54 protein-coding genes and 1 other RNA gene (2 of these 55 running past the window's edge) are annotated in these 56,035 nt (G+C 65.3%); 23 read left to right on the top strand and 32 right to left on the bottom strand.

The genetic code is table 11. The annotated features are described in order from the left end of the window. From secD to queA, 4 genes are all read right to left on the bottom strand, one after another. Positions 1-1,614, bottom strand: the 5' portion of a protein-coding gene (gene secD, locus IFT65_RS05490; protein WP_192080663.1) for a protein translocase subunit SecD. 237 nt of this gene lie to the left of the window's left edge; only the first 1,614 of its 1,851 coding nucleotides appear in the window; its start codon is at positions 1,612-1,614; the stop codon falls past the left edge of the window. A gap of 61 nt (positions 1,615-1,675) precedes the next feature. After that, complete coding sequence (gene yajC / locus IFT65_RS05485) at positions 1,676-2,020, bottom strand: preprotein translocase subunit YajC (RefSeq protein WP_042615071.1); 345 nt, start codon at positions 2,018-2,020, stop codon at positions 1,676-1,678. A gap of 132 nt (positions 2,021-2,152) precedes the next feature. Then, a complete protein-coding gene (tgt, locus tag IFT65_RS05480; RefSeq protein WP_192080662.1) occupies positions 2,153-3,283 on the bottom strand; it encodes a tRNA guanosine(34) transglycosylase Tgt in 1,131 nt (376 codons plus the stop codon). A gap of 326 nt (positions 3,284-3,609) precedes the next feature. Further along, a complete protein-coding gene (gene queA / locus IFT65_RS05475) occupies positions 3,610-4,674 on the bottom strand; it encodes a tRNA preQ1(34) S-adenosylmethionine ribosyltransferase-isomerase QueA (RefSeq protein WP_192080661.1) in 1,065 nt (354 codons plus the stop codon). Between the two features lie 213 nt (positions 4,675-4,887). Here queA and IFT65_RS05470 point away from each other — a divergent pair, with 213 nt between their 5' ends. Together IFT65_RS05470 and IFT65_RS05465 are read left to right on the top strand one after the other, a co-directional pair. Then, positions 4,888-6,384 (top strand): aminotransferase class III-fold pyridoxal phosphate-dependent enzyme, encoded by a 1,497-nt coding sequence (locus IFT65_RS05470; RefSeq protein ID WP_192080660.1) that lies wholly within the window; start codon positions 4,888-4,890, stop codon positions 6,382-6,384. Positions 6,385-6,465: 81 nt separating this feature from the next. Continuing rightward, positions 6,466-7,062 (top strand): TIGR00730 family Rossman fold protein, encoded by a 597-nt coding sequence (locus IFT65_RS05465; RefSeq protein ID WP_192080659.1) that lies wholly within the window; start codon positions 6,466-6,468, stop codon positions 7,060-7,062. Positions 7,063-7,151: 89 nt separating this feature from the next. Here the strand turns inward: IFT65_RS05465 and IFT65_RS05460 are convergent, their stop codons facing one another. Next, positions 7,152-9,992, bottom strand: coding sequence for an EAL domain-containing protein (locus IFT65_RS05460; RefSeq protein WP_249405043.1), 2,841 nt, complete (start codon positions 9,990-9,992; stop codon positions 7,152-7,154). A 208-nt stretch (positions 9,993-10,200) separates the two neighbouring features. Here IFT65_RS05460 and IFT65_RS05455 point away from each other — a divergent pair, with 208 nt between their 5' ends. The 5 genes from IFT65_RS05455 (at position 10,201) to IFT65_RS05435 (ending at position 14,418) form a co-directional block, all read left to right on the top strand. Then, a complete protein-coding gene (locus IFT65_RS05455; protein WP_342365864.1) occupies positions 10,201-10,755 on the top strand; it encodes an RNA polymerase sigma factor in 555 nt (184 codons plus the stop codon). Beyond that, positions 10,752-11,744 carry a hypothetical protein gene (locus IFT65_RS05450; protein WP_342365858.1) on the top strand — a complete coding sequence of 331 codons (993 nt, stop codon included), beginning with the start codon at positions 10,752-10,754 and terminating at the stop codon, positions 11,742-11,744. Before IFT65_RS05455 ends, IFT65_RS05450 begins: the two co-directional genes overlap by 4 nt. A 53-nt stretch (positions 11,745-11,797) precedes the next feature. Beyond that, positions 11,798-12,403 carry a YigZ family protein gene (locus tag IFT65_RS05445; protein ID WP_192080657.1) on the top strand — a complete coding sequence of 202 codons (606 nt, stop codon included), beginning with the start codon at positions 11,798-11,800 and terminating at the stop codon, positions 12,401-12,403. Next, complete coding sequence (locus IFT65_RS05440; RefSeq protein ID WP_192080656.1) at positions 12,396-14,159, top strand: ABC transporter transmembrane domain-containing protein; 1,764 nt, start codon at positions 12,396-12,398, stop codon at positions 14,157-14,159. Before IFT65_RS05445 ends, IFT65_RS05440 begins: the two co-directional genes overlap by 8 nt. A 67-nt stretch (positions 14,160-14,226) precedes the next feature. Then, positions 14,227-14,418, top strand: coding sequence for a hypothetical protein (locus IFT65_RS05435; RefSeq protein ID WP_192080655.1), 192 nt, complete (start codon positions 14,227-14,229; stop codon positions 14,416-14,418). Between the two features lie 216 nt (positions 14,419-14,634). On the opposite strand, the gene IFT65_RS05430 is transcribed toward IFT65_RS05435, so the two are convergent. The 6 genes from IFT65_RS05430 to hrcA form a co-directional block, all read right to left on the bottom strand. Continuing rightward, positions 14,635-15,750: a prephenate dehydrogenase gene (locus IFT65_RS05430; protein WP_192080654.1), complete on the bottom strand. Its 1,116-nt coding sequence runs from the start codon at positions 15,748-15,750 to the stop codon at positions 14,635-14,637. Further along, positions 15,747-16,655, bottom strand: coding sequence for a pyridoxal kinase (pdxY, locus tag IFT65_RS05425; protein ID WP_192080653.1), 909 nt, complete (start codon positions 16,653-16,655; stop codon positions 15,747-15,749). The genes IFT65_RS05430 and pdxY overlap by 4 nt, the downstream gene beginning before the upstream one ends. Positions 16,656-16,794: 139 nt before the next feature. Then, positions 16,795-17,925: a molecular chaperone DnaJ gene (dnaJ, locus tag IFT65_RS05420; RefSeq protein ID WP_192080652.1), complete on the bottom strand. Its 1,131-nt coding sequence runs from the start codon at positions 17,923-17,925 to the stop codon at positions 16,795-16,797. 155 nt (positions 17,926-18,080) lie between these two features. After that, entirely contained in the window at positions 18,081-19,997 is a 1,917-nt protein-coding gene (gene dnaK, locus IFT65_RS05415) for a molecular chaperone DnaK (RefSeq protein ID WP_192080651.1), read from the bottom strand. A gap of 435 nt (positions 19,998-20,432) precedes the next feature. Further along, on the bottom strand, positions 20,433-20,942 hold the full coding sequence (grpE, locus tag IFT65_RS05410) for a nucleotide exchange factor GrpE (RefSeq protein WP_188324319.1): 510 nt from the start codon (positions 20,940-20,942) through the stop codon (positions 20,433-20,435). Between the two features lie 63 nt (positions 20,943-21,005). Beyond that, positions 21,006-22,070, bottom strand: coding sequence for a heat-inducible transcriptional repressor HrcA (hrcA, locus tag IFT65_RS05405; RefSeq protein ID WP_188324320.1), 1,065 nt, complete (start codon positions 22,068-22,070; stop codon positions 21,006-21,008). Positions 22,071-22,185: 115 nt separating this feature from the next. Between hrcA and recN the strand changes: the two genes are divergently transcribed. After that, complete coding sequence (gene recN, locus IFT65_RS05400; protein ID WP_192080650.1) at positions 22,186-23,847, top strand: DNA repair protein RecN; 1,662 nt, start codon at positions 22,186-22,188, stop codon at positions 23,845-23,847. 305 nt (positions 23,848-24,152) lie between these two features. Here the strand turns inward: recN and fur are convergent, their stop codons facing one another. Next, positions 24,153-24,557: a ferric iron uptake transcriptional regulator gene (gene fur / locus IFT65_RS05395; protein WP_188324322.1), complete on the bottom strand. Its 405-nt coding sequence runs from the start codon at positions 24,555-24,557 to the stop codon at positions 24,153-24,155. Between the two features lie 103 nt (positions 24,558-24,660). Between fur and bamE the strand changes: the two genes are divergently transcribed. Further along, complete coding sequence (bamE, locus tag IFT65_RS05390; protein ID WP_188324323.1) at positions 24,661-25,053, top strand: outer membrane protein assembly factor BamE; 393 nt, start codon at positions 24,661-24,663, stop codon at positions 25,051-25,053. Between the two features lie 71 nt (positions 25,054-25,124). Here the strand turns inward: bamE and IFT65_RS05385 are convergent, their stop codons facing one another. Together IFT65_RS05385 and IFT65_RS05380 are read right to left on the bottom strand one after the other, a co-directional pair. Further along, positions 25,125-25,388, bottom strand: a complete 264-nt coding sequence (locus tag IFT65_RS05385) for an RnfH family protein (RefSeq protein ID WP_192080649.1) — start codon at positions 25,386-25,388, stop codon at positions 25,125-25,127. A 4-nt stretch (positions 25,389-25,392) separates the two neighbouring features. Continuing rightward, positions 25,393-25,821 (bottom strand): type II toxin-antitoxin system RatA family toxin, encoded by a 429-nt coding sequence (locus IFT65_RS05380; RefSeq protein ID WP_192080648.1) that lies wholly within the window; start codon positions 25,819-25,821, stop codon positions 25,393-25,395. 59 nt (positions 25,822-25,880) lie between these two features. On the opposite strand from IFT65_RS05380, the gene smpB reads away from it, so the two are divergent. Then, the gene (smpB, locus tag IFT65_RS05375) at positions 25,881-26,384 is read left to right on the top strand and encodes an SsrA-binding protein SmpB (protein ID WP_188324326.1); all 504 of its coding nucleotides are present in this window, start codon (positions 25,881-25,883) and stop codon (positions 26,382-26,384) included. Positions 26,385-26,528: 144 nt separating this feature from the next. Here smpB and IFT65_RS05370 read toward each other — a convergent pair whose 3' ends face one another. Beyond that, complete coding sequence (locus IFT65_RS05370) at positions 26,529-27,095, bottom strand: hypothetical protein (RefSeq protein WP_192080647.1); 567 nt, start codon at positions 27,093-27,095, stop codon at positions 26,529-26,531. 219 nt (positions 27,096-27,314) lie between these two features. Here IFT65_RS05370 and ssrA point away from each other — a divergent pair. After that, positions 27,315-27,710: a transfer-messenger RNA gene (ssrA, locus tag IFT65_RS05365) on the top strand. A gap of 162 nt (positions 27,711-27,872) precedes the next feature. After that, positions 27,873-29,087 carry an integrase arm-type DNA-binding domain-containing protein gene (locus IFT65_RS05360; RefSeq protein ID WP_192080646.1) on the top strand — a complete coding sequence of 405 codons (1,215 nt, stop codon included), beginning with the start codon at positions 27,873-27,875 and terminating at the stop codon, positions 29,085-29,087. On the opposite strand, the gene IFT65_RS05355 is transcribed toward IFT65_RS05360, so the two are convergent. Continuing rightward, positions 29,075-29,296 (bottom strand): hypothetical protein, encoded by a 222-nt coding sequence (locus IFT65_RS05355; protein ID WP_192080645.1) that lies wholly within the window; start codon positions 29,294-29,296, stop codon positions 29,075-29,077. The two genes, IFT65_RS05360 and IFT65_RS05355, sit on opposite strands and share 13 nt — an antisense overlap. 1,012 nt (positions 29,297-30,308) lie before the next feature. On the opposite strand from IFT65_RS05355, the gene IFT65_RS05350 reads away from it, so the two are divergent. Together IFT65_RS05350 and IFT65_RS05345 are read left to right on the top strand one after the other, a co-directional pair. After that, positions 30,309-31,076: a hypothetical protein gene (locus IFT65_RS05350; protein WP_206756812.1), complete on the top strand. Its 768-nt coding sequence runs from the start codon at positions 30,309-30,311 to the stop codon at positions 31,074-31,076. Between the two features lie 96 nt (positions 31,077-31,172). Beyond that, entirely contained in the window at positions 31,173-31,346 is a 174-nt protein-coding gene (locus tag IFT65_RS05345) for a hypothetical protein (RefSeq protein ID WP_249405042.1), read from the top strand. A gap of 55 nt (positions 31,347-31,401) precedes the next feature. Here the strand turns inward: IFT65_RS05345 and IFT65_RS05340 are convergent, their stop codons facing one another. Next, the gene (locus IFT65_RS05340) at positions 31,402-31,617 is read right to left on the bottom strand and encodes a hypothetical protein (RefSeq protein ID WP_192080642.1); all 216 of its coding nucleotides are present in this window, start codon (positions 31,615-31,617) and stop codon (positions 31,402-31,404) included. Positions 31,618-31,649: 32 nt separating this feature from the next. On the opposite strand from IFT65_RS05340, the gene IFT65_RS05335 reads away from it, so the two are divergent. The 3 genes from IFT65_RS05335 to IFT65_RS05325 all read left to right on the top strand — a co-directional run bounded on the left by IFT65_RS05335 (position 31,650) and on the right by IFT65_RS05325 (position 34,216). Beyond that, a complete protein-coding gene (locus IFT65_RS05335) occupies positions 31,650-32,558 on the top strand; it encodes a sel1 repeat family protein (protein ID WP_192080640.1) in 909 nt (302 codons plus the stop codon). Between the two features lie 611 nt (positions 32,559-33,169). After that, on the top strand, positions 33,170-33,586 hold the full coding sequence (locus IFT65_RS05330) for a hypothetical protein (RefSeq protein ID WP_192080638.1): 417 nt from the start codon (positions 33,170-33,172) through the stop codon (positions 33,584-33,586). Positions 33,587-33,766: 180 nt separating this feature from the next. Next, positions 33,767-34,216, top strand: coding sequence for a response regulator (locus IFT65_RS05325; RefSeq protein WP_188324330.1), 450 nt, complete (start codon positions 33,767-33,769; stop codon positions 34,214-34,216). 17 nt (positions 34,217-34,233) lie between these two features. Here the strand turns inward: IFT65_RS05325 and IFT65_RS05320 are convergent, their stop codons facing one another. Next, a complete protein-coding gene (locus IFT65_RS05320) occupies positions 34,234-34,812 on the bottom strand; it encodes a hypothetical protein (protein ID WP_192080636.1) in 579 nt (192 codons plus the stop codon). Between the two features lie 85 nt (positions 34,813-34,897). On the opposite strand from IFT65_RS05320, the gene IFT65_RS05315 reads away from it, so the two are divergent. From IFT65_RS05315 to IFT65_RS18940, 3 genes are read left to right on the top strand one after another with little or no spacing between them, the layout of a single operon-like run. After that, complete coding sequence (locus IFT65_RS05315; protein ID WP_192080634.1) at positions 34,898-35,362, top strand: isoprenylcysteine carboxylmethyltransferase family protein; 465 nt, start codon at positions 34,898-34,900, stop codon at positions 35,360-35,362. A gap of 58 nt (positions 35,363-35,420) precedes the next feature. Beyond that, positions 35,421-35,804, top strand: coding sequence for a VOC family protein (locus tag IFT65_RS05310; protein ID WP_192080632.1), 384 nt, complete (start codon positions 35,421-35,423; stop codon positions 35,802-35,804). Next, a complete protein-coding gene (locus IFT65_RS18940) occupies positions 35,801-36,160 on the top strand; it encodes an excalibur calcium-binding domain-containing protein (RefSeq protein ID WP_192080630.1) in 360 nt (119 codons plus the stop codon). The genes IFT65_RS05310 and IFT65_RS18940 overlap by 4 nt, the downstream gene beginning before the upstream one ends. Positions 36,161-36,357: 197 nt before the next feature. Here IFT65_RS18940 and IFT65_RS05300 read toward each other — a convergent pair whose 3' ends face one another. Then, on the bottom strand, positions 36,358-36,531 hold the full coding sequence (locus IFT65_RS05300; RefSeq protein WP_042612362.1) for a DUF1328 domain-containing protein: 174 nt from the start codon (positions 36,529-36,531) through the stop codon (positions 36,358-36,360). 192 nt (positions 36,532-36,723) lie between these two features. Here IFT65_RS05300 and IFT65_RS05295 point away from each other — a divergent pair, with 192 nt between their 5' ends. Then, complete coding sequence (locus IFT65_RS05295) at positions 36,724-37,572, top strand: endonuclease/exonuclease/phosphatase family protein (RefSeq protein WP_192080628.1); 849 nt, start codon at positions 36,724-36,726, stop codon at positions 37,570-37,572. 132 nt (positions 37,573-37,704) lie between these two features. Here IFT65_RS05295 and IFT65_RS05290 read toward each other — a convergent pair whose 3' ends face one another. From IFT65_RS05290 to IFT65_RS05265, 6 genes are all read right to left on the bottom strand, one after another. Beyond that, positions 37,705-39,123, bottom strand: coding sequence for an efflux transporter outer membrane subunit (locus IFT65_RS05290; protein ID WP_188324336.1), 1,419 nt, complete (start codon positions 39,121-39,123; stop codon positions 37,705-37,707). Next, complete coding sequence (locus IFT65_RS05285; protein WP_192080626.1) at positions 39,117-39,854, bottom strand: SDR family oxidoreductase; 738 nt, start codon at positions 39,852-39,854, stop codon at positions 39,117-39,119. Before IFT65_RS05285 ends, IFT65_RS05290 begins: the two co-directional genes overlap by 7 nt. A gap of 86 nt (positions 39,855-39,940) precedes the next feature. Continuing rightward, on the bottom strand, positions 39,941-43,111 hold the full coding sequence (locus IFT65_RS05280; RefSeq protein ID WP_188324338.1) for a multidrug efflux RND transporter permease subunit: 3,171 nt from the start codon (positions 43,109-43,111) through the stop codon (positions 39,941-39,943). 98 nt (positions 43,112-43,209) lie between these two features. After that, positions 43,210-44,451: an efflux RND transporter periplasmic adaptor subunit gene (locus IFT65_RS05275; RefSeq protein WP_188327304.1), complete on the bottom strand. Its 1,242-nt coding sequence runs from the start codon at positions 44,449-44,451 to the stop codon at positions 43,210-43,212. A gap of 111 nt (positions 44,452-44,562) precedes the next feature. Then, a complete protein-coding gene (locus IFT65_RS05270; protein ID WP_192080624.1) occupies positions 44,563-45,333 on the bottom strand; it encodes an SDR family NAD(P)-dependent oxidoreductase in 771 nt (256 codons plus the stop codon). Continuing rightward, positions 45,330-45,557, bottom strand: coding sequence for a hypothetical protein (locus IFT65_RS05265; protein ID WP_192080622.1), 228 nt, complete (start codon positions 45,555-45,557; stop codon positions 45,330-45,332). The genes IFT65_RS05270 and IFT65_RS05265 overlap by 4 nt, the downstream gene beginning before the upstream one ends. A gap of 146 nt (positions 45,558-45,703) precedes the next feature. Between IFT65_RS05265 and IFT65_RS05260 the strand changes: the two genes are divergently transcribed. Continuing rightward, positions 45,704-46,723, top strand: a complete 1,020-nt coding sequence (locus IFT65_RS05260; RefSeq protein WP_192080620.1) for a LysR family transcriptional regulator — start codon at positions 45,704-45,706, stop codon at positions 46,721-46,723. Positions 46,724-46,905: 182 nt separating this feature from the next. On the opposite strand, the gene IFT65_RS05255 is transcribed toward IFT65_RS05260, so the two are convergent. From IFT65_RS05255 to IFT65_RS05230, 7 genes are all read right to left on the bottom strand, one after another. After that, entirely contained in the window at positions 46,906-47,601 is a 696-nt protein-coding gene (locus tag IFT65_RS05255; RefSeq protein WP_188324342.1) for an OmpA family protein, read from the bottom strand. Positions 47,602-47,746: 145 nt separating this feature from the next. Then, positions 47,747-49,153 (bottom strand): FAD-binding domain-containing protein, encoded by a 1,407-nt coding sequence (locus tag IFT65_RS05250; protein WP_192080618.1) that lies wholly within the window; start codon positions 49,151-49,153, stop codon positions 47,747-47,749. 410 nt (positions 49,154-49,563) lie between these two features. Continuing rightward, positions 49,564-49,689 carry a hypothetical protein gene (locus tag IFT65_RS18845; RefSeq protein WP_274602790.1) on the bottom strand — a complete coding sequence of 42 codons (126 nt, stop codon included), beginning with the start codon at positions 49,687-49,689 and terminating at the stop codon, positions 49,564-49,566. Between the two features lie 265 nt (positions 49,690-49,954). After that, positions 49,955-50,581, bottom strand: a complete 627-nt coding sequence (locus IFT65_RS05245) for an inorganic diphosphatase (protein ID WP_192080616.1) — start codon at positions 50,579-50,581, stop codon at positions 49,955-49,957. 34 nt (positions 50,582-50,615) lie between these two features. Next, positions 50,616-51,962, bottom strand: coding sequence for a metallophosphoesterase family protein (locus tag IFT65_RS05240; protein ID WP_342365863.1), 1,347 nt, complete (start codon positions 51,960-51,962; stop codon positions 50,616-50,618). Between the two features lie 29 nt (positions 51,963-51,991). Then, positions 51,992-53,125 (bottom strand): phytase, encoded by a 1,134-nt coding sequence (locus IFT65_RS05235; protein WP_192080614.1) that lies wholly within the window; start codon positions 53,123-53,125, stop codon positions 51,992-51,994. After that, complete coding sequence (locus IFT65_RS05230) at positions 53,125-55,683, bottom strand: TonB-dependent receptor (protein ID WP_192080612.1); 2,559 nt, start codon at positions 55,681-55,683, stop codon at positions 53,125-53,127. The genes IFT65_RS05235 and IFT65_RS05230 overlap by 1 nt, the downstream gene beginning before the upstream one ends. Positions 55,684-55,850: 167 nt before the next feature. Between IFT65_RS05230 and upp the strand changes: the two genes are divergently transcribed. After that, positions 55,851-56,035 carry the 5' portion of a uracil phosphoribosyltransferase gene (gene upp / locus IFT65_RS05225; RefSeq protein WP_188324348.1) on the top strand. Its footprint extends 445 nt past the window's final position, so 185 of the gene's 630 nt are visible here — the first part of the coding sequence; it begins with the start codon at positions 55,851-55,853; the stop codon falls past the right edge of the window.

Here is a 56,035-nt window from a genome sequence, read left to right as displayed (position 1 = left end):
GGCCGGCATCCCGGCACGCAGCTCTTCACGTATGCGCTCGTTGATCAGCACGTTGGCATCCACCGACAGGCCGATCGACAGGGCCAGGCCGGCAAAGCCAGGCAGGGTCATGGTGGCCCCGAACAGCGACATCACCGCGACCACGATCAGCAGGTTGAACAGCATCGCCACCGAGGTGATGACGCCGAACATGCGGTAATACACGGTGAAGAACACGAGCGTGAACAGGAAGGCGAAGCCCACTGCGGTCACACCGCGCTGCACGTTCTCCGCACCCAGGCTCGGGCCGACGATCTTCTCTTCGACGAAGTCCATCGGCGCAGCCAGCGAGCCGGACTTCAGCATCTTGGCCAGGTCTTCGGACTCACGCTTCTCCAGGCCGGTGGTCTGGAAGTTCTTGCCGAACACACCGTTGATGTTGGCCACCGAGATGACCTCTTCCTTGACCCGGAAGCTGCGCACTTCCTTGCCGTCCACGGTCTCGACGCTGGGGATGCGCTCGGTGTAGACCACGGCCATCGGCTTGTTCACGTTGGCGCTGGTGAAGTCGAACATGCGCTGCCCGCCGACATTGTTCAGCGTCACGCTGACCGCCGCCGCACCGTTCTGGTCGGTGGTGGCCTGCGCGGCGACCATCTGGTCACCGGTGACGATCACGCGCTTGGACAGCAGCTCCGGGCGGCCATCGCGGCGGTGGTACACCTTCGCTTCCGGCGGAATGCGGCCGGTATCGATGGCGTCCTGTGCGTTGCCTTCCACCACGGCGCGGTATTCCAGCGTCGCGGTGGCACCGATCATGCGCTTGGCTTCGGCCGTATCCTGCACGCCCGGCAGCTGCACGACCACGCGGTCGGCACCCTGGCGCTGGATGATCGGCTCGGCCACGCCCAGCTGGTTGACGCGGTTGCGCAGGGTGTTGACGTTCTGCTCGATGGCGCCGTTGGCGATCGCGGTCAACTCGGCGTCGGGCATGCTTACCGTGACGCGGTTGCCAGTGACTTCATAGCCCAGCGTCGGCTGCGACTTGAACAGCGCATCACGCGCACGCAGGCCGGCGCCCTCGCCCGCTGACGGGCTGAGGTTGGCCACGATGGTGTTGTCACCACGGCGCTCGACGGACTGGTACGGGATACGCGCATCACGCAGGCTGGTGCGAACGTCTTCAGTGTAGGAATCCAGGCGCTTGTCCAGCGCGGCCTTCTGATCGACCTGCAGCACGAAGTGCACGCCGCCCTGCAGATCCAGGCCCAGCGTCATCGGGCGTGCGCCCAGGTTGGACAACCAGTCCGGCACGGTGGACGCCAGGTTCAACGCGACTACGTAGTCCTCGCCGACACTCTGCTTGAGCACGTCGTTGGCGGCGGTCTGGGCCTGGATGTCCGGCAGGCGGACGATCAGGTTTTCACCTTCCACTTCCGCCGCCATCGGCGTGACACCGGCTGCCTTCAGGTCAGCCAGCACGCGATCGCGCAACGCGCTGTCGACCAGTCCGCCACGGTTGGCCGTGATCTGGACGGCCGGGTCTTTCTGGTAGATGTTGGGCATCGCGTACAGCGCACTGATCGCCAGGACGATCAGGATGACGACGTACTTCCAGCGTGGAAATTCGAGCATTGCTAGGGTCCCGCGCGGCGCCATCCCCGGCGCCGCGGTTGTACTTCGAAAAGGGAGTGGCTCAGACGGCCGACTTCAGGGTGCCGGCCGGCAGCACGTTGCCGACGGCGCCCTTCTGCACGCGGATGCGCACGTTGTCGGCCACTTCCAGGGTGACGAAGTTGTCGCCGATGTCGGTGACCACACCGGCAATGCCGCCATTGGTCAGCACTTCGTCGCCGCGCTTGATCTTCTCCAGCATGGCCTTGTGCTCCTTCTGCCGCTTCATCTGCGGGCGGATCATCAGGAAGTACATGATGGCGATCAGGATGACCGGGAACAGCAGGGTGGTCATGGTGAAACCCTGCGGTTGGCCGCCGGCGGCCTGTGCGTGGGCGGCGGGAATCAGGAAAGCAAGCAGGTTCATCAAGAAGTCCTTTGGTTGGGCGGCACTCCGCTCCCTCGGGGAACCGGGCGCGACCGCAGATCGGTGTCAGCCGTGAAGTATGCCACGGGCCCAGGGATTCGTCCTTGGGCCCTTCGGCAGGGGTGTCGCCGCTTACAGCGGTGGTGCGGTGGCGCCCCGGGCCGCGTAGAAAGACCCGCGGAATGCGTCGAAGGTTCCCGACGCGATGGCCGCGCGCATGTCCGCCATCAGCTTTTCGTAATAGAAGAGGTTGTGGATGGTGCCCAGCATCGGCGCCAGCATCTCGTTGCAGCGGTCCAGGTGGCGCAGGTACGAACGCGTGTAGCCCCCGCTGCAGGCAAAACAGCCGCAGCCCGGCTCGATCGGGTCCATGTCGCGCTCATAGCGTGCATTGCGGATGCGGACCGTACCGGTGGAGGTGAAATAGTGGCCGTTGCGGGCGTTGCGGGTGGGCATCACGCAATCGAACATGTCCACGCCACGGGCCACGCCTTCCACCAGATCCTCCGGTCGACCCACGCCCATCAGGTAGCGCGGGCGGTCCGCCGGCAGCTCCGGGTGCAGGTGGTCCAGCATGGCATTGCGTTCATGTTCCGGTTCACCCACGGCGAGTCCGCCAATGGCGTACCCGTCGAAACCGATCTGCTGCAGGGCCTCGGCCGAGCGGCTGCGAAGCCCGGTATGCACCCCGCCCTGGACGATGCCGAACAGCGCCGCGTCGTTTTCCAGCGCGTCGTGTGCGTCACGGCTGCGCTGTGCCCAGCGCAGGCTCAGCTCCATCGAACGCCGGGCGACATCCTCGGTCGCGGGGTACGGGGTGCACTCGTCGAAGATCATCACGATGTCCGAATCGAGCACCTTCTGGATCTTCATGCTCTCTTCGGGGCCCAGGAACACCCGCGCGCCGTCGGTCGGCGAAGAGAAGGTCACGCCCTGCTCGGTGATCTTGCGGCGGTGGGCCAGCGAAAACACCTGGAAACCACCGGAATCAGTGAGGATCGGGCCATCCCAGCGCGCGAAGCCGTGCAGGCCGCCGTGGTCGGCGATGACGTCCAGGCCCGGGCGCAGGTACAGGTGGAAGGTGTTGCCGAGGATGATTTCCGCGCCCAGCGCACGCACCTGGTCAGGAAAGATCCCCTTCACCGAGCCATAGGTACCGACCGGCATGAAGGCGGGCGTTTCCACCGTACCGCGCGGGAACGTGAGGCGGCCGCGGCGGGCACGGCCATCCGTGGTCTGGAGCTGGAACTGCAGTCGGGACATGATGCGGGTGCTTGGACAGATAGCTTTGTATTGTCTCGCACTTTTGGGTTTGCCGCGAAAAGCATGGCGCCTCGGATGTCTGGGAGGGGCGCGGCTATGGCCGGCAGCAGGCCGGCTGCCTTTCATCCCCCACCCACCGCCCGGGTGATCTTCGCCTGCCGCGCGCGTGGACGTGTCAGGAGCCATCGGATGGGGGCAGGCAGGACGCTTGGAGCCCCGGATGGGCGGAAAGCAGCCCCCATGGATGGGTTCACGGCGTGTCCTGCCTGCCCCCATCCGATGGCTCAACCCGGATCAATCAGACGCGCAGACCAACGAAAAACCGATCAGCCCTGCGGGAACAACAACATCGCGTCGCCGTAGCTGAAGAACCGGTAGCGCTGCGCGATCGCATGCCGGTAGGCCTCGAACACCCGCTCTTTGCCGGCGAACGCGGAAATCATCATCAACAGCGTGCTTTCCGGCAGATGGAAGTTGGTCACCATCGCATCCACGCTGCGGATCCGGTAACCGGGGGTGATGAAGATCTGCGTCTCTCCCGCAAACGGCAGCAGTTCGCCGTCGCGCATCGCGCTTTCCAGTGCACGCACCACCGTCGTGCCGACGCCGATCACCCGCCCACCGGCCTCGCGCGTGCGCCGCACCTGCTGTACCAGCTCCGCGCCCACGTTCAGCCACTCGCGGTGCATCACATGATCCTTCAGGTCATCCACCCGCACCGGCTGGAACGTGCCTGCGCCGACGTGCAGCGTCACGTGACCGAATTCCACGCCCTTGGCCCGCAGGGCATCCAGCAGCGCATCATCGAAATGCAGCCCGGCCGTCGGCGCCGCCACCGCCCCTACTTCGCGGGCGAACACCGTCTGGTAGCGCTCGCGATCGTCCAGCCCCGGCTCGCGCTGGATATACGGCGGCAGCGGCAGGCGACCGGCATGCAGCAGCCATTGTTCCAGCGCCTCAGGCACGTGGAACTGCAGCACGTAGAACTCGCCATCGCGCCCCAGCACCTCCACCTCGCCGCCAGCATCCAGGGCAATCCGGCTGCCCGGCTTCGGCGTCTTGCTGGCCCCGACCTGCGCCCGGGCCTGTTGTGCGCCCAACAGCCGTTCGATCAGGATCTCCACCCGCCCACCGGTGGCCTTCTGGCCGAACAGCCGCGCCGGGATCACCCGCGTATCGTTGAATACCAACAGGTCGCCCGCGCGCAGCAGCCCCGGCAGGTCATGCACATGTGCATCGGACAGCGCGCCCGGCACGGGCGGCACCAGCAACAGACGACTGGCGGAGCGCTCGGCCAGCGGCGCCTGGGCAATCAGTTCAGCAGGAAGTTCGTAGTGGAAATCAGACTTCTTCAAGGGAACACGCGGCAACAGGTCGGCAATGGCGCGCATTGTACGACCGGCTGCCGCCAGACCGCGATGCAGGAGCCCAACGGCCGCGAAAATGCTGCCATGCAGCAGCGAACGCACGGGGTTATCGCGCAAAAAGGCGCGTGCTAGCATCGAATCAGAAGTCCGAATGCACGAGCCATCATCCAACGCGCGCGCTTGCCGCGCGTTGTGCTTTTCCGGGGCCGTGCGACCTATCGTTTCAGGAGACCTGCAATGAGCTTCATCGAACGCCTCGCCCCCCTTCGCGCCCAGCCCGGCACCCGCCTGACCACCGGCCTAGATGACGCCACGCTGGAGCAGCTGGCCGCGAGCCACCCGTCGCTGGTGGCTGCAATGGACGCCGCTGCTGCGGAATTTTCCCGGGTACAGGCGGAGCTGGGCGAGCTGCTGGCGCTGGACGAACAAGCGCAGATCGATGCCATGCAGGACGGCTTCATCAACTTCTATGCCGATGACGCAGTCACCCCGTACGTGGCGCTGACCGCGCGCGGGCCGTGGGTGGTCACCCTGAAGGGCGCGGTGCTGTACGACGCGGGCGGCTACGGCATGCTCGGTTTCGGCCACACCCCGGACGCCGTGATCGACGCCATGGCCCAGCCCCAGGTGATGGCCAACATCATGACCCCCAGCCTGTCGCAACAGCGCTTTGTCCGCGCGTTGCGTGCAGAGATCGGCCACCGTCGCGGCGGCTGCCCGTTCACCCGTTTCATGTGTCTCAATTCCGGCTCGGAAGCGGTCGGCCTTGCCGCGCGCATCGCCGATGTGAACAGCAAGCTGCAGACCGACCCGGGTGCTCCGCATGCGGGCGCGACGGTGAAGCGCCTGGTGATCAAGGGCAGCTTCCACGGCCGTACCGACCGCCCTGCCCTGTACTCCGATTCCAGCCGCCGTACGTACCAGCAGTACCTGGCGAGCTACCGCAGCGAAGACTCGGTCATCGCGATCGCACCGTATGACGAGGCCGCCCTGCGCGCCGTGTTCGACGACGCGGGCCGCAACAACTGGTTCATCGAAGCGGTCTTCCTGGAACCGGTGATGGGCGAAGGCGATCCGGGCCGTTCGGTGCCGCCGGCGTTCTATGCCCTCGCCCGCGAACTGACCCGCGCGCACGGCAGCCTGCTGCTGCTGGACTCGATCCAGGCCGGCCTGCGCGCGCACGGCGTCCTGTCGGTGGTGGATTACCCGGGCTTCGAGGGCCTGGACCCGCCGGACATGGAAACCTACTCCAAGGCGTTGAACGCCGCCCAGTACCCGTTGTCGGTGCTGGCAGTGAATGAACGCGCTGCGCAGCTGTACCGCAAGGGCATCTATGGCAACACGATGACCAGCAACCCGCGGGCACTGGACGTGGCCTGCGCCACGCTGGCCCAGCTGACGCCGGAGGTCCGCCGCAACATCGCCGAGCGCGGGGCGGAAGCGGTGCAGCGGCTGGAACAGCTGAAGGACGAACTGGGCGGCCTGATCACCAAGGTCCAGGGCACCGGCCTGCTGTTCTCCTGCGAGCTGGCCCCACAGTTCAAGTGCTATGGCGCCGGCTCCACCGAAGAGTGGCTGCGCCGTCGCGGCGTCAACGTCATCCACGGCGGCGAGCGCTCGCTCCGCTTCACCCCGCACTTCGGCATGGACAGCAGCGAGTTGCAGCTGCTGGTCGGCATGATCGGCCGCGCCCTGCGCGAAGGCCCGCGCCGCGAAGAAGCCGAAGCCGCCTGAAAATGCGAAAATGGGGACGGAGGGAATTAATTCTGATTAATTCCCTCCGTCCCCATTTTGTCGTTATTTGCAGGAAGTCCCATGAAGTCCATCTGTGTTTACTGCGGGTCCAACGCAGGCAGCAAGCCCATCTACAGCGAGCGTGCCGCCGCGCTGGGTGAACGTATCGCCCGCGACGGGCTGCGCCTGGTCTATGGCGGTGGCAATGTCGGCCTGATGGGCACGGTGGCCAACGCGGTGATGGAGGCCGGCGGTGAAGTCACCGGCGTGATCCCGCAGCAGCTGGCGGACTGGGAAGTCGCCCATCGCGGCCTGACGTCGCTGGAAATCGTTGGCTCGATGCATGAGCGCAAGTCGCGCATGTTCGACCTGTCCGACGCCTTCGTCGCCTTGCCCGGCGGCTTCGGCACCATGGAAGAGATCTTCGAGATGCTGACCTGGCGCCAGCTGGGCATCGGCAGCAAGCCCTGCGCTTTCCTCGATGTCGACGGCTTCTACGCCCCGCTGATCGGCATGATCGACCGCATGGTCGACGAGCGCTTCCTGCACCCCGCCCAGCGCGCCGACCTGTGGTACGGCTCGGACATCGACGAGATGCTGGAATGGATGCGCCACTACGAGCCCGCCCAGGCCTCCAAGTGGATCGACGAGAAGCGCCGCAAGGCACTGGTCCCGTAAACACGAAAAAGGGGACGGAGGGGATTAAGTCGCATCCGGCCACGGACGTGGTCGAATGCGACTTAATCCCCTCCGTCCCCTTTTTTGCTTCAGCGCGGGGCGGGGCGGCCGAGGAGGTAGCCCTGGCCGTAGTCGCAGCCCAGGCCGAGCAGTATCTGGCGTTGGCTCTCGGTTTCGATGCCTTCGGCGATCGTGTCGATGCCCAGCGTGCGGGCCAGTGACACCACGCCTTCGACCAGCGCCAGGGTGCTCTTCGCCTCCGGTCCGTTCAGGCCGGCGATGAAGCTCTGGTCGATCTTCAGCGTGGTTATCGGGAAGCGGTGCAGGTAGGACAGCGCGGAGAATCCCGTGCCGAAGTCGTCCAGCTGTACGAGAATGCCGCGCTCGCGCAGCGCCTGCAGCACGCGCAGGGTGCGCGGGCCGTCATCGAGCAGGGCCACTTCGGTGATTTCAAGCCGCAGGCGGTGCGGGTCGGCGTCGAACGCTTCGATCAGCCCGAACAGCCGTTGACTGAAATCGGCGGAACGGAAATGCCGCGGCGACACGTTGACCGATACATAACCGCTGCCGCCGTGCGCCAGTCCGGCGATCACCTGTTCGTAGATCAGCCAGTCCACCTGTTCGATCAGGCCACTGCCTTCGCTGAGGTCGAGGAAGGCCCCCGGCAACAGCACCCCCCGCGTTTCGTGCTGCCAACGGAGTAGCGCCTCGTAGCCGACGATCTCGCCATCACACAGGCGAACGATCGGCTGGTAGTACGGCATGAAATCGTGGTTGATGATCGCCCTGCGCAGGTCGGATTCCAGGTCCAGGCTGCGCATCGCTTGTTCGCGCATGTCTTCATCGAAGATCGCGCAGCGGTCGTGGCCCTGTGCCTTGGCGCGGTACATCGCCGCGTCGGCATCGCGCAGCAGCTCTTCGCCGCGGTGATAGCGGCTGTTCCACAGCGCGATGCCCAGGCTGCCCGACGGGAACAATTCGCGCCCTGCCACCCACATCGATTCCTGCAGCGCCAGCAGCATGCGCTGCGAGAACTCGAGTGCCTGCGCAAGCCCCTGCGGACATTGCAGCAGGATGGCGAACTCGTCGCCGCCCAAGCGTGCCACCACGTCATCGGCCCCCAGCATCGAGACGATGCGCCGGGCTACTTCGACCAGCATCTGGTCACCCGCCGCATGCCCGATGCTGTCATTCACCAGCTTGAAGCGGTCCAGGTCCAGGAACAGCACGGCAAACTCGCCGCCCTCGCCCTGCCGTGCGCGTGCAAGCGCGTCCTCCAGGCGATCCAGCAGGTGGATGCGGTTGGGCAGGCCGGTCAGTCCGTCATGCATGGCCTGGTGGGTCAGCCGCTGCTCGGCGCGCAGCCGTTCGGCGATCTGCCCGAGCAGCTTTTCGTTGACATCGGCCAGCTCGCGCGTGCGCTCCTCCACGCGCTGCTCCAGCCCGGCATGGGCCAGCCTCAGGCGCTCCTGGTCGCGCTGCCGCGCCAGCCCGGCGCCGATGTTCTGCGCCACGAACGTTAGCAGCCGCTGATCATTCGGAGTGAATCCCACATCCGCGCTGTAGCTCTGTACGACGATCACGCCCACCACCTCGTCGTCGCGCAGCAGCGGCACACCCAGCCAGCACTGCGAGCGCACTCCGGACTCGCGTATCTGCCCCGCTTCGATCATCGCATCGATAGCCGCGCGCGCGGCGAGCAGTGGCTTGCGCTCACGCACGACGTGTTCGGTCAGTCCTTGGCTGAAAGCGCGCGGCGCCCGCAACGTGGTGTATTCGTCCACCGAGTACACGAACTCCAGTCCGTCACCCGCTTCGTTCACCAGCGCGATGTAGAAATTGCGCGCGTCCAGCAGCGTGCCAACGATGCCGTGCACCTGCGCATGGAACTGCGAGAGGCTCTCGGCTTTCATCGCCAGTTCGGCGATGCCGTACAACGCGGCCTGCAGTTTTTCCGCACGCCGACGTTCGAATACTTCATCCTGCAGGCTGCGGTTCGCCCGCTGCAGTTCCAGCGTGCGCCGTTCCACCTGCCGCTCCAGCTGCACCTGCGCCTGGCGCCGGTCCATCGCGGTCTGCACGTGCTGGGCCACAAAGCCGAGCAACGCACGATCCGCATCCCCATAGCGATCATGCTGGTCGTAGCTCTGCACCACGATGGCGCCGCATACCCGGCCGTCGCGCAGCATCGGCACGCCCAACCAGTCCAGGCTTTCCGGTCCGCGCCAGTGCTGTGCATCCTGCCCGACGCTGGCAAGCAGCTGCCGCGATGGACCACTCAGCGCCTGCCCGTGTTGCAGCAGCGCGAAGGTCAGGCTCCCGGGCATTTCGCTTTCCGCATAGGTGCGCGATGCATCGGCGACGAAGTCATCGATCTGATCGGCGAAGTACAGAAATCGTATCGTCCTGCGCACATCGTCGTATTCCACGATGAAGCAGTTGTGCGCGTACATCAGGGTGTTCAGCACGCGGTGGACATGGCGCAGCATCTCGGCCATTTCCAGCTCGGCCCCGGACAGGTCCGCGATTTCATACAGCGCCTGCTGCAGCCGCTTGCCGTCTTCCAGCACGTGGATCTGCGCGTCCTGGCGGGCCTGCCGCACCGCCGCCTGCAGCGTTTCGCGGGCGACCGGCCACCAACCCGGCGGAACGCTCTGCGCATCCACCTGCAGGCCCAGTCGTGCACCGGCATGCTGCCACTGCTGGTGTCGGTCGTCGCAGACGCCGACCCGGGCCCAGTCCGCTGTACTGCAGGGCGCGCCGTCGCAGGGGAACCCCTGCATTCCCTCGCCCAGCAGCGGGTCGTTCCAGTACGCCTGCAGCGTCGCGCCCGCCGGCAGCAGCCCGTGCAAGGCCTGCAACACGCCGGCCGTCACCACGGCGTCGCCTGGCGTTTCCATCAATGGCGCAACGATCTGGCTGGACAACATGACGACCCCATGGCGCGGGAATTCCCGACACCTCCCCTTGACGCGGAGCATAGCGCTTTCCACCCCCGGAAATGGAGCCCTGCAACCCCTCTGCCCCCCCTCGTCCGTTAGGGAGGGAGACATGTCCATTCCTCGCCCGTTGCTTGCCGCCCCCGCCTCCGGCACGACCCGCTATGCGTCGTCGCGGGCAGGCCTTACCCTGTGCGCCGTGGACACTGCCGCATTGCCAACCGATGAAGCCTTGATGCTCGCCTGGGCCGGCGGCGACCTGCCCGCGTTCCAGGCCCTGTATGAGCGTCACCGGCGCAAGCTGCATGGCTTCCTGCTGCGCCAACTGCGCGATCCCGGCCTGGCTGAGGAAATGTTCCAGGACGTGTGGCAGCGGGTCATCGCGGCCCGTGCCGGCTGGCAGCCCGACGCCGCCTTCGGCACGTGGCTGTTCCGCATCGCCCATAACCGGCTGAACGACCATTGGCGCGCGGCCCGCCACCGCCCGCCTGCGCCGTACGATGCCGACGCACGGGTGGAGGCCGTGGTGGATGGCCACACGCCAGAAACCGAGCTCAGCGGGTTTGAACAACGCCGGCGCGTACAGCAGGCGATGGATGCCCTGCCGCCCGACCAGCGCGAGGTGCTGCTGCTGCGCCTGGAGCAGGAGCTGAGTCTGGAAGAGATCGGCCAGATCACCGGCGTTGGCCGGGAAACCGTGAAGTCGCGGCTGCGTTACGCGATGGACAAATTGCGCGCAGGATTGACCCCATGACCGGCCCCGACCTGAATCGCCACGATCCGCTGACGGCCGAAGAGCGCGAGCTGGCCAAGCTGCTGGGTGGCCGCTTGGACAAGGCGCCGCCGCCTGCGGTGGATGCCGCCGTACTGGCGGCCGCCCGCGCGGCGGTGCTCGACGAGCGTGGCAGGTATGACGCGGCCCCTTCAGCGCCCTCCGATGCACACACCCCGCGCCTGCAGCACCGTCGCCCGCGCTGGCCTGCCGTGTTCGGCGTGGCCGCTTCGGTGGTGTTCGCCGTCGGCCTGGCCTGGCAGCTGCGTCCCGAGCCGCCGCAGGCCCCCGCCCGCGTCGAGGCGGCACCCGCGCCGGCCTCTGCAGCGGCAGACAGCAGCGCGCCCGCTGCGCGCCCTGCGCAGGCCGACGAAGCGGCCGACGCATCGGCCGTGGTGCAGGCTGATGAGCGACCGACGGCAGAACCCGCGGCCCCCGCAGAAACGCCACGGCAAGCACGCAGAGCACCCGAGCCCGCCGTGGCACCCGAGCCCGCCCCGGTACCACCGCCTGTCGTTGCAAAACCGGCGCCACGTGCGCGCGCGGTGCCGCCCGCACCTCCGCTTCCCGCGCCTTCCGCTGCGCCTGCACCTGCACCTGCACGCGCCGATGCGTACGCCGCAGCGCCGGCTGCCGCGATGGAAGCGGATGCCGCAGAGCCGCGCGCAGCCGACGCCGAATCGTCCCCTTCGCGTACCGCACGCAGCCTGCGCGCCGCACCGGCAAATACGCAGGCGAACAACCCGCAGGCCTTCGCCCAGCGCAAGCAGGCGGCATCGCTGAGTGCCGAAGCCGTGCAGGACGCCGTGCTGGCCGACGCACAGCTGACACGCCGCCAATGGCTGCAGAAGATCCGCCATCGCCGCGACGCCGGGGACGTCGATGTCGCCCGCGCCAGCCTGGAGCGCTATCTGTTCCAGTATCCGGAAACGCGCCTGCCGCGCGACCTGCAGCCGTTGCTGGCCGATTGACTGTCTGACCGCCCACCCGGCCCAGCGTGAGCCGGCGCGGTAACATTGCACGGATGCCTGACACCCTCGCCGCTGCCGTCCACCATAGTCTGGAGATCAAGCACAGCCGCTTCATCGCGCACGCCGCACCCATCGGCGATGCCAGCGATGCGCTCGCGTTCCTGCAGCACGTCGCGGTGCCTGACGCCACGCACAATTGCTGGGCCTACCGGCACGGCAACGACTATCGCTCCAGCGATGACGGGGAACCGGCCGGCACGGCCGGCCGGCCGATCCTGGCGGCGATCGACGGACAAGGCTTCGACCGGATCATGGTGGTGGTGATCCGCTGGTATGGCGGCATCAAGCTGGGTGCCGGCGGACTGGTGCGGGCCTATGGCGGCACGGCAGCCGAGTGCCTGCGCATCGCGCCGCGCCTGCCGCTGATCGCGTTGGCGCAGCTGCACATCCGTGCCGGGTTCGACGACCTGGGTGCGCTGCATGCGGCCTTGGCGGCGCACAATGCCCTGAAGCTGGACGAATCGTTCGACGCCGACGGGGTCGCCATCCGCATCGAACTGCCCGTTGACCAGTGCGACGCATTGAAAACGCGCCTGCGCGACGCCACCCGTAACCGGGTACGCCTGCTGCAACCTTCCGAGTGCCCCACCGATGACTGACGCCGCCCCGCCCCGCCCCACCCTCAAGCGCCTTGGCAGCCTCAGTACGCTGTGGCCGTTCGTACGCCGCCACGCGGGGCTGTTCAGCGCCTGGCTGGCCGCCTTGGCGGTGTCGTCGGCGGCAACGCTCAGCCTGCCACCGGCGGTGAAGCAGATGATCGACCACGGCTTCACCGGTGGCGGCCAGATCAACCGCGCCTTCGCCCTGCTGATGCTGGTGGCGGTGGTGATGGCGCTCGCCACGGCGGCGCGCTTCTTCTTTGTTTCATTGCTGGGCGAAAAGGTCGTCGCTGACCTGCGCGCGCAGCTGTATGGACACCTGATCACCCTGGGGGCCGGCTTCCATGACCGCAATCGCAGCGGCGAACTGGTGTCGCGCCTGACCGCGGACAGCGAACTGCTGCGCAGCGTGATCGGCTCCACCATGTCCGTCGCCCTGCGCAGCAGCGTGACCGTGGTCGGCAGCCTGGTGATGCTGTTCGTGACCAGCCCGCGGTTGGCCGCCTGGGCCCTGCTGGGCATTCCGCTGGCGGTGCTGCCGATCATCATCGGGGCGCGCCGCCTGCGCGGGATCTCACGCGACAGCCAGGACCGCATCGCCGACGCCAACAGTCTGGCCGCCGAAACACTGGGCGCCGTGCGCACCGTACAGTCACACGCGCGCGAACCCTACGAACAGGGTCGCTTCGGCGTGGCACTGAGCGATTCGATCCGCGCCGCGAAGCGCCGCATCCGCGCGCAGTCGCTGGTGACGGCCAGCGCCATCCTGCTGGTGTTCGGCGCCATCGTCGGCGTGCTGTGGCTGGGCGCGCACGATGTCATCGCCGGTCGTCTGACGGCCGGTACGCTCGGGCAGTTCGTGCTGTACGCGCTGATTGGCGGCGGCTCGGTCGGCGCGCTGGCCGAAGTCTGGAATGAGCTGCAACGTGCGTCAGGCGGCATGGGCCGGATCAGCGAACTGCTGCAGGAAGACGTGGAGATCCGCGCCCCTGACAAGCCCACTGCGCTGCCGGTACCGCTGCGCGGCGAGATCCATTTCGACGATGTCGTGTTCCAGTACCCGCAGCGCCCGGACACGCCGGCGCTGGAGCATTTCAGCCTGCACGTGCGGCATGGTGAAACCGTCGCACTGGTCGGTCCTTCCGGCGCCGGCAAGAGTACGGTGCTGCAGCTGCTGCTGCGTTTCCATGATCCGCTTTCCGGTGCGATCACCGTTGATGGCATCGACCTGCGTGCGATGGACCCGGCATCCCTGCGTGCGCAGCTGGCCCTGGTGCCGCAGCAGCCCACGCTGTTTGCCTCCAGTGCACGGGACAACATCCGCTACGGGCGGCTGGACGCGAGCGACGCTGAAGTGGAAGCGGCCGCACGCGCCGCCGAGGCGGACGATTTCCTGCGTGCGTTGCCCGAAGGCTACGCGAGCGAGCTGGGCGAGCGCGGTGCGCGCCTGTCCGGTGGCCAGCAGCAGCGCATCGCCATCGCCCGCGCGTTGCTGAAGGATGCCCCGATCCTGTTGCTCGACGAAGCGACCAGCGCCTTGGACGCGCAGAGCGAGCGGGCGGTGCAGCAGGCACTGGAACGCCTGATGGCGGGACGTACCACGCTGGTCATCGCGCATCGCCTGGCGACCATCCTCAAGGCCGATCGGATCGTGGTGATGGACCATGGACGGATCATCGCCCAGGGCACGCACGAGCAGCTGCTGGCCGAAGGCGGCTTGTACGCGGACCTGGCGAAACTGCAGTTCATCGATTGACCACGCGCGGCTAACGAGTGGCGGCGCACGCTGGCGCCGCATGTTCGATGATTGAAGGAGGTAGACGATGTCATTCCGACAGTTTCCCGCCACCGATTCGGATGGCGAAAGCCGCATCATTCTTGAATTCAAGCCCGACGAGGCGGCAGCAGCGGCGAGCGCGGTAGAACCGCGTTACGAGCTGGAAGACGGCCGCGCGCTGGTCCGCAAGGGGCGGGAGTTCGTAACGCCCGGTGGCGATGTGCGCCTGAGCATCTGAGCTGAGAAAACGGTAGCGCCGAGCCATGCTCGGCGGGGACTATCACAATGTCCTGGGACTATCCGCCGAGCATGGCTCGGCGCTACCGTGGATGCCACCATCCGATGGGTGGCGAAGTTTTAGCCACCCATCTTGACAGCCTAGCGTCGCAAGGGATGAGACAGGTTATCCACATGTTTGTGCGGAAACCATCCACACGGCCTGTGGATGAAACCGTCAGCGTGGAAGTACGCGCCCGATGCCGCTGTCGTCCACTTCAGCTGCAGCGGCGGCGATGGCCATGTCGCTGCTGCCGGGTACGAAGCCGATGCGGAAATGCACCTCGCCACCCGGCGTGCGCGAGGAATGGATCGAGGCCAGGCTGATCTGGTGCTGCTCGAACACGTGCAGCAACGCGCGCAGCGAGCCCGGCCTGTCTTCCGGCAGATGGACAGACAGCGATTGCCGCTCGGTCAGATCGGCGAGCAGATAACCCACGCGCTCGAAGGTGTAGTTGCCATCGGCGAGTACGTCCGGCCCGAACGCGTCACGGTTGTCGTGCAGCAGTTGCTGGCGGAAAGCCACGCGTGCGGTGTCATCGCCCTGCAGCACCTGCGACTGCAACTGCTGTAGTTGCGCGATCAGCCGCTCCAGCATCGGCGCCACGTGCGGGTTGCCGAACTGGATGTCTTCGTAGATCGCCGGGTTCAACGAGAGGATGCGCGAAATGATCGCCGTATCCAGCTCGAACGAGGCGGAGCGATACGGCAGCAGCGCCGACAGATCACCCAGTTCCGCCGCGTAACCGCGCAGGACGCCCGCCTGCGCAAGATGGCCGGCGTGCACCATTGCTTGTACCAGCGCCATCACTTTATCGTGGTGGGCCGGCGTCGCGCGCACGCATTCGGCCTGCAGTGCGGCGCACAGTTCCTGCAGCCACGGCTGCCAGCGATCCACGCGCGCTTCGCAGACCACCATCACCCTGCCCTTCAGCGTCGGCGCTTTCGGTGGTGCCGTCATGGGGTGAAGGCCTGCCACTTCAGCGCGTGACGCCAACATCGCCCGCACCGGGGCTTCCTTGACCGAGGTGATGTCCAGCCACAGCCTGCCCGCCTCGCGGCCAGCCGCACGCTGCACGTAGTCGGCGATCAATGCGGGGGTGTGGCGGATCGGTGCGGAAAACAGCAGCACATCCGCCTGTTCCAACAACTGCTCGGGCGTGTGCGACGCAGGATCCGCCGGGTCGTGGCCGATCACCTGCAGTTGCATGCGCTCGCTGAAAAAGCGCTGCAGCCAGCGCCCATACGCACCGGCGCTGCCGACGATGCCGATCACCTGCGGCGACGCACTCATGCCAGCCGCTCCACCGCGAACCGCTCCGGCTGGGCCAAGGCGGCCGGTGCCGCCGCATGCACGTCGAACTCCTCGACGCCGTTGGCCAGGGTCGCTTCCAGTGCGGCATGGGTGCCGGACACCGAGCGGCTGATGGCCTGCTGCAGGGTCTCACCGCGCAGCAGGAAGGCCACGATCAGCGCCATCAGCACATCGCCGGTACCGGCCACGTCCACCGGCAACAACGGCGAGATCCAGCGCCAGACGCCTTCGCGGCCCACGGCCAGCGTCACCAGCTCACCGCTCTCGCCCGACACGCTGTGTGCAAGCACCCATTCCGGGCCGCGCTGCAGCAGCGCGCGCGCCGCGGCGATCGCATCGTCCTGGGCCAGCGACGGCATGCCGGTCAGCCGACCGAGCTCGAACGCGTTGGGCGTGACCAGCCAAGCATGCGGCAGCAGCCGCTCGGCAAAGACCTTCTCCAGGCCAGGTTCGACATAAGGGCCGGTGTGGGTGTCACCGATCACAGGATCCAGGCAGTAACGCAGCTGCGGACAGCGCGGCAGGATCTCATCCAGCCAATCGGCGAATGCCGCGCCATTGTCGACACTGCCGAAGTAGCCGGAGACCAGCATCCGCGCACGTTGTGGCAGCCCGCGCTCGCTGGTACCGCGCAGCAGATCGGCGAACCAGTCCACCGGCAGCACGCGGCCACGGGTGGTGGCATAGAACGGCGCGTTGCTCAGCAGGGTGGTCGGTATCTCGGCCACCCGCACGCCCAGCGCGCGCAGCGGCGGTACCGCCGCGCTGTTGCCGGCGTGGCCGTACACAAGCTGCGACTGGACCGAGATGACATCGACCGGCGAGGGTCCATCCGGCCGCTGGCGGCGGCCGTGGATCAGATGATTTTCAAGGGATTCGCTCATGGGCGCATTTTACGCCCGTGCCCGGTGGAACGCGCCGCGCCCGGTGGAACGCGCCAAACCTGGCTTCGGTAGCGCCGAGCCATGCTCGGCGAGCGCCGCAGCAGACCCGTGACGGCCAGCGGCCGCCACGAGCCTGGGATCAGGACGTCATCCGGTCCCAGAAACCCTTCACGCCATCGATGAACGTCGCCGACTTCGGCGAATGCTTGCGCGCGTCCTCGCCCACGAAGGTGGCCTCGAACTGCTCCATCAGCTTGCGCTGGTCGGGCGTCAGGTTGACCGGGGTCTCCACCACGACACGGCAGTACAGATCGCCTTCGCTGCGGCTGCGTACCGATCGCACGCCCTTGCCACGCAGGCGGAACAGCTTGCCGGTCTGGGTCTCGGCCGGAATGCGGATCTCCGCTTCGCCACCCAGGGTCGCCACGCGGATGCTGTCACCCAACGATGCCTGCGAGATGCGGATCGGCACTTCGCAGTGCAGGTCATCGCCGTCGCGCTGGAAGATCGCGTGGTCGCGCACACGCACTTCCACGTACAGATCGCCCGGCTGCGTGCCGGCCGGACCGGCCTCGCCTTCGCCAGCCAGACGGATGCGGTCACCGGTATCGACGCCCGCAGGCACCTTCACCGACAGCACCTTGTCTTCTTCCACGCGACCGTTGCCGTGGCACGTCTTGCACGGCTGGGCGATGGTCTGCCCGCGGCCGTTGCAATGGTGGCAGGCCTGCTGCATCGCGAAGATCCCGCGCTGGATGCGCACCTGGCCGCGGCCGTGGCAGACGGTGCAGGTTTCCACCTTGCCGTCTTCCGAACCACTGCCATCGCAGTCACCGCACTCGGCCAGGGTCGGGATATCGATGCGGCGCTCAACACCGCGCACGGCTTCCTCCAGATCCAGCTCCAGCACGTAGCCGATGTCGGCACCGCGACGCGCCTGGCGCGGGCCACCGCCCCCACCTCCGAAAATATTGCCGAAGATGTCACCGAAAATATCGTTCATGTCCGGACCACCCGGACCACCGCCGCCACCGCCCATGCCGTGCTCGAAGGCCGCGTGGCCGTGGGCATCGTACATGCGGCGCTTGTTGCCGTCGGACAGCGTTTCGTAGGCTTCCTTGCACTCCTTGAAGGCAGCCTCCGCCGCCGCGTCACCCGGATTGCGGTCGGGGTGATGCTTCATCGCGCAACGACGGTATGCCTTCTTCAGCTCTTCGTCGGTCGCGGTACGGGCTACGCCCAAAACTTCGTAGTAATCACGCTTGCTCATGGAATGGATCGCTTTCCGGTACGTCGGGATTCGTCAAAGCAGAAAAGCGGACATGGTCCGCTCCTGCGTCGGGCGCCCCGACCCGCTGCTGGCGGTCAGGACCCTGATGCGACGACGGGACGCTGCCGTGAGGCAACGTCCCGAGTCGGTCTGGATCAGGACTTCTTGTCGTCCTTTACTTCGGTGAACTCGGCATCGACGACGTCGTCGTGCTTCGCACCGGCATCCGCGTCGGCGGGACCGCCCTGGTCACCGGCCGAAGCCGCGGCGAACAGTGCCTGGCCGGCTTCTTCCAGCGCCTTCGACCGGGACTCGATCTGCGCCTTGTCGTCACCCTTCATTGCGGTTTCCAAGTCCGCCAGTGCGGCCTCGACCTTGCCGATCACGTCGCCACCGACCTTGCTGCCGTGCTCGGTGATCGCCGAACGCGTGCCGTGGATCAGGGCATCAGCCTGGTTACGGGCCTGCACCAGTTCCTGGAACTTCTTGTCTTCTTCGCGGTTGGCTTCCGCATCGGCGACCATGCGTGCGATCTCGTCCTCGGACAGACCCGAACCGGCCTTGATCTCGACCTTCTGTTCCTTGTTGGTCTTCTTGTCCTTGGCCGACACGTGCAGGATGCCGTTGGCGTCGATGTCGAAGGACACCTCCACCTGCGGCAGACCGCGCGGTGCCGGCTCGATGCCGGACAGGTCGAACTTGGCCAGCGACTTGTTGAAGCGGGCCTGCTCGCGCTCACCCTGCAGCACGTGCACGGTCACGGCTGACTGGTTGTCCTCGGCGGTGGAGAACACCTGCGAGGCCTTGGTCGGAATGGTCGTGTTCTTTTCGATGATCTTGGTGAACACACCGCCCATGGTTTCGATACCCAGCGACAGCGGGGTCACGTCCAGCAGCAGCACGTCCTTGACGTCGCCGCCCAGCACGCCGCCCTGGATCGCCGCACCCAGTGCCACGGCTTCGTCCGGGTTGACGTCCTTGCGCGGTTCCTTGCCGAAGAACTCGGTCACCGCCTGCTGCACCTTCGGCATGCGGGTCTGGCCACCGACCAGGATCACTTCGTTGATGTCGCTGGCACGCAGGCCGGCATCATTCAACGCAACGCGGCACGGCTCGATCGACTTCTTGATCAGCTCGTCCACCAGCGACTCCAGCTTGGCGCGGGTCAGCTTGATGTTCAGGTGCTTCGGACCGGAAGCATCGGCGGTCACGTACGGCAGGTTCACTTCGGTCTGCTGGGCGCTGGACAGCTCGATCTTCGCGCGCTCGGCAGCGTCCTTCAGGCGCTGCAGGGCCAGCGGATCCTTGCGCAGGTCGATGCCCTGGTCCTTGTTGAACTCTTCCACCAGGTACTCGATGACGCGGTTGTCGAAATCTTCGCCGCCCAGGAAGGTGTCGCCGTTGGTGGCCAGCACTTCGAACTGCTTCTCACCGTCAACGTTGGCGATTTCGATCACCGATACGTCGAAGGTGCCGCCGCCCAGGTCGTACACCACGATCTTGCGATCCTTGCTGTCACCCTTGTCCAGGCCATAGGCCAGCGCAGCCGCGGTCGGCTCGTTGATGATTCGCTTGACGTCCAGGCCCGCGATGCGGCCGGCGTCCTTGGTGGCCTGGCGCTGGCTGTCGTTGAAGTAGGCCGGCACGGTGATGACCGCCTCGCTCACTTTCTCGCCGAGATAATCTTCGGCGGTCTTCTTCATCTTCTCCAGCACCTTGGCGGAGATTTCCTGCGGCGCCATCTTGCGCGCATCGCTGGTAGCCACCCAGGCATCGCCATTGTCGTGCCCCAGGATGGAGTACGGCACGTGGGAGATGTCTTTCTGCACTTCGGCGTCGGTGAACTTGCGGCCGATCAGGCGCTTCACCGCGTAGAAGGTGTTCTTCGGATTGGTGACCGCCTGGCGCTTGGCCGAGGCACCCACCAGGACTTCGCCGTCCTTGGTGTAGGCGACGATCGACGGGGTGGTGCGATCGCCTTCCGAGTTTTCAATGACGCGGGCCTTGCCGCCGTCCATGATCGCCACGCACGAGTTGGTGGTGCCGAGGTCGATACCAATGATCTTGCCCATGGGGAACTCCTGAAGATAATTCGGTGAATCCGGCCGTGGCCGGTGTATGAATGGGATGTGGGGGAGGCTCGTGGAACATTCAAGCCATCCCCCGAACGCTGTGTTTCTGCAAGGCCAAACGCGTTCAGCGTCTGGCGGGAAAATCGCGCGGCGCGGCGCTGGTTCTTGCCGGCTGCTGAACCTTGCCGGCTGGTTGACCTTGCCGGCTGGTTGACCTTGCCGGCTGCTGGCCCTTGCCGGCTACTGGCCCTTGCCGGCTGCTGGACCCTGCCGGCTGCTGGACCCTTGCCGGCTGCTGGACCTTGCCGGGTAGAGCCGACTTCAGTCGGCTGCTCCTAACGAAGCCGACTAAAGTCGGCTCTACCGTCGGCTGCTCCTACCGAAGCCGACTAAAGTCGGCTCTACCGTCGGCTCTACCCTCGCCTGCCGCTGCGATCAGTCCCGCGCGACCACCACCAGCGCGGGGCGCAGCAGGCGGTCGTTGAGCTGGTAGCCCTTCTGGAACACCTGCACCACGCTGCCCGGTGCGGCGCCGTTGGCGTCTACCTGGCTGATGGCCTGATGGTGTTCCGGGTTGAACGGCTGGCCGGTCGGGTCCAACAGCACCAGGCCATTGTCTGCGGCGACCTTCAGCAGCTGCTTGTAGGTCATTTCCAGACCATCGCGCAGCGGGCTGGCCTCTTCACCCGCCGCCTTCAGGCCGGCATCCAGGCTGTCGAACACGGGCAGCAGCTCGCCGAGCAGCTTTTCGTTGGCAAAGCGGCGGGCCTGTTCCACGTCACGGGCCACGCGCTTGCGCTGGTTGTCCAGGTCGGCGCGCTCACGCAGCGCATCGGCCTTGACCTGCTCCAGCTCCCCGCGCAGCTGCTCCAGCTGGTCGTGGTGGGCGGCAGCGGCCTCGTCGGCGGCCGGGTTGGATTCGATATCGTGCTGATCTTGGTTCATGTGCGTTTCCCTGGCGGTCACTCCCCGCCTCCATCCCACCTAGTGTGGGCGGGAAACTGCGTTTCAAGCGCTGCGTGGCACGGAGTTGACCGATCCGGGAGAAAAGGCCGCCCCCAGCACCTCAGCCGTGGCCTGCACCAGCGGAATCATGCGGTCGTAGGCCATCCGCTTGGGCCCGATCACCCCCAGCACACCCAGCACCTGCCCGTCGGCGGTGTACGGTGCGGTGACCAGCGACATGCCTTTCAGCGGCACCACCCCGGTTTCTTCGCCGATGAAGATGCGCACGCCCGGCGCCTGGATGGTGCGCTCCAGCAGCTGCAGGATCTCGCGCTTGCTGGAGAACAGCTCGAACAATTCGCGCAGGCGCTCCAGGTCGGTCAGGTCTTGCACGCCCATCAGGCGGGTCTGGCCGGCCACCAGCATGTCGTCGGCCGGCGGCTCCAGCGCCTGTTCGGCCAGCTCGATGCTGTGCGCCAACAACTGCTCCATCTCGCTGCGGGTGTCGCGCAGTTCGTGCAGCAGGCGGCGGCGGATCTGCGCCAACGGCACCCCGGCAAAGTGGGCATTGAGGTAATTGGCCACCTGCTCCAGCTCGCCCGGCTCCCACGGCCGGCGGGCCTCGATCACCCGGTTCTGCACCTCGTTGTCGGCGAACACCACGATCGCCAGCACCCGGTGTGCGTCCAGCGCCACGAAATCGATCTGGCGGAAGGCAAACTGCCCTCGCCGGGGCGCGCTGACCACCCCGACGAAGTGACTCATCGCCGACAGCAGCTCCGATGCGCTGCCCAGCAGGGCCTGCGTACCGGCGCCGCTGGGCAACTCGCTGCGCAGCCGGCTGAGGTCCTGTTCGCCCGGCGGATGCATCTGTACCAGGCTGTCGACGAATACCCGATAGCCGTGCGCCGTGGGCACGCGACCGGCCGACGTGTGCGGCGAACTCAGCAGCCCCAGCTCTTCCAGGTCGCCCAGGATGTTGCGGATGGTTGCCGCACTGACGTCCAGCCCGGACGTGCGCGCAAGCGTTGCCGACCCGACCGGTTCGCCATCCTGGATGTGGCGGGCGATCAGGGTGCGCAGCAGATGGCGTGAACGTGGAGCAAGGTTGTCGAAAGACGACGGCATCGGATCAGCCTGTGAGACTCACACACTAGATAATGCCGACATGCCCTCTTGGCAAGTCATTGGACCACCCCGTCGCCCGTGCTAGCGTTGCGCGGCTTGAGAGACTCAACGGACCATGCTTAGACATCTATCGATCAAGGATTTTGCCGTCGTACGCGCCACCGAACTCGAGTTCGGGCCCGGCATGACGGTGGTATCGGGCGAAACCGGCGCGGGCAAGTCGCTGATGGTGGACGCCCTCGGCTTCCTGGCAGGCCTCCGCGCCGACAGCGGCGTGGTGCGCCACGGTGCCGCGCGGGCGGAGCTTTCCGCCGAATTCGCGCTGGAACAGCTGGCCGCCGCACGGCGCTGGCTGGCCGACAACGAGCTGGACGACGACGAACACTGCCAACTGCGCCGGGTGATCCGCGCCGATGGCGGTTCGCGTGCGTGGATCAATGGCCGCCCGGTCACCCTGTCCCAGCTGACCGACCTGGCCTCGCTGCTGGTGGAAATCCACGGGCAGCACGAGCAACAGGCCCTGCTGACCCGGCCCTCGCAGCTTGCGCTGTTGGATGCCTATGCCGGCAACGCCGAAGAGCGCCGCGCCGTGCGCGTGGCCGCCGCCGCGTGGCAGACCCTGGTGGACGAGGCCGCCGCGTTGTCCCAGCAGGGCGATGTCAGCGACCGCATCGGCTTCCTGGAGCATCAGCTGCGGGAAATGGAACGCGAGGACCTGGAGCCCGATTCCATCACCGCGCTCGGTGCCAGCCACCGCCGCCAGGCGCACGCCAGCGCCCTGCTCAGTGCCTGCGACACGGCCACCACGCGGATCAACGGTGACGAAGACGCTTCCGCGCTGGGCCTGCTGGCGCAGGTGCGTGGTGACCTCGGCCGCCTGATCGAACACGATGCCCGGCTGGGCGACGTGGACGCACTGATCGACAGCGCCAGCATCCAGTTGCAGGAAGCACTGACCCTGCTGGACCGCGTGCACGACGATCTGGACGCCGATCCGGAGCAGTTCGAAGAAAACGAGCGCCGCTTGGGCCGTCTGCACGATCTGGCGCGCAAGCACCGGGTGCCGATGGAAGATCTCGGCCCGCAGCGCGACCGCATGCAGGCCGAAGTGGAGCAACTGCAAGGGGCCGACGTGCGCCTGCAGAAGCTGGCCGGTGAAATCGAAAAAGCGGCTGCCGCATGGCGCGAACAGGCTGCTGTGCTTAGCGCAGGCCGTCAGCGCGCTGCCGCGGAGCTGTCCACCACCACGACCGGGCTCATCGCCGAGCTGGGCATGGGCGGCGGCCAGTTCCTGATCCAGCTGGAACCGCAGGACGCCGGCAAGCCGGACCCGCAGGGTGCCGAGCGGGTGGAGTTTCTGGTGGCGGCCAACGCTGGCCAGCCGCCGCGACCGCTGCGCAAGGTGGCCTCTGGCGGTGAGTTGTCACGGATCTCGCTGGCCATCGAAGTGGCCGCGCTGGATCTGGATGCCGTGCCGACCATGGTGTTCGACGAGGTCGATTCAGGTATCGGCGGCGCGGTGGCCGATATCGTGGGGCAGAAGCTGCGCGCCCTCGGCGAAAAGCGCCAGGTGCTGTGCGTGACGCATCTGCCGCAGGTGGCCTCCAAGGGACACGCCCACTATCGCGTCAGCAAGGCGCCGGTAGACGGCATGACCCAGAGCGCGGTGGAAAAGCTGGACACCAAGGCCCGCGAAGAAGAACTCGCGCGGATGCTGGGCGGTGTCGAAGTCAGCAAAGAAGCCCGCGCCGCGGCGCGGAAGCTGCTGGCCGGCTGACACCTGGCCGCGCGCTACGGCGCTGCTTCGGTAGCGCCGAGCCACGCTCGGCGGAATTTCACCGCGAATGGCCCGCTGCGCTCGCCGACCATGGGTCGGCGCTACGGATTCTGTTCACGCTCGGTGGACTCTCCGCCGACGGCCCGCTGCGCTCGCCGACCATGGGTCGGCGCTACGGATTCTGCTCACGCTCGGCGGACTCGCCGCCGACGGCCCGCTGCGCTCGCCGACCGTGGGTCGGCGCTACGGATCCCGGGCGTTTCGGATTCTGCTTCGGTAGCGCCGAGCCGTGCTCGGCGGACGCCTCAGCGGCGCTTCTTGCGCACGTACAGGACCAGCGAGTGCTCTTCGAGCTCGTAGCCGTGATCTGACGCGATCTTGCGCTGAAGCTCTTCGATCTCCGCGCTTTCGAACTCGATCACGTTGCCCGAGTCCACGTCCACCATGTGGTCGTGATGGCCGCCGCGGTCCAGCTCATAGACGGCTTGGCCGCCTTCGAAATTGTGTTTCAGCACCAGGCCAGCGGCCTCGAACTGGGTCAGCACCCGGTACACCGTGGCCAAGCCGATTTCATCACCGTGCTCAAGCAGCTGGCGATAGATGTCTTCGGCGGTCATGTGGTGCTGGGCAGTGCGCTCAAGCAGTGCAAGTATCCGCATCCGAGGATGGGTCACCTTCAGGCCGACTTTACGCAGGTCGTGGGTTTCCATAGGTCTCCGTTCATTGGCGATTTAGCGCCAGCTGCCTCGGATTGGGTCGCGGTGGCACGCCGGGAGTGTATCATCGGATCGATTTCCCCAAACGCGATTCCCGATGCGCAATCTCCTGCTGGTCGCCGCCGTTGCCCTGTCCACCACGGGCTGCGGCATCATCTATAAGCAACCCATCTATCAGGGCAACCTGATCCGGGAAGATGCCGTGTCCCAGCTGCAGGTCGGGCAGAGCAAGCAGCAGGTCAACGCCCTGCTCGGCACCCCGTCCATTGAAGATCCGTTCCACGCCCAGCGCTGGGACTACGCCGCCAGCCAGCGTATCGACCGCGTCGGCCGCACGGAAACGAAGAACTTCACCGTCTACTTCGAAAACGATGCCGTCACCCGCTGGGAAGGCGACTACTTCCCCGCGCAGGACTCCAAGCTGGCCACGCAGACCGTCCGCCAGTTCGGCCGCAACCTGCCGAAGGAAAAGAAGAAGGGCGGCGGCTGATCCCGCCTGGTCGGTAGTGACGGCCGCTGGCCGTCATGACCGGCCGCCAATCCCGACATCCCACCGCAAGACTACTTCGGCTGCGCCTTCGCGCGCCGCCGACGGTTGTCCTTGGGATCGGCCAGCAGTGGCCGCAACAGCTCCACCCGGTCAGCGTCCTGCAGGATCTGCCCGGGCGTAGCCAGCACACCGTGCACCGCGACCGCGGGGCATTCCGCACTGCCCTCCAACGCAGCCGCCGCGACCGCATCGGCCACCGTGGCGTCTTCGGCCAGTTCCAGCGCGCGATGCAGCACGCGGTCGGGCCAAGCCAGTACCACTTCCACGCGGATCATCGGATCAATCCTGCTCGTCTGCCACGCGCACGAAGTCGTTGACCATGCGGTCGGCCAGTCCCTGGAAACCCAAAGCGAGCGCGGGCGCCAACAAACGGGATTTCGGCTCGAATTCCAGCTCCAGGCTGACCTTGCAGGCATCTTCGGCCAGTGAATGGAACTCCCACCGGCCGTGCAAGCTCTTGAACGGACCATCGCGCAGCTGCATATCGATACGCTGCGGGCGTACCAGCGTGTTCTCGGTCATGAACCAGGTGGAGAACGAGCCCAGCCCCAGGTCCAGGCGCGCGACGAGGCGATCATCGCCCTGTTCCAGGATCTGCGCAGCCGAGCACCAACGGAACCGGCGCGGGTAGGCGGCGATATCGTTGACGAGATCAAACATGCGCGCCGCGGAGTGTTCGACCAGGGCGCTTCGACGAATGGTAGGCATTTCAGAGTTTTGGCTGCAGGTGATCGACCGGGCGGGCCCGAATCGGAGACAATACGGGAATGAGCAAGAACGACGGCAAGGATAAAGCAAAGAACGCGACGGCCAACAAGACCATCGCGTTGAACAAGCGTGCCCGGCACGAGTACCACATCGAGGAGCGCTTCGAGGCGGGCCTTGCGCTGCAGGGCTGGGAGGTCAAATCCATCCGTGCCGGCCGCGGCAACATCGTGGATGCCTACGCGTACGTGAAGCAGGGCGAGATCTTCCTGATCGGCGCGCAGATCACCCCGCTGATCCAGGCCTCCAGCCACTTCGTGGCCGTGGACCGCCGAGAGCGCAAGCTGCTGCTGCACCGGAGCGAGATCGACAAGCTGGTCGGCAAGGTGGAGCGCGACGGCTACACCATCGTCCCCACCGCGATGTACTGGAGCAAGAACAAGATCAAGCTGGAAGTGGCGCTGGCCAAGGGCAAGCAGGACCACGACAAGCGCGATGCCGCCAAGGACCGCGAATGGGCAATCGAAAAGTCACGCGTCATGCGTCGGGGCAACCGCGACGCCTGACCGACGTCGTACTCAGGTGACCGAGGTGGTACTCCGGGGACCAACTTCGTACTCCGGTGACCGACGTGATACTCCGGGGACCAACGTCGTACTCCGGTAGCGCCGAGCCACGCTCGGCGGACCCTCACCGCAGCTCGTACACCGTCAGGCCTTGACCGCCCCACCCTGCATCTGCGGCGCCAACGCTGCATGCATCACGGCAAGATGCATCACCACGGCCAGCTCATCGGCATGGCTGTCGTCGCCCGCCGTCCAGCTGCGCGCCAGACGCGCCGCATCGCCCGGCAGCAGCTCCAGCAGCCGGTTATCGTCCATCGCATCTGCGGCATGCTGCAGGCGGCGCGACAAGCGGCGTGCCTGCAGCACATGGGTCAGCGCACTCACCCCGGCCAGCGCCAGCAGCGCGATCGCCAGCCCGTGCTCGAACCATTGCGACAGCACATCAGGCTCCGGCGCCCACGCCAACAGCCCCAACAGCACCAACCCCAGCAGCCGCCAGTAGCCCAGCGACGGACGCTTTCGACGCGGCCAATGCACCACGACGGCACTGGCCAACAGCGCCATCGCGGCCGACGCCGGCAGTTCGATCAGACACGCCGCAGCCACCAGCGCTGCCAGGACCGTCCAGACCCAACCCGGCGGCACCGCACGGCGCAGATAGCCAATGCCCACAGGGCCAACCAGCTGCCGAAGACTGCGCTTGTTCGTCATCTCCACCCACACGTCTCCTGCTTGTTGATCCCAGCGTGACCACCATGGTGTCGCAAAGAGGTCCGCAAGACGTTAACAGTTCGATATGAAGGCCTGCCACCAGAAATCGCGCTTTTGCGTGACTGTTCAGCCGGATTGGCGTAGCATCGATCTCGTTGGGCAGCCTTGTTCCTGCAACACCGGAATCTGGCCAGTACTTGCAAGCACTTGTTTGAAACCGGGGGTGCATTGGTTTCGACGGGGGTTGTGAAGTCGCTTGGCGCATGCCGAGGGTGTAGCTTTCCTCGTAAATCCAGCTGCAAAACTCTAGTTGCCAACGACGACAACTACGCTTCGGATTTCGCAGTCGCAGCCTAACGGTTGACCTGCGTCATCCTTCGCCGCCTTAGGTGAAGCCTCGAAACTGCCTGTGTCCATGCTAGCAGCGTAGAGTCATTATCATGGAATCGAGCTGGGCGGCTGCCTGTCAGTCCAGCACTAGAACACAGCAGGCTTGTTCCGGGATGTGCTTCGCACACCGTGCTGTTCCGGAACGAAATCCAACGGTGAGCTAAGCATGTAGAGCTGGGGATGGAGTGCCTTCGGACGGCGGTTCAATTCCGCCCACCTCCACCATTGATTGGTCTCTTGTAGGCCACAGAGAGCCGGGATCCCTCGTCAAATAAGGGGTCCCGGCTTTTTCGTTGTCTATGCCGGTCCAGCTGGTTCCGCTGCAGCCTATGAGACGCTGGGGGTATATCTAGGGGTATCCACCGCCCTTAAAAACCCGATACCCCCATGCATCTGGCCGACGCTGCTATCCGTCGCGCCAAGCCGGCTGCCAAGGCCCAGAAGCTGGCAGACGGCGGCGGCCTGTTCCTTTTCATCACAGTAGCCGGAGCCAAGAGCTGGCGCTGGGAGTACCGCGTCGCCGGGAGAGAGAAGCTGCTGACCCTCGGCCTCTATCCAGACGTGACGCTGGCGAAGGCGCGCGAGGCCCGTGAGGACGCCCGCCGGCTCCTGGCCAGCGGCGTGGACCCCAGCGAGCAGCGCAAGGCCACGACTGCGGCGCGCACCACCGCCGACGGCGAAGCCTTCGAGGTCATCGCCCGGGAGTGGCTGGCCAGCCGCCCGTGGGTGCCGAACTACCAGAAGAAGGTCGCCGCCTGGTTCGAGAAGGACGTCTTCCCCTTCATCGGCAGCCGGCGCGCGTCGGAGCTCAAGGCATCGGACTTCCTGCAGGTGGCCAGGCGCATGGAGGCGCGCGACGCCTTCGAGTCAGCCCATCGGGTGATGCAGAACTGCGGCCAGGTGATGCGGTACGCCGTGGCCACCGACCGCGCCGAGCGCAACCCTGTGGCGGACCTGCGCGGTGCGCTCGTGCCGGCCCCGGAGAAGAACCACGCCGCGATCGTGGATCCGGTGCAGCTGGGCGGCCTGCTGCGGGCCCTGCATGCCTACCACGGCACAGCGGTGGTCCAGGCTGCGCTGAAGCTCGCACCGATGCTGTTCGTCAGGCCGGGAGAGCTGCGTCAAGCGGAATGGGGGGAGATGGACCTTGATGCCGGGCTGTGGAGCATACCGGCGGGCCGAATGAAGATGCGGCAGGCGCACATCGTGCCACTGGCACGGCAAGCGCTGGAGGTCCTGAGAGAGCTGAAGGACGTGACCGGGCACGGCACTTATGTGTTCGCCGGCGGCCGAACCGACGCACGCCCGATGTCCGAGGCCGCGGTGCTGGCCGCGCTGCGCGTGATGGGGTTCGACAAGGACACGGTCACCGGCCACGGCTTCCGCGCCACCGCGCGCACGCTGCTTGATGAGGTGCTGGGCTTCCGTCCGGACATCATCGAGCACCAGCTTGCGCACGCGGTGAAGGACCCCAACGGCAGGGCCTACAACCCCACCACGCACCTGGTGGAGCGGACGCGGATGATGCAGGAATGGGCGGACTATCTGGACCGGCTGCGTATACGCAACGTCGTGCCGATGCGGCCCGGTCAGGCGGCTTGATCGTCGAGGGAGGGATCGAGGCGGCGCGCGATCGATTCGAACCGCGCGGCCTCAGTGCGAAGGCGGTCGGCAGCGCGCCGGCGCCCTGCCCTGTCATCCCAGCTTCCGGTCCGGTCACGGTCCAGCTCGGTGGCCTGCTGCCATAGACCGGCAGCCTTGCCGCGCGCCCAGCGCGCCTTGCCCGCATTCGTTTTGGTCATGGCAGCCATGGTGGCGCCGCCGCGTCGCAGGGCCTGATACGACGGCAACAGCCGCTGACCGACGCTGTAGGATTGGCGCCACCTCTTCGAGATGCCGCATGACCCAGACCACAGACGAGATCCTCGAACGCCTTACTACCTGCGAGCTCGAGCCTCGCGCGGATACATCAGGGCGCTGGAGTACGGGGTGCATGCCCTGATCGCGCGGCACCACGATCCGGCCTGCTTGGCCGACCTGCGGGCCCACGTGTTACCGGAAGTGGCAGACCAACAAGCCGAGATGCAGGATCGCCCCCTGCTCTACCCCACGTTGCCCTCCAGCAGACCTTGGCCGTGATGACGGAGCAGATCACCGGTGCGGCAGGCCGAGATGATAACGGCGGCTGAGGATACCGTTCATTGGAATCCAATCCCGTTACGGCACAAGGGATTGCGCGGGTCGTGTGCCTTTCGTGCGCCCCTTGATGTATGCCGCGCAACGGTCTGAACAGCTTCTTTCGAAACAATCAAAGACGCCCGGGAGTTTTGTGACTCGCCTCCTACTTTGCAGATATCAAGGTAGCACCCAAGAGTCAACGAGTGGTAGACAAGTTCCGGCGAAGGATATCGCCGATAAGGAGCGAAATGAAAAGGAACAAAGCGAAGCCGCTACCCTACCTCATCTCACTGACACTCTTTTTTCGACACCCGCGTTTGCTGAAGTTAAAGCAATCAGCAGGGCCAACTGCGTAATCGGCATTGTCAATGAGTCCATCACGTATGACAGGCCGCAGTTGCGCCCGTTCAACGGCTCTCTCACGAGCACACACACTCAGCTTGGGAACACAATTCCTCTCCATAGTCTTGTTGATGTCGGCTATGGAAAGTGGCGGTAATACGCTGGCGATATCGAAGACCCAGGCACGCTGCGGGTGGATGGCACCCACTATTGGCTCGTGGTCGACCCTAATGGCCAAATAGTGGAATCCGGCCAGGAGGCCACGAGCGCGACTGATTGTAATATTACGGAGTGGTGATCGATATGAAATCAAGGATAGTTTTTCTTACTTTTATTTCCGTTTTCACGCCGACCCTGGTTTGCGCTCAACATACGACGCCTCCAGAAGCGCCGGCAAATCAAGAGACACTGGACTGGCTTAAAGAACGTGCGCTTAAAAGTTACGAGGAAAACAACTTTCAAATGGCGCGTGGTTCGGCAACGAGAGAAGGCCAGCTGATCATCATTCCACTTGCGGAATGGGACGCCCCTGCCTCTGCTAAAGACAGCGTCGCGCGGGGGATAGCGAATCAAAGCAAGGGTACTTTGAAGGCTGCGTCTAGCGCCATTCCATCAACCGACGAAGTACTTGGGCGCCTAGCTGATACACGGCGAAGTGACGCTGAACTCAGACAGCTACTTGGATACGCGCCAGCTGACATCTCCCGGACTCCGATCGGCGCCGCCGAGCTCCTGAGTACAGAGCCAACCGGAAGCATCAAGGGAGGTAAATGGACAGGAGTAACACGCTCTTACAGAGTCCCGAAGGTCGGTGTAATCATCCTTGAAGAGAATGATTACATTGCTTCAGGGAGAGTGATAACGCTGTTCCGTGAAACTCTCAACGAAAATGTAAACGGAACGCCAGCACGCGCGTCCGCATCTCGTTCTGATGATGGTAAAGGGCAGGCGGAACTACGCTGGGTGACACCCCAGCGATCCTTCACCTTGACGCTTTACACCGACGAAGGTAATCGAATAGAGCAGGGCCAAGCGCTGCTGCTGCAGATCGCTCAAGGAATAAAGAGTTGACCTAGGAGTTCAGTAGTTTGAACAAGGGGCCGGCTTTCATGGCCGGCCCTATCTGCAGTACCGCTGCTCGCCCATGCCCGACGGCACCAGGGTGACATGCTTGTCTGGCTGAAACATGGGCAGTTCGATGAGTGGCTGGCGGCCGAGCCCGACGACGCCATGGCGATACTGCTGGCCAGCGAGCCCCCTGCGATGGAGGCATACCGGGTTAGCCGGGCCGTGAACTCGCCGCGCAACAACGTCCCGGAGCTGTTGCAGCTGGTCGGCTAAGGCAGGTTCGCGGAGTTCCAGTCCCACCAGTACCCGCCGGATATCCATTCTCGGATCACGCCGGCGCATCCTGGTCACTATCCCCCACAGGAGGAAGGGCAGTCTCGGCATCCCAAACCCGCTCGGTCGCCGCTTTGATCAGCGCCATCAGCTTCCAGCCCGGCTCCACCGACTCTTCGCCGGTGAATGGATCGGTGATGGTGTATTGGCCACCTAGTCCGCGTAACGCTGTCAAAACCATCACAACTAGAACCGCATTTGACCAGGACACTGAATTTCAGGCTATAGCGTTTGGAGAACCCGATGCCCCATTCAACCCCAAAGCACACCATTCTCTACCAGTGCTTGCGCCTGTCGAAGTTCGCACTCATCGCCTGCATGCTCACCTCATGCTCAGAGAAAAATGATGATGCTCAGCCGGCTAGCGGTGCACCGGCGAATCCAGCGCACGCGGCGACGGCAGAAATTCAAAGTGTCACGCAAAAACCGACAGCGATTGATACCGACCTCCAATCTGCACAGCGCTTGCCAGATGTCGCCGTGAAAGAACTGTATCCGTCGCTTCGCAATAGAGCGGAAGCTGGAGATCTGGAAGCAAAACGACAACTCTTCTTGGTACTCAATGAGTGTCGCGTTGCAATGAAACCAGACAGGTCTCTTGATTACTCCAACAGCCAGGTCTCGCCGGAAATTCTCAAAGCAAGCGGAAAAACGCGAGAGCAGTTCCTGGCAGATCAGCAATTGAGCGCTCTTACGTTCACCGAAGAGAAGCTTGAACAATGTGAGGGAGTTCCAGGTGATGCGCAAAAGGAAACGGCCCGATGGCTGAAAGAAGCAGCGGAAGGGGGCGACACCTACGCGCGACTGGCCTACTACAACTATCTGGACCTCATTGTTGGAGATCAGCAGGAACAAGCAGTATCGGCAGAAGAAGTTGAACAGTTCAATGAAGATTCCTATCGCTACATCAAAAGTGTAGCTGACACCGGCAACCCGGACGGGCTTTTCACTCTCGGAACGGCGTATCAACGCGGCATCATTACACCGAAAGATTTGGTCCGTGCCTATGCCTACAAGAAAGCTGCGGGACAGCGGAACCCCATCGGTGGAAACGAGCGGATGTTGGACCTCATGGCGCAGTCCATGACTCCAGCTGAACTAAGGAAGGCCAATCAACTGGCCGCTACTCTGGCAAAGAGCAGCAAAATATGAGGGCGAATCAGCAGGTCCTGCCGTCACATCGTCGCTGGAACGTTATAGTCAAAGCGATGAGTACACGGGCGGATTCTGGATGCTGGTGGACGTCGACCTGGTGGGTCGAATCGACCAAGCAGCTGCATCCCGCCGCATGTCTCGATCCGCATATCTCGCGCTTGCGGCGGAGCATGAACTGGGTGGTGGCTCGCTCCGCCTTTGAGCGGGTGACGTAAAGGCATCGGCTCACCGCCATCATCGCTCGCATCATGGTGAGGCCAGGCGCGTCACCGACAATGGTAGAGCAGCGCCCCGAGCGCGTTCCCGATCTTCTAACTTCGCAATTTTCCTCATGGACGCAGGTACTTGACCTGCGCACGATGGATCCGCTGGCGCCCTACGGCACCAGTCGGGATTGGCATCCTGTAAGCGTCCATAACTGTTGACTCTGTTCTGCCCCACGGGGCACGGCGGAGAATGCACAGCATCGCCTACCGGTTTACGGCGGGCGGTGCGTGGGGATCCCTGATCCGCCGGTTTATGGTTATGTACGCCCGGTATGCCAACCCGCATCGCCTGCCACCTCGCGCCTTGGCGCAGGTGGCCTTCATGCAATGCGAGGCATACCGATGGAATCGCAGTACCCGCTGGGCGCCAAGCGCCTGCACGCCCTGCTTGGCGACAAGATGCATTCGTTTCCGCCCCGCTTCATTGAAAAGCTGGAACGGACGCTGGAAGAGCATGAGCGGGAGCAGATCGCCCGCAGCCGCACGGTGCACCTGAAACTGGTGCCCGACGTGGCCGACGACGCCCCGCTGCTGGGCGCAGATGCATTCAGCGATCTCAAACGACACAGCAAGGTCGCCATCCCGCTTCGCACCCTGCAGGGCTTGGCGTCTATCTTCGAGATCCTGCACGCGGTGCATCTGGCCAAGCAGGACGGCGATCCCGAAGGCGTGTTGAGCGAACACCTCGTGGAGGGGCTGATTGTCAGTGGCCGGGCGATGGTGAAGTCGGCCTCTGATACGACCTGCAACCCGTCCTGATGCACTGACCGGGTGGCTCGGGGTGCGCACTATGCCCCGCCCCATACCTACACGTACCCTTAACTTAATTGTTAAGATTAACTGTTAAGGAAACTACTGACAGTCCCTATTGGGCGTGCAAAGCTATGCGCCCTTCCCGGCGCCAGGGCAACCGGCGCACTGATTGATCAAGGACGCTCCATGAAAGACCTGCGACCGATTCTGCTCGTAGAAGACAGCATGAAAGATGCTGAGCTGACGATGGCCGCCCTGGCGCGGTGCCAGCTGCTGAACCCCGTCGTGCACGTACGGGATGGCCAAGAAGCGCTGGATTATCTGCGCAGCCATGGACCGTATGCAGGCGCGTTGCACGGCGGCCCCGTCGTCGTGCTGTTGGACCTGAAACTGCCCAAATTGAATGGACTGGAAGTGCTCGCCGAGATCCGCGGCGATGCCCTGCTGAAGAGCACCCCCGTTGTGATGCTGACCTCGTCGCGCCAGGAGAGAGATCTGGTGCAGAGCTACGATTCGGGCGTGAATGCGTTCGTGGTCAAGCCAATCGACTTCAATGAGTTTCTGGAAGCGGTACAGGAGCTGGGAATGTTCTGGGGCGTCACCAACCAGCCACCGCCGTTCGTGCCTACCGCCTGACCCTCAGACATTCTGCGTCAGGCCCGCACGCGGCGATACGCCTTCAGTATCAGCGGATAGGTGAGCAGATGGGTTGCGGCCGAAAGCAGGGCCGCAACCAGTCCGACCAAGGTGGGAAGCACAGCACCGAACGTAAAGGCCATGCCCAGCACGAAGCCGAAAAGATACTCCGCGCGGTAAACCGGCAGCACCAGACCCGACAAGACAAGGCCGAGGAAGATGATGGACGCGGCGTACTCGTGCCCGGTGGTAAACGCGATCGAGAGTGCAACGCCGACAATCAGTGCGCCGACGGCTGCGATGAGGGCACGCGACACCGCCGATGAGGTGCGGGAGCGTTGACGGGCGATGGACCAGCCTGCGGTTGCACCCAGCAGCGGCAGCATCAGCAGGCCCCACCAATTGGATATTGCGGGAAGGTCGGCATGGTTGAGCAGATGGTGGCTTTTGACGCCGCCATGCAGGTACTCCCATGCGACGAACGCCAGCGCGGCAGCAGCGCCGAGCGCCGCCAAGGCCAGCGTCAGCCGGCGATCACTGTTTACCTGCATGGCGCTTCCCCGGAGTGTGCCGCGCTGGATGCGGACGATGTACATGTTGACCCGATGGTAGAGTCCGCCGCCGGCGCGGGAACGTGCCGCGCGGCAGGGTGACTTCCGGCGACGTGGCATCATTGCGCGCATGCGCAGCCGCCTGGAAAATCGAGTTCCACCTCCGATCCTCATGCTGGCCTGCGGCGCCTTGGCGTGGGGCCTGGCCGAAAACGGGATTGGAGTCATGCCTTCCGCAACATGGCTCCGCCCATCAGGCTTTATCGTTGCAGTGATAGGGCTGGCCCTGAACCTGATACCGAAGATGCAGTTCCGGCGGTCTCGGACGACGGTAAACCCCCTTTCACCTGGGCGTGCCTCGCATCTGGTCACGGGCGGCATCTACCGTTACTCGCGTAACCCCATGTATCTCGGGCAGGCTTGCATTGTCCTGGGCTTGGCACTGGGGCTCCAACTCGCGACCGCGCTTTTACCGGTCGCTGTCTTCGTCGTCTACATCACCTACCTGCAGATTCTGCCGGAAGAACGCGTGCTGTCTCGCAAGTTTCCAACAGCGTTCGCACAGATGCGTCGCCGCACCCGTCGCTGGTTGTAAACCATCGCAGAGGCAGATTCGCAGCTATGCTCTGCCCATCTTTCTCGCCGGGCCGCCCATGTTCCATCACCTTTCTCTGGCCGTCCGTGACCTTGCGCGTGCTGGCCGCTTCTACGACGCCGCGCTGGGCGCCTTGGGTTACCGCCGTGTTTTCGACGGCGATGAATCGATCGGCTATGGGCTGGTGGATGGCCAGGACCTGCTGCTGCTCAATCTTTCAGCGGACGCCACGCCGCCGGCAGACGGTTTCCATATTGCGTTTGCAGCCGCTTCGCACGGGCAGATCGACGCCTTCCACCACGACGGGTTGGCTGCCGGCGGTCAGGACAATGGCGTGCCCGGGCTGCGGCCGGAATACGGCGAGCACTACTACGCGGGCTTTCTGATCGACCCGGATGGATATCGGGTTGAGGCGGTGATCACCGTGGCCGTCACCCGATGAACCGCGCCGCGAACGGTGCGCCGGTGCGCTGGCTGCAATGCGCTGTGCTGGCCGGCGCCCTCGTTGTGGCGGAGATGGCTGAGGGGCATAGCGGCGGGTTGAACAAGCAGGGATGCCATACCAACCGGGCGACAGGGGATTATCACTGCCATGGCGGCGCTGCGGCAGCCGCACTGCCCCGTCCTGTGGATCGGCAGGACTTCAACGCGCCGCGTGCGCGTGGCGGGGCGTTCAAAAACTGCACGGAAGCACGGGCGGCGGGTGCGGCGCCGGTGCGTCGGGGAGACCCGGGGTATGGGCCGCATTTGGACCGGGATAATGATGGTGTGGGGTGTGAGCCGTATCGGGGGCGTTGAGTGGCTCGTTTGAGGTGACTGGCGCCGATGGAAGAGCAGCCGACTGAAGTCGGCTCTACCGCGCCGGATAGACCGCGTCGGATGTACCCCGTCGGATGTGCCACGTCGGATGTACCGTCGCCGGCACCCTCAACGCAGAAAAGGCCGCCCTTTTCGGGGCGGCCTTTTCGTTTGTTGCGCGGGGTTCGGTCGCGCGACTAGGTGACTTTCTTGGCGATGGTCATGCCCAGCAGGAACAGCACCACGGCGATGATGATGCCGGCCCAGAACAGGAACTTGGCGATGCCGACCGAGGCGCCGGCGATGCCGCCGAAGCCGAGTGCACCGGCAATGAGGCCGATGATGGCGAAGATGATGGCCCACTTGATCATGTGATTCCTTCCAACAAGGAGTGCGTGTTGGAGAAACCTTAACGAGGGCCGCGTCGTTCAGGGGTGAGCCTGTCGCCTGCGTTGGGTGAAGATCAGATGCGACTCGGCAAACCAGCCATTCCGGCACATCCCCTTCCCTACCGACCATGCGACTCTTGCCTGCAAACGATTTCACGGAATGGAGGGATTCCCATGTTGAACCGCCTGCGGCGCCCTGCCGCATTACTTCTTCTGGCACTGGCTTTGCCGGCAGCCGCTGCTACACCGCCCCCGTTGAAGGTGATGTCCTTCAATGTGCGTACGCCTGCGGATACCGCGCCCGGCAAGCGCTGGATGGACCGCCGGGAGGCCCTGGTGACCACCATCCGCCAAGCGCATCCGGCGGTGATGGGTACGCAGGAACTGGTGAAGGAACAGGCGGATTACCTGGCCGCGCAGTTGCCCGATTACCGCTGGTTCGGCGAAGGCCGACGCGGTGGCGATGACGATGAGCACATGGGCGTGTTCTACGACAGCAAGGCGGTGGCGTTGGAGCAGTCGGGTAACTTCTGGCTCTCTGATACGCCGGACGTGGCCGGCAGCATCAGCTGGGGCAACCTGTTCCCGCGCATGGTGACGTGGGGGTTGTTCCGTCGCGTGGAGGATGGGCGGCGCTTCTATCTGTTCAATACCCACCTGCCCTATCGTGATGAAGATGAGCCGCGTCGGGTCCGTGGAGCGCAGGCGATCGTGGCGCACCTGAAGACGTTGCCGGCAGACATTCCGGTGGTGGTCACGGGTGATTTCAACAGTGAGCCGGGCGGACCCACGTACGCTGCGTTCACGGGTGCGCTGAAGGATGCGCGCACGCAGGTGGCTGCACCGCGCGGGCCGAAGAATACGTTCCATGATTTCACCGGCAAGGCGACCACGGAACTGGATTGGGTGCTGGTGCGTGGGTTCACTGCGCGGGATTTCGCCACGGTCGATGCGCGGGTGGACGGGATACTGCCGTCGGATCATTTCCCGCTGGTGGTGGAGCTGGACTGGGACGCGAAGTAGCGCCGAGTCGTACTCGGCGGGGTGTTCGCTGAGAGCGCCGCTGCGCTCGCCGAGCATGGCTCGGCGCTACCGTGGCATGGGTAGCGCCGACCCATGGTCGGCGAGCGCAGTGGCGAGACCGGACCCTATGGGTCACTGTGCCAAGGCGATGCTCGGCTGTGCGGCCTGGCCCCAGCCGCCGAGGGCTTTGTACACACCGACGACGCTGACGTTGACCTCGGCTTCGGCGGCGGCCAGGGCGTCGTCCGCCACCAGTTGCGTGCGCTGGGCATCGAGCAGGGTCAGGAAGTCTTCCGACCCTTCGCGATAGCGGACCTGCGCCAGCGTTTCGGCACGCCGCGCCGCCTGCGCCTGCTCGGCGACGATCGCCAGCCGGGCCTGCTGCTTGGAATAGCGCGTCAACGCGTTTTCAGTGTCTTCCAACGCCAGCAGCACAGCCTGTTCGTATTGCGCGGCCACGCCATCGGCTTCGGCCTTGCTGGCCTTCAACCGCGCACGCACCGTGCCGAAATCAAACGCGGCCCAGCTCAGCTGCGGGGTCAACGACCATGCCTTGTTGCTGCCGCTGATCAATCCGCTGGCATCGCCGCCGAGGAAGCCGACGAAACCGGTCAGCGACAGGCGCGGGAACAGGTCTGCGGTGGCCACGCCGATGCGTGCGGTGGCCGCAGCGAGGCGACGCTCGGCCACGCGCACATCAGCGCGCTGACGCAGCAGTTCGCGGGTGTCACCCAGTGGCAGCGCCTTGGCGAAGGCCGGCATGTCGCGCGGTGCGAGCATGCCGTCCAGCGATTCCGGACGCAGTCCCAGCAGCACCGCCAAGCGATGGCGTGACTGGGTCTGTGCCACTTCCAGCAGCGGGATGTCGGCCTCGATGGCCTTCAAGCGTGCACGGCTGCTCTGCACGTCCAGCTCGCTGCCGGCACCCAGTTCCCAACGGGTTTCGGTCAGCTTCTGGGTGTCACGCAGGTTGCCCAGGGTCTGCTCGGCCACGGCGATGCGCTTCTGCGTACCGCGCAGCTCGAAGTAGTTGCGCGCTACTTCAGCGGCGACCAATACCTGTGCATCAGCCAGGTTCGCCCACTCGGCATCCAGATCCGCGCGGGCGGCTTCTGCGGCGCGACGCTGGCGTCCGAACAGGTCCAGCTCCCAGCCGGCATCGAAGCCCAGCTGGTAGCTTTCGCTGAAGACCCGCTCACCACCGGCCAGCGTTTCCGGCTGCTTGCGGCGATCGTACGCGCCACCGGCGGTGACATGCGGTGCCTGGTCGAGGCGGCGTTCAACGAACACTGCACGCGCCTGCTGCACGCGCGATACCGACACGCGCAGATCCAGGTTGTCAGCCAGCGCGCGATGCACCAGCTCTTCCAGCACCGGATCGTCAAACTGTGCCCACCAGGTGGCTACCGGCGACTCGGTGCTGTACACCGGTGCCGCAGCCCCCTGCAGGGCCACCGGTGCTTCCACCGGTGCTTTGTAGTTGGGTCCGACGGTCACGCAGCCAGCCAGCAGCACGCTGGACAGGGCGACCGCCAAGGTTTTGATTACCACGGCAGCACCTCGCCCAGGTAGGTGAAGCTGCCATTCGGGCCGTCGGCATCCAGCAGCGCCATCTGCACGCTGGACTGCGCGCCTACGGATACCTCGACCTCGCCTTCGCCGCCGTTCATGTCGGTCTTTACGTAACCGGGGTGCACGGTGTTGACCTTGTGCGCGGTGTCGCGCAGTTCATAGGCCAGGTGCGCGGTCCATGCGTTCACCGCACTCTTGGACACGTTGTAGGCCGGTACCTTGAAATCATAGATCGGCGAGCCCGGCTGGCTGTGCAGCGTCACCGAACCCAGCAGGCTGGACACGTTGACGATGCGCGCCGCAGCCGATTCGCGCAACAGCGGCAGGAACGCCTGGGTGACGGCTACCAGTGCGAAGACGTTGGTATCGAAGGTGGTGCGCCACGTCTCCAGCGACTGCTGCGAAGATGCCTTGCTGATGTCGTCGATCATGATGCCGGCGTTGTTCACCAGGATGTCCAGGTGGCCGTGGCGCTGGCGCACCTGCTCCACTGCAGCGGCTACGCTGGCTTCATCGGTGACGTCCAGTTCGATGGCTTCCACCGGCAGGCCTTCGGCCTGCAGTTTCAGTGCGACGGCCACGGCGGTGTCACGCTTGCGACCAGCCAGCAGCGTGTGCACGCCGGCCTGCGCCAGCTGGCGCACGGTCTCGGTGCCGATGCCACGGGTGGCGCCGGTGACCAGCGCGATCTTGTTCGTATGTGCGTTCATTGTTTCAATCCTTGCAGCTTGAAAGAGGGTTCCGGGAGCCGCCGAGCAAGGCTCGGCGCTACCAGGGTCAGGTCAGGAACGTCGCATCAATGGTGCAGCGTCGATTCGCCATGCTTGACCAGCTGGCCACCGCCGTTGCGGGTGACGAACTTGCGCAGGGCCACGTAGAACACCGGGGTCAGGAACAGCCCGAACAACGTTACGCCCAGCATGCCGGCGAACACCGTGATGCCGGTGACCGAGCGGACCTCGGCGCCTGCACCATGGGACAGCACCAGCGGCACGGTGCCGGCGATGAAGGCGATGGAGGTCATCACGATCGGGCGCAGGCGCAGGCGGCAGGCTTCCAGCGCAGATTCGACGATGCCCTTGCCGCCCATTTCCAGCTCGCGGGCAAACTCGACGATAAGGATGGCGTTCTTGCAGGCCAACCCCATCAGCACCACCAGACCGACCTGCACGAACACGTTGTTGTCGCCACCGGTCAGCCATACACCGAACAGCGCGGACAGCAGGGTCATCGGCACGATCAGGATCACCGCCAGCGGCAGCGACCAGCTTTCATACAGTGCGGCCAGCACCAGGAAGGCCAGCATCACCGCCACCGGGAACACGATCAGCGCGGCATTGCCCTGGGTGGCCTGCTGGTAGCTCAGGTCGGTCCACTCGGTGACCATGCCGGGCGGCAACACCTGCGCGGCGATCTCGCTCAGCTTGGCCATGCCTTCGGTGGATGACAGCAGGCGCGGATCGGTTTCACCGGCCAGATCAGCCGCCGGGTAGCCGTTGAAGCGCAGCACCGGGTCGGGGCCGAACGTCTGCTTGACGGTGACCATCGAGCCGATCGGCACCATCTCGCCGCGGTCGTTGCGGGTGCGCAGGCGGCCGATGTCTTCCACGCTGTCACGGAACTGTCCGTCAGCCTGCGCGATCACCTGCCAGGTACGACCGAACTGATTGAAGTCGTTGACGTAGGCCGAGCCCAGATAGGTCTGCAGCGTGTCGAACAGCTCGGTCAACTGCACGCCCTGTGCCTTGGCCTTTACACGGTCCACCTCGGCATCCAGCTGCGGCACGTTGGCCTGGTAGCTGGTGATCGGGAAGGCCATGCCCGGTGTCTGCGATACCGCGCCCTGCATGCTCTGCACAGCGGTCTGCAGCGCACCGTAGCCCAGGTTGCCACGGTCTTCGATGAACATCTGGTAGCCGTTGCCGTTACCCAGCCCGAGGATCGGCGGCGGCATCATCGAGAACGCAAAGCCTTCCTGCAGCCCGGCGATCTTCTGGTTGATCTCCGCATTGATCTGCGCAGCGGTACGCCCATTGCGTTCGCTGAAGGGCTTGAGCGGCACGAACGCCACACCGGTGTTGGGCGTGTTGGTGAACTGCAGCGCGTTGAGGCCCGGGAACGAAATGGTATGCGCCACGCCATCGGTTTCCATGGCGATCTGCGCGACCTTCTTCAGCATCGCGTCGGTGCGGGCAATGGACGAGCCCTCCGGCAGCTTCACACCCGCGATCAGGTACAACTTGTCCTGCGTGGGGATGAAGCCCGGCGGCACCAGCTTGAACATCACGCCGGTACCGACCAGCAGCAGGGCATACACCACGAACACCGCACCGCGCTTGCCGAGGATCTTCGATACGCCGCGCTCGTACTTCTCCGAGCTGGATTTGAAGAAGCGGTTGAACGGACGGAAGATCCAGCCGAACAGGCGGTCGATGATGCGCGTGGGCGCATCCTTGGTCGCGTCATGCGGCTTCAGCAGGCGTGCGGCCAGGGCCGGCGACAGGGTCAGCGAGTTGATGGCCGAGATCACCGTGGAGATGGCGATGGTGACGGCGAACTGCTTGTAGAACTGGCCGGTGACGCCGGACAGGAAGGCCATCGGCACGAACACGGCGCACAGCACCAACGCGATGGCGACGATCGGACCGGACACTTCCTTCATGGCCTGATGGGCAGCGGCGGTGGGTGACAGACCCTCTTCGATGTTGCGCTCGACGTTCTCCACCACCACGATCGCATCATCGACCACGATGCCGATCGCCAACACCAGGCCGAACAGGCTCAGTGTGTTGATCGAGAAACCGAGCAGATACAGTGCAGCGAACGTGCCTACGATGGACACCGGCACCGCGATCAGCGGAATGATCGACGCGCGCCAGGTCTGCAGGAACAGGATGACCACCAGCACCACCAGGGCGATGGCTTCCAGCAGCGTGGACACCACGGCCTTGATCGAGTCGCGCACGAAGATGGTGGTGTCATACACCGCTTCGTACTTGACGTCGGCCGGGAAGGTCTTCTGCATCTCGTCCATGGTGTTCATGACGGCATCGCGGATTTCCAGCGCGTTCGCGCCGGGGGCCTGGAAGATGCCGATACCCACTGCGTTCTTGCCATCCAGCTGCGAACGCAGCGTGTAGTCACCGGCACCCAGCTCCAGACGGGCCACGTCGGACAGGCGAACGACTTCGCCGTCAGCGCCGCTCTTGAGCACGATGTCGTTGAATTCCTGCTCACTCTTCAGCCGGCCCTGCGCATTGATCAGGGTCAGGAACTGGCTGTTGGGCATCGGCTCGGCACCGAGCTGGCCCGCCGAGACCTGCACGTTCTGCTCGCGCATCGCGCCGACCACATCGCTGGCGGTCAGGCCGCGCGCGGCGATCTTGTCCGGGTCCAGCCAGGCACGCATGGCGTAGTCACCGCCACCGAAGATCTGCGCATCGCCCACGCCCTGGATGCGCGACAGCGCGTCCTTGACGTGCAGGCGCGCGTAGTTGCGCAGGTACAGCGTGTCGTACTTTCCGTTCGGCGAGGTCAGGTGCACCACCATCAGGAAGGTCGGCGACTGCTTCTGCGTGGTCACGCCCTGCCGGCGCACGTCTTCAGGCAGTCGCGCCTGCGCCTGGGCGACGCGGTTCTGCACTTTGACCGCCGCCGCATCCGGATCGGTACCCGGGCGGAAGGTGATGGTCATCTGCAGCACACCGTCGGAGCCGGCGACCGACTTCATGTACATCATGTCCTCGACGCCGTTGATGGCTTCTTCCAGTGGCGTGGCCACTGTTTCAGCGATCACCTTCGGGTTGGCGCCCGGGTACACGGTGCGCACCACCACCGAGGGCGGCACCACGTCGGGGTATTCACCGGTCGGCAGCAGCGGAATGCTGATCAGGCCGGCGGCGAAGATGATGATCGACAACACCGCCGCGAAGATCGGCCTGTCGATGAAAAAGCGTGAGAAATCCATTGGGAATGTCCTTGGTTTGGCCGACGCCGGGATGCAGCCGCCCTGCCCCTGCCAATCCGGCAGGGGTTCGGGCATCGCGGTGACGCTGGCCGGTTGGATCAGTTCAGTGCGGCGGTTTCAGTACCAACGGGGGCCGGGGCGGGAGCCGGGGCCTTCGCCGGTGCAACAGCAGGTGCGGCGGGACCTTGCATCGCGACCGCCTTGGCCTGCACGGGCATGCCCGGCATGAAGACCTTCTGCACGCCATCGACGATCACCTTGTCGCCGGCGGCGAGGCCGCTTTCCACGATGCGCAGGCCATCAGCGGTACGGCCCAGCGCGATATCGCGGCGCTGCGCCTTGCCGTCCTTGTCCACCACATAGACGTACTTGCGGTCCTGGTCGGTCAGCACGGCGCGGTCATCGATCAGCATCGCCTGGAACTGGCCACTGCCCAGCAGCTGCACGCGGGCGAACAGGCCCGGGGTGAACTGGCGGTCTGCGTTGTCCAGCAGTGCGCGGACGCGGATGGTGCCGGTGCTGCGGGTGACCTGGTTGTCCAGGAAGTCGACCTTGCCTTCGTGCGGGAAGCCCTGCTCACCGCTCAGCCCGATACGCACCGGCAGCGACGCATCGCGCTCGCTCGGACGCTCGCCCTTGCGGGCCATCTGCGCATAGCGCAGGAAGGTGGCTTCATCGGCGTCGAAATACACGTGCACCTTTTCCAGCGACACCAGCGTGGTCAGCACGCTGGCCGCATCGCCGGCACTGACCAGGTTGCCCGCCGTGACCATCGCGCGACCGGCGCGGCCGTTGATCGGCGCACGCACCTTGGTGAACTCCAGGTTCAGTGCGGCGGCATCCAGCGCGGCCTGTGCGGCCTGCACCTGCGCGCCGGCCTGGTCGGACGCGGCACGGCGCTGTTCCCAGGTTTCGGTGGAGATCGCCTGCTGGTCCGACAAGCGCTTGGCCCGCTCGGATTCACCGCGCGCCAGGGTGGACTGCGTGCGTGCGCGGTTGAGCTCGGCACGGGCGCGGTCATACTCGGCCTGGTAACTGCGGGCATCGATGGTGAACAGCACATCGCCCTTCTTTACTTCCTCGCCTTCGACATAGTTCACCTTGTCGATGTAGCCGGACACCCGCGGGCGCAGGTCCACGTTCTCGACCGCTTCCACCCGGCCACTGAACTCGTCCCACTGGCTGATCTGCTTGACCAGTACCGGTGCGGCGCTGACTTCAGGCGCAGGCGGTGCGCCGGCTTCTTCGGCATGGCTGCCGCTGCAGGCGGTCAGGATGGCCAGGGCAAGTGCCGAGACGGTGGCCAAGGCCGCGCGGCGGGTGGTGCGGTGGAGGGTCATCATGGTGTTCATGGCATGTATCCGTAAGGGGTGGTGATACAGGTGATCAGTCGTTCGTTTGTCGGCAGCGCCGACGACCGGGGGATGGTGCAACCTCAACAATGGTTGAGGTCAAGCACTACCGGCCGCCTCGCGCCATCGGGGTGGCGCATCCAGTTTCAACAGGCCGCGCGGCAGCTGGCCGTCGCGCGTGTCGCAGCGCACGATCGCGTTGTTGTCGTGGCATTGGTCCAGCAGGGACACCAGGCGCCGGCCGACGAGCAGCGCACTGGGCCACTCGATGCACGCGTTGGCTGCATTGCTGGGCGTGCACACCGGTGCACAGACTTCCAGCAGCTGGGCGCGTACGCCGATCGCCTGCGCTTCCTGATGAACCACCTGCGCATACATCCGCAGCGCAGCGGCGCTCACCGACGAATCGCCATGTGCGGCCCACGGCTTCAGCCCGGCCGGGCTGCCGATCATCACGAAGCGGCGCGGATGCGGGTGGTCCTGCAGCAGCGGCAACAGATGGCGGACGGCGTGCACGTGCGGCAGCAGGTCAAGCTGCAGCGTCTGCATCAACGCATCGCCCGGGCGGTCGATCACCCGGCCACGTGCATACGGCCCACCGAGCGCGGCAACGACGGCGCCCAGCGGACGCGGCCGTGCGGCCACGCGGTCGGCGACGACCTTGGCTGATTCGTCGTCGGCGAGCGACCCGAGCAGGGTTTCCAGTCCGGGTTCGTCATCGAACTGCTGGCGCAGCGCAGCCAGGCGGCGCGGATCGCGACCGACCACCAGGACCGGGCTGCCGGCCTCCAGCAGTGCGCCGACCACGCCCTGGCCCACGGCACCGGTGCCGCCGAGGACGAGGACCTCCGGTGCCAGCATCCCGTTCACGGGATATTTCCTCCCATCTGCGGGACAATCCCGATCCGACCCAGGCGATCCGTGCCACGGGGCCGGATACGCAGGGCACCGCCGCGTTGCTGGCGGGCGGGGGCGGTAAACTCGCGAAAGTCCTTGTTAACCAAGGAGCTGGGACGGGTTTCCACGGTCATCGCCTGGTCCAGGGCATCCTGGCCGGCGCGGCGGAAGTGGTTGAGAATGTTGCGCAGGCTCATGGCTGATGGCCTCCGATTCGGGAATGGCGCCATGGTGCGCTTCTAACTCCTACTTGATTAGTCCTGATTTAGGGGAATAATCATCCCGCACCCGGTCCAATCTTTTTGTCACGCTATTCCCGTCCCCGACGTCCAGGAATTCGACCATGTCTCACGATCTCAACGAAACGCTGATCTTCGTCAAAGTGGTCGAGCAAGGCAGCTTCATCGCCGCCGCCAAGTCGCTCGGCCTGCCCAAGACCACCGTCAGCCGCAAGGTGCAGGATCTGGAAACGCGCCTCGGTGCGCGCCTGCTGCACCGGACCACGCGTCGCCTCGGCCTGACCGAAGCCGGTTCCATCTATCACGAGCACTGCCAGCGCATCGCACGCGAACTGGAAGAGGCGGAGAGTGCCGTCAGCCAGTTGCAGTCCGGCCCGCGTGGGTGGCTGCGTTTCACCGTGCCCTACTCGCTCGGCATCACCTGGATCGCGCCCTTGATGGGCCAGTTCCATGCGATGTACCCCGAGATCCGGCTCGACATGCATCTGGGCAACGAGAAGCTCGACCTGATCGCCGGTGAAGCGGATCTTGCGCTGCGGGTCGGTGCCCTTCCCGATTCCAATCTGGTCGCCCGCAAGCTCGGCACGTTGCGCACGCAGGTATTCGCCAGCCCCGCCTACATCGAACGCCACGGCGAACCGTTGCACCCGGACGAGCTGCAGTTCCACCGCATCCTGGCGATGCGCAAGGCGTACCACAGCCATCCGAACCGCATCACGTGGCAGCTCGGCGAGAATGGCGGTGAGCTGCGCGACTTCCCGGTGAATCCGCTGATGGTGGCCAATGACATGTCGGCGTTGAACGGCGCGATGGTATGCGGCGAAGGCCTGATGCTGACCGGCGATGTGATGGCCAAGCCCTACGTGGAAACCGGAATGGTGCGCCGTGTGCTGGCCGGCTGGACGGGACCGGAAGTGGACTTCAATGCGGTCTTCGCCGGCGGCAAGCTGGTGTCGCCGAAAGTGCGCGCCTTCGTGGATTTCCTGGTCGACAAGCTCAACTTCGACGCCAACTACATGATGGCGCAGTGCCCCGCAGCGAAGTATGCGCAGCAGCAGAACGAGAAAGCGGAAGCCGAAGCGATGGCCGAAGGGAAGCGGATTCTGGAGGTCGTTGCCGCGTGAGATGACAATGGGCGACGATCGTGACGGCCGCTGGCCGTGAGCCCGTTCGGTAGTGACGGCCGCTGGCCGTCAGTTCGTTGCTACGGGCGTGACGACTGAAGTCGTCACCTACAAAAAATGCCGCCTGCAAGGGCGGCATTTCTGTCGCGGCCTGGCGGCCGCAACGGCAGTAACGCGATGCGTTACTGCTGCAACGGAATCACGCGGATTTCCACGCGACGGTTCTGCGCACGGCCGGCGTCGGTGCTGTTGTCGGCAACCGGGTAGGCCTTGCCGGCGCCCAGCGTTTCGATGCGAGCGCGCTGTACACCCTGGCCGGTCAGGTAAGCGGCCACGGCATCGGCACGTTCCTTCGACAGACGATTGTTCACCGCGTCGCTGCCGATGCTGTCGGTATGGCCGACCACTTCGATCATGGTCTGGTTGTATTCGGCCAGCGTGCTCGCGACACCGTTGAGCGAGCCGTAGAACTGCGGCTTCAACGCGGACTTGTTGAAGTCGAACGTGATGCCGTCCGGCAGGTTCAGGCTGATGTTGTCGCCCTGGCGGACCACGTCGATACCGGTATTGGCGGTACGCTCGCGCAAGGCGCGTTCCTGGCGATCCTGGTACTGGCCCACGGCCGCGCCGCTCAGTGCGCCGATACCGGCACCGATCATCGCGTGCTGGCGACGCTCGGTCGCGCTGCCACCGGTCAGCAGGCCAGCTGCGACACCGACGGCGGTACCGATCAGCGCGTTGCGGCCCGTGCGGTTCTGCTGCTGGGTTTCGTTGCCATACGGGTCACTCTGCACGTACGAACCACCGGTCGCGCAGGCGCTGAGCGCAGCGGCGGTCATCAGGGCGAGGGCCACATTACGGGGAGCAGATCGGATCATGGTGTTCTCCTTGGAAGCCGGGTGGTCCGGCGTGCGTCGGGGATGAGCATATACAGCCTGATGCGATGCGGGGATGAGGGCCGCAGCCCCCATCACTGCCCCGTTCAGCTTCTTCGCAACGACGTGTAAAAGCGCCCTGCTACGCTCAAGTGCGCCGATAGGCAGCCAACGCCGCGTCACGACCTTCGGCAAGATCCACCAACGGCCGCCGCGGATAATCCGGTGCCTTGGCCGCCAGCAGATCGGCGTGCTGCCAGGGTGCAAAACGCGCCTTGACCGGCAGAGCGGCCAGCTCGGGCACCCACCGGGTAATGTAACGCGCCTGCGGATCGAACTTCTCCGACTGGGTGACCGGATTGAACACGCGGAAATACGGCGCGGCGTCGGCGCCGGTGCCGGCCACCCACTGCCAGCCCATGGTGTTGTTGGCCAGGTCCGCATCCACCAGGGTGTCCCAGAACCAGCGCGCGCCCTCCAGCCAGTGCGCGCGCATGTGCTTGCACAGGTAGCTGGCGACGATCATGCGTACGCGGTTGTGCATGACGCCGGTGTGCCACAGCTGCCGCAGCCCGGCATCGACGATCGGCACGCCGGTGTTGCCACGCTGCCATGCCTGCAGGTCGGCCGCCGCGGGCGACGCCCAGCGGAAGCTGTCGAAGCGCGGGTTGAGGTTTTCGTCCGTGGTCCGGGGGAAGTGATGCAGCAGGTGGTGGCCGAAGTCACGCCAGCCCAGTTGCCGGATGTACGCATCGATGTCGGCGCTGCGGCTGGCGGTGCGCTCGGCCTCCAACGCGTGGACGATCCGCCACGGCGCGATCTCGCCGAAGTGCAGGTGCGGGGACATCATGGACGTGCCGACGCGATCCGGCAGGTCACGCTGCTCGCGATAGCCGTTCAACGCCCCATCGACGAACACGGTCAGTGCTTCGCGAGCACCGGCCTCACCGGGCTGCCAGTGCTCCCAGAAGCCTGCATCCCAGCCCAGCGAGGGTTGCAGGCCGAGCGCATCGAGCGTCAGGCCCTTGACCGCGTGGGCGGGGAGCGACGCCGGTGCATCGCTCACGGCCTGCAGACGCCACTGGCTCAGTGCATTGCGCCAGAACGGGGTGAAGACCTTGTACGGTCCCCCCTGCTTGGTCTGCAGGTCCCACGGTTCGAACAGCAGGCTGCCGTTGCAGCTGTCCGCCTGCAGCCCCTGCTCGCGCAGGGTGCGCTTGATCAAGGCATCGCGCGGCTGGGTGGCGGGTTCGTATTTGCGGTTCCAGAAGACCGCCTCCGCGCCGGTCTCGGCGATCAGTTCCTGCAGGACCGCCAGGCTGTCGCCTTCGCGCAGCACGAGGCCCGAGCCGCGTGCGCGCAGATCGTCGTCCAGCGCGGACAGTGAGCGGTGCCGCCACGCATTGGACGCCGCACCGGGCGCCCAGCGGCCTTCCTCGTGCGGCGCATGGATGTAGACCGGCACGATATCGTGCCCGGACTCCAGCGCAGCCTGCAGCGCCGGATTGTCGGCAAGGCGGAGATCACGGCGAAACCACACCAAGGCTGATGACACGCGACGTACCTGGGGAATGCAAGGCTGCCATGATAACGAGCGCGCGTGACCTGACTGTAGAGCCGACTTCAGTCGGCTTGCCAACAGCAGCACGGTAGAGCCGACTTCAGTCGGCTTGCCAACAGCAGCACGGTAGAGCCGACTGCAGTCGGCCTGCCAACAGCAGCACGGTAGAGCCGACTTCAGTCGGCTTGCCAACAGCAGCACGGTAGAGCCGACTTCAGTCGGCTTGCCAACAGCAGCACGGTAGAGCCGACTTCAGTCGGCCTGCCAACAGCAGCATGGTAGAGCCGACTTCAGTCGGCCTGCCAACAGCAGCATGGTAGAGCCGACTTCAGTCGGCTTGCCAACAGCAGGATGGTAGAGCCGACTTCAGTCGGCTTGCCAACAGCAGCCGACTGAAGTCGGCTCTACCAGAGCACCAGCAAAAGCAACAGCCAGAGCAACGGCCACAGCCACAGCCACAGCCACAGCCACAGCAACAGCAACAGCAACAGCAGCGGCCACAGCAACGGCCACAGCAACGGAAACGGCAACGGTCACAGCAACGGCAACGGCAACGGCAACGGCAACGGCCACAGCAACAGCAACAGCAACAGCAACAGCAACAGCCACAGCCACAGCAACGGCCACAGCAACGGCAACGGCAACGGCAACGGCAGCAGCCGCGGTCACGGTCACGCGACGGTCACAGCAACGGCAACGGCCATGGCCATGGCCACAGCCATCGCCACAGCCAAGGCAACGGCAACGGCACCGGCAACAGCCACCGCAACAGCAACCGCCCGGCGTGGCTCGACGTTACCTAGCCGCGTTCGTATCGAAGCGCTGCATCGACTGGCGGATCAGGGTTTTCGCCTCTGCTGCAGTGCCCCAGCCGCTCAACTGCACCGGGTTGCGGCCTTCCGGCAGGTCTTTGTAAACGCGGAAGAACGCTTCGATGCGCTGCCGCTCGATCAGCGGCAGATCGGACAGATCGCGAATGCCGGCGTAGGTCGGATCCACCTTGTCGGTGGGCACGCCGATCACCTTCTCGTCCTGCTCGCCGTCGTCCACCATCTTCAGGTAACCGATCGGCCGGAAGCGCACGATCACACCGGGGTGCAGCGGTTCGCGGGTCAGCACCAGCGCGTCCAGCGGATCGTTGTCACCGGCCAGGGTGCGCGGCATCGACCCGTAATTGGCCGGGTACGCGACGGGCATCGACTGGAAACGGTCCACATGCACCAGCCCGTCGTCCTTGATCTCGTACTTGGTGAAGCTTCCCGCCGGAATCTCGACCACCAGGTTCACTTCCTCCGGTGCCTGCTTCGGCTGCGCGGCAAGGAACGGGTGCAACACGCTATCGGCGGCGACGCTGGCACCGGCCATCACGGCCAGCGCAGCGGCCAGTGCCACCATCGGCAACCTGCTACGTCGTGCGCTCATTGCGGCTCCTCCCGGTTCTGCATCACGTCATGGCTCATTCCCAGCACCGGTCCTTGCGGCCAGTCGGTGCGTGCGGGCGCTGGCAGCGGCGCGGTGCGATGCGGTCCGCCTCCAGCTCCACTTTCTTCGTGCTGCCGTCGGCCTGACGCACCAGCTCGAACGCGTCGTAGAGCTTGCCGGTCACCGTACGGGCTTCGTAGTGCAGGCGCTGTGGATCGATGCGCAGCACCTGGAACAGCTGGGTGTCTTCGGCCACCGGGGACATCGTAGCGATCGCCTCTTTGGACAGGCGGTACTGCTTGGGGCTGGCATTGCTGACGACGAACTGTGGCGTGGCCAGGCCGTCTTCACCACGGCGGCCGTAGGTGTGGTCGTGGCCCTGCAGTACCAGGTCCACGTCGTGCCGGCGCACGACCGGCAGCAGGGCGTCCTGCAGCACCGGATTGTGGCGGCCACGCGCGGGCGAGTAGAACGGCTGGTGCACCACCACGATCGTCCACGCCTGCGTGTTGGATGCCAGTACGCCATCCAGCCACTGCGCCTGTGCCTGCGCGGTGCCAAGGTCCATCGCCGAGGTGCCATCCAGCACGGCGAACCGGACGCCCTGATAATCAAACCAGTACGTGCTCTGCTCGGCACCCTTGGCCCCGTTGTCCGGCAGGGCGAAGGTCGCGGGCCAGTGGCGGGCCATCACCCGGCGTTCCTGCGGGGTGTCTTCGAACTCTTCGAAGTACTCGTGGTTGCCGATGGCCGGTGCGAGCATCGTTTCCTGTGCCAGCCAGCCCGTGGCGGCGAACCACTCGCCCCATTCGCTGTCGTCGGCGTCGTAGCCCCCACTGACCAGATCACCGGCAAACAGGCTCAGGTGTGCGTCAGGCGCCGCCTTCTGCGCTGCGCGCACCACGCGGGTCACATGGCTGAGGTTCTTGTTCTGGGTGTCGCCGAAGTACAGGAAGGTCATCGGCTGGTCGGCGGTGCCTGCCGTACGCAGCTGGTTCCAGGCGCTCCAGGTGTCTTTACCCTGCACGCGATACACGTACAGGGTGCCCGGCTTCAGGCCGGTGACGTCGGCACGGTGGTGATGGGACAGGCCGTTCTCGGTCTGCAGCGGTTGGCTGCTGGCGGTGATGCGGGTGATCGGGCCGAAGCCCGGCGTGTCATCCGCCGGCGCGATCTCCAGCAGCGGCGCCTGCACGCTGCCATCGGTGCGCCACCGCACGGCGAAGCCCTGTGAGGCATTCGCCGCCGGCGAGGCCACGATACGATCCGGGAAACCGGTTGCCGCATAGTGGCGGCTGCCGGCCGGCACCTGGCTGTTGGGCTCCACGCGCGATGCCAGCTCATCGGCCAGCACACTGCTGCAACCCAGCGCCAGGGCCACGCCCAGGCCAAGCGAGGTCAGACGACGGATCACGACGCACACTCCAGCGGCAGCGACAGCGCCTTGGCGATCTGCTCCCAGTCGAACGCCACCACGCCCTGGTCATCGTGCACGGCATACAGCGCACCGTGCGGGAAGCGTGGCGTGCCCTGCTGCATCATCCAGATGCCGTCGGTGTTGGCCACGGTGTTGCCCTGGAAGGCCCCCACCGGCTTCAAGCTGTGCCGGTCAAACAGATGGAAGACGCTGCGGTCCTTGGCCTGCTCGGTGGTGATCCACCAGCCGTCCTTGCCGCAGGTACGCAGCATCACCCCTTCCGCCTGCGCCTTGAACACATCGCGGCCGAAGGTGGTGCCGGTGAAGCGACCGGCCATCGTGTAGACCTTGAACTCGCTGGCGTAGCTTTCGTCCTCTTCGGCGATCAACAGGCGGTCGTTGGCCGGGTCGCCCCAGATCGATTCCACCACGCGCAGCGCACCGGCCTCGCTGGTATCGCCGATGCTCGCCGTCAGCGTGGCCTGTACCTTCGCCCCATCGCGGGTGACGTGGTACTGGCGCACGCGCTTGTCCAGCTCAGTCAGCGGCGGCAGGATGTCGTTGCCCTGCGCGTCCTCGCCGTTATCCCAGGAATCGGTGACATACACGGTGTAGCCATCACGGCCCTTGTCGACCCACAGGCCATAGGGCTTGCGCAGGTCATCGGCACCGAACACCGCCAGCGGCGTGAAGTCGGGCAGCGAGAATACCTGCACGCGATGGTTGTCGCGCTCCACGATCCACATCAGATCGTCGATGATCGAAATGCCGTTGGGGCGGTCGAACTGGCCCAGTGCGCTGCCCGCGCTGCCAACGTCACGCAACGGGGTGCCGGTGCTGCCGTCGTACACCACCAGCTTGTCGGTGGCCTTGGCCGTGGCAATCAGCCAGGTCTTGCCGTCAGGTGCCTTCCACGCAGCGGGCGAGTCGATGTTGTCGTCCGGCGTCATCGGGGTCAGGAAGGCTTCGGCCAGGGTATGCACCTGACGCGGCGTGGTCGTGGCATCGGTCGCGACCGGCGCGCCCTTGGCCGCAGCAGCGGCGCCCTCGGCAGTGGGGGCCGACGGCGTGCAGCCGCTGGCGAGTGCCAGCGCCAGTGCGCCGACCAGGGCGATACGGGGCGCCATCACAGTGCCACCTTCAGGCCGACCGCATAGGTGCGGCCGTATTCTTCCAGCTGCAGGGTGCGCGAACGCGTGCCCTGGTAGAGCTCAAGCGGCTTGTCCAACAGATTCTGTGCCTCGAAGTACATGCTGACGCGGGGGGTGAATTTGTAATCCAGCGAGAAATCGAGCTGGGTGTGCGGTGCGACGTAGATGTCGAACGCGCGGCCGACGCCGATGCTGTCCAGGTATTCACTGCGGTACACCGCAGCCAAACGCGTGCTCAGGCCATACTTTTCGTAGCCGATGTGGGCGCTGTACACATGCTTGGACGCACGCGGCAGGCTGAAGTCATCGCCCTCGCGGCCTTCCACGCCAGGATCGAAATCAGTATCCAGCCACGTGCCGCTGGCGCCGACCAGCAGGCCATCCAGGCCCGGCGGCAGGAACGCAAGCTGCTGCTGATAGTTGAATTCGGCACCCCGTACCGTGGCCTTTTCACCGTTGATCGGCAGGGTCACGTCGAAGCCGTCGTAGGCGGGGTCGTTGTTGCGCACCGTCTCCACGATGTAGCCGTCGATGGACTTGTGGAACAGGCCCAGCGACACGATCCCGGTCGTGCCGATGTACTTCTCCACCGACAGGTCGATGTTCTTCGATTCGTACGGGTCAAGCTGCGGATTGCCCAGGCGGACCTCTTCGTCGCCGCGGCTGTAGCCTACGCGCGGTGAGATGTCGCCGAACGACGGACGCGAAACCGTCTTGTTCGCCGATGCGCGCAGCACCCAGTCATCGGCAGCGTCATAGCGCAGGTGCAGGCCCGGCAGCACATTAGTGTAGCTGCTGTCGGCCACGCGCGGGGTAACGGTGAAGCTGCGCTCGTCTTCGGCTACGTCGACCTGATTGCCGATCGCCTTGAACTGGGTGTTCTCCACACGCACACCGCCGATGATACGCAGCGCACCGATATCCCAGGTACCCATGGCGTAGGTCGAGAAGATGTCTTCGCTGGCGCTGTAGTCCTCTTCCAGCGAGGTCAACGCATTGGCTCCGGTCTCCTGCGGACGTGCGCTGTACAGGCCGCTGTTGGCCGCCCAGTAGCGGCGCATGAGGTCCGAGCTCATGCCCTGCCCCAGCGTGCCGTGGCGGTGATCGGGCGCACCGATGGTCCAGCTGGCGAGGTCGATGGCTGGGCCGCGACGCAGCTCGACTTCGTTGACATCCACATCGCGCTGGCGCCAACGGCCCAGCACGCCGAACTTGTAGCTGGCATTGTCCGCATCGAAGCGTACGTTGAGCTGCGCGCTGTGTTCCTTGTCATCCACCCGCTTGGGCGACAGGATCATCCGGTCGTAGGCGTAGTTGGCATTGTCCATCCATGCATCGCTGCCCAGCGTGTAGCGCGGCAGTCGGCTGCGCTGGTCCAGCGTGCCGGACAGGTCGTCGCCGTCCAGCTCGAAGCGCGCTTCCATCTCGTCGTCCACGCGCTCTCCGGTCTTGGTGTAGCCGATCTTGTAGTCGACCACGGCAGCGGACAGCCGGTTCTCGCCGCCCAAGCTGGCGGCCAAAGTATTTTCTTCCTTGGTGCGGTAGCGCATGCGCTTCTGGATCGCATCGGCCGGCAGGTCGTCCAGGCGGAACTGATCGGCACCGGTCGCGACGACGTCGGCGTCCTCGAAGTTGATGATCGTGCGCTGACGCGTCTCGGCATCGTCAAAGCGGCTGTGCAGCGTCCGCAGGTAGTACGTGCTGTCTTCGCTGGGGCGCCAGTCCAGGTTGAGGTTTGCGCCGATGCGCTTGCGCTCGATTTCATACTTGCGCCGCTGCAGGTTGATCGCGGTGACATCGCCGGGTGCCGCATCGTCCTCACCGGCGTACTCGACTTCACTGTTGTCCGACTCGAACTTGCGGTTCTGGTAGTTCACGCCCAGTGCCACGCCGAACGTGTCCGCGAACACTTCGCTGTAGTTGATGGCAGCCTTCGGGCTGGTGTGGCCGGAGAGCGCCTGGTGGCTGGCTTCGATCTTGCCACGCAGGCTGCGACCATCGCGGTCGAAGGCCGAGGCCGACTCCACCAGGATCGCGCCGCCGATGGCATCGCCAGGCATGTCCGGGGTCGGCGACTTCACGACGCGAAGGCGCTCGGTGGAGTCCGAAGGAATGACGTCCAGCGGCGCGGCGCGGCTGGAATCTTCCGGCGTGCCGACTGCGATACCGTCGATGCTGACGCTGTTGAGGTTCGCATCCAGGCCGCGCACCACCACGAAGCGGCCTTCGCCCTGGTCGCGGGTGACGCTGACACCCGGCAGGCGCTGCAGGGATTCGGCCACGTTCTGGTCCGGGTACTGGCCCAGTGCATCCGACGACACCGCGTCCTCGATCGCGTTGCTGCTGCGCTTGAGGTCCACTGCGCGGATCTGCGATTCCAGCTGCGCGCGCACTTCGATGCGATCCAGGTCGGTCGCATCGGCGGCGATGGCACTGGTGGCCGCCACGTCCTGGCCGGCGGCACGCAGCGGCGCTGCAGCCCCCAGTGCCAGGGTCAGGGTGATGGCGATGGCCAACGGTGTCTTGGTCTGCACGGGTGATCCCATTCGGTGTGAAGAATGGGAGGGCAAGGTATGTCGGCGAGGTTGCACCGGCATGACACCGGGACACCTGTGCGGTCATGACGGCATCACCGCACTGGCCGCGCAGGGCCGCGCTGGGGGACAATGGCGACCTCTGCCTTTCCCTTTGCCGGCCCCCCATGAATATCGTCGAAGTGCGCCATCCGCTGGTGCAGCACAAGATCGGGCTGATGCGCAACGCCGCGCTCAGCACCAAGGATTTCCGCGAACTGGCCAACGAGCTGGGCACCCTGCTCGCCTATGAGGCGACCGCCGACCTGGACACCGAATCGCACACCATGGACGGCTGGTCCGGCCCGGTGAC

Origin of the sequence: Stenotrophomonas sp. CFBP 13725 (genome assembly GCF_014841935.1) — a bacterium.
GTDB lineage: Bacteria > Pseudomonadota > Gammaproteobacteria > Xanthomonadales > Xanthomonadaceae > Stenotrophomonas.
This window is presented reverse-complemented; position numbering and strand designations above follow the sequence as displayed.

Coding starts and splice junctions, on each gene's coding strand:
- IFT65_RS05300 (WP_042612362.1), bottom strand. CDS start 36,531: ATGATCAAGTGGGCCATCATCTTCGCCATCATCGGCCTCATTGCCGGT.
- IFT65_RS18940 (WP_192080630.1), top strand. CDS start 35,801: ATGAACCGCGCCGCGAACGGTGCGCCGGTGCGCTGGCTGCAATGCGCT.
- IFT65_RS05440 (WP_192080656.1), top strand. CDS start 12,396: ATGACTGACGCCGCCCCGCCCCGCCCCACCCTCAAGCGCCTTGGCAGC.
- IFT65_RS05320 (WP_192080636.1), bottom strand. CDS start 34,812: ATGTACATCGTCCGCATCCAGCGCGGCACACTCCGGGGAAGCGCCATG.
- IFT65_RS05450 (WP_342365858.1), top strand. CDS start 10,752: ATGACCGGCCCCGACCTGAATCGCCACGATCCGCTGACGGCCGAAGAG.
- hrcA (WP_188324320.1), bottom strand. CDS start 22,070: ATGCCGTCGTCTTTCGACAACCTTGCTCCACGTTCACGCCATCTGCTG.
- IFT65_RS05245 (WP_192080616.1), bottom strand. CDS start 50,581: ATGAGCGCACGACGTAGCAGGTTGCCGATGGTGGCACTGGCCGCTGCG.
- IFT65_RS05285 (WP_192080626.1), bottom strand. CDS start 39,854: ATGAACGCACATACGAACAAGATCGCGCTGGTCACCGGCGCCACCCGT.
- IFT65_RS05310 (WP_192080632.1), top strand. CDS start 35,421: ATGTTCCATCACCTTTCTCTGGCCGTCCGTGACCTTGCGCGTGCTGGC.
- IFT65_RS05295 (WP_192080628.1), top strand. CDS start 36,724: ATGTTGAACCGCCTGCGGCGCCCTGCCGCATTACTTCTTCTGGCACTG.
- smpB (WP_188324326.1), top strand. CDS start 25,881: ATGAGCAAGAACGACGGCAAGGATAAAGCAAAGAACGCGACGGCCAAC.
- IFT65_RS05235 (WP_192080614.1), bottom strand. CDS start 53,125: ATGGCGCCCCGTATCGCCCTGGTCGGCGCACTGGCGCTGGCACTCGCC.
- IFT65_RS05380 (WP_192080648.1), bottom strand. CDS start 25,821: ATGCCTACCATTCGTCGAAGCGCCCTGGTCGAACACTCCGCGGCGCGC.
- IFT65_RS05280 (WP_188324338.1), bottom strand. CDS start 43,111: ATGGATTTCTCACGCTTTTTCATCGACAGGCCGATCTTCGCGGCGGTG.
- IFT65_RS05355 (WP_192080645.1), bottom strand. CDS start 29,296: ATGGCTGCCATGACCAAAACGAATGCGGGCAAGGCGCGCTGGGCGCGC.
- grpE (WP_188324319.1), bottom strand. CDS start 20,942: ATGAACCAAGATCAGCACGATATCGAATCCAACCCGGCCGCCGACGAG.
- IFT65_RS05370 (WP_192080647.1), bottom strand. CDS start 27,095: ATGACGAACAAGCGCAGTCTTCGGCAGCTGGTTGGCCCTGTGGGCATT.
- queA (WP_192080661.1), bottom strand. CDS start 4,674: ATGCGCGCCATTGCCGACCTGTTGCCGCGTGTTCCCTTGAAGAAGTCT.
- tgt (WP_192080662.1), bottom strand. CDS start 3,283: ATGTCCCGACTGCAGTTCCAGCTCCAGACCACGGATGGCCGTGCCCGC.
- IFT65_RS05465 (WP_192080659.1), top strand. CDS start 6,466: ATGAAGTCCATCTGTGTTTACTGCGGGTCCAACGCAGGCAGCAAGCCC.
- IFT65_RS05330 (WP_192080638.1), top strand. CDS start 33,170: ATGGAATCGCAGTACCCGCTGGGCGCCAAGCGCCTGCACGCCCTGCTT.
- IFT65_RS05430 (WP_192080654.1), bottom strand. CDS start 15,750: ATGAGTGCGTCGCCGCAGGTGATCGGCATCGTCGGCAGCGCCGGTGCG.
- dnaK (WP_192080651.1), bottom strand. CDS start 19,997: ATGGGCAAGATCATTGGTATCGACCTCGGCACCACCAACTCGTGCGTG.
- IFT65_RS05255 (WP_188324342.1), bottom strand. CDS start 47,601: ATGATCCGATCTGCTCCCCGTAATGTGGCCCTCGCCCTGATGACCGCC.
- IFT65_RS05345 (WP_249405042.1), top strand. CDS start 31,173: ATGCTTGTCTGGCTGAAACATGGGCAGTTCGATGAGTGGCTGGCGGCC.
- fur (WP_188324322.1), bottom strand. CDS start 24,557: ATGGAAACCCACGACCTGCGTAAAGTCGGCCTGAAGGTGACCCATCCT.
- IFT65_RS05445 (WP_192080657.1), top strand. CDS start 11,798: ATGCCTGACACCCTCGCCGCTGCCGTCCACCATAGTCTGGAGATCAAG.
- bamE (WP_188324323.1), top strand. CDS start 24,661: ATGCGCAATCTCCTGCTGGTCGCCGCCGTTGCCCTGTCCACCACGGGC.
- IFT65_RS05435 (WP_192080655.1), top strand. CDS start 14,227: ATGTCATTCCGACAGTTTCCCGCCACCGATTCGGATGGCGAAAGCCGC.
- IFT65_RS05315 (WP_192080634.1), top strand. CDS start 34,898: ATGCGCAGCCGCCTGGAAAATCGAGTTCCACCTCCGATCCTCATGCTG.
- IFT65_RS05335 (WP_192080640.1), top strand. CDS start 31,650: ATGCCCCATTCAACCCCAAAGCACACCATTCTCTACCAGTGCTTGCGC.
- dnaJ (WP_192080652.1), bottom strand. CDS start 17,925: ATGAGCAAGCGTGATTACTACGAAGTTTTGGGCGTAGCCCGTACCGCG.
- IFT65_RS05470 (WP_192080660.1), top strand. CDS start 4,888: ATGAGCTTCATCGAACGCCTCGCCCCCCTTCGCGCCCAGCCCGGCACC.
- IFT65_RS05460 (WP_249405043.1), bottom strand. CDS start 9,992: ATGTTGTCCAGCCAGATCGTTGCGCCATTGATGGAAACGCCAGGCGAC.
- recN (WP_192080650.1), top strand. CDS start 22,186: ATGCTTAGACATCTATCGATCAAGGATTTTGCCGTCGTACGCGCCACC.
- IFT65_RS05265 (WP_192080622.1), bottom strand. CDS start 45,557: ATGAGCCTGCGCAACATTCTCAACCACTTCCGCCGCGCCGGCCAGGAT.
- IFT65_RS05325 (WP_188324330.1), top strand. CDS start 33,767: ATGAAAGACCTGCGACCGATTCTGCTCGTAGAAGACAGCATGAAAGAT.
- IFT65_RS05275 (WP_188327304.1), bottom strand. CDS start 44,451: ATGACCCTCCACCGCACCACCCGCCGCGCGGCCTTGGCCACCGTCTCG.
- pdxY (WP_192080653.1), bottom strand. CDS start 16,655: ATGAGCGAATCCCTTGAAAATCATCTGATCCACGGCCGCCGCCAGCGG.
- IFT65_RS05260 (WP_192080620.1), top strand. CDS start 45,704: ATGTCTCACGATCTCAACGAAACGCTGATCTTCGTCAAAGTGGTCGAG.
- IFT65_RS05385 (WP_192080649.1), bottom strand. CDS start 25,388: ATGATCCGCGTGGAAGTGGTACTGGCTTGGCCCGACCGCGTGCTGCAT.
- IFT65_RS05360 (WP_192080646.1), top strand. CDS start 27,873: ATGCATCTGGCCGACGCTGCTATCCGTCGCGCCAAGCCGGCTGCCAAG.
- IFT65_RS05350 (WP_206756812.1), top strand. CDS start 30,309: ATGAAATCAAGGATAGTTTTTCTTACTTTTATTTCCGTTTTCACGCCG.
- yajC (WP_042615071.1), bottom strand. CDS start 2,020: ATGAACCTGCTTGCTTTCCTGATTCCCGCCGCCCACGCACAGGCCGCC.